This window comes from Rhizobium sp. 10N414 (genome assembly GCF_056394785.1).
Window position 1 is genome coordinate 227,360 of record NZ_JBFTIN010000002.1, and the last position, 56,333, is coordinate 283,692.

55 protein-coding genes (2 of these 55 running past the window's edge) are annotated in these 56,333 nt (G+C 60.1%); 27 read left to right on the forward strand and 28 right to left on the reverse strand.

Annotated elements, in window-relative coordinates; translation table 11 throughout:
- Positions 1 to 108 carry the 3' end of a hypothetical protein gene (locus AC1DE4_RS04290; protein WP_025658458.1) on the forward strand. It extends 372 nt beyond the left edge of the window, so 108 of the gene's 480 nt are visible here — the last part of the coding sequence; the start codon falls outside the window, past its left edge; its stop codon occupies positions 106 to 108.
- Between the two features lie 534 nt (positions 109 to 642).
- On the opposite strand, the gene AC1DE4_RS04295 is transcribed toward AC1DE4_RS04290, so the two are convergent.
- From AC1DE4_RS04295 to AC1DE4_RS04305, 3 genes are all read right to left on the reverse strand, one after another.
- On the reverse strand, positions 643 to 918 hold the full coding sequence (locus tag AC1DE4_RS04295; protein ID WP_051420028.1) for a DUF982 domain-containing protein: 276 nt from the start codon (positions 916 to 918) through the stop codon (positions 643 to 645).
- Between the two features lie 1,001 nt (positions 919 to 1,919).
- Positions 1,920 to 2,240 carry a DUF982 domain-containing protein gene (locus AC1DE4_RS04300; protein WP_084659626.1) on the reverse strand — a complete coding sequence of 107 codons (321 nt, stop codon included), beginning with the start codon at positions 2,238 to 2,240 and terminating at the stop codon, positions 1,920 to 1,922.
- A gap of 402 nt (positions 2,241 to 2,642) precedes the next feature.
- On the reverse strand, positions 2,643 to 2,867 hold the full coding sequence (locus tag AC1DE4_RS04305) for a hypothetical protein (protein WP_477880154.1): 225 nt from the start codon (positions 2,865 to 2,867) through the stop codon (positions 2,643 to 2,645).
- A gap of 611 nt (positions 2,868 to 3,478) precedes the next feature.
- Between AC1DE4_RS04305 and AC1DE4_RS04310 the strand changes: the two genes are divergently transcribed.
- From AC1DE4_RS04310 to AC1DE4_RS04330, 5 genes are all read left to right on the forward strand, one after another.
- Positions 3,479 to 3,625 (forward strand): hypothetical protein, encoded by a 147-nt coding sequence (locus tag AC1DE4_RS04310; RefSeq protein ID WP_198021127.1) that lies wholly within the window; start codon positions 3,479 to 3,481, stop codon positions 3,623 to 3,625.
- Positions 3,626 to 3,736: 111 nt separating this feature from the next.
- On the forward strand, positions 3,737 to 4,003 hold the full coding sequence (locus tag AC1DE4_RS04315) for a DUF1488 family protein (protein ID WP_025658461.1): 267 nt from the start codon (positions 3,737 to 3,739) through the stop codon (positions 4,001 to 4,003).
- A gap of 62 nt (positions 4,004 to 4,065) precedes the next feature.
- Positions 4,066 to 4,251 (forward strand): hypothetical protein, encoded by a 186-nt coding sequence (locus tag AC1DE4_RS04320; RefSeq protein ID WP_245271622.1) that lies wholly within the window; start codon positions 4,066 to 4,068, stop codon positions 4,249 to 4,251.
- Positions 4,252 to 4,606: 355 nt separating this feature from the next.
- Positions 4,607 to 5,662: a non-homologous end-joining DNA ligase gene (ligD, locus tag AC1DE4_RS04325; RefSeq protein WP_025658463.1), complete on the forward strand. Its 1,056-nt coding sequence runs from the start codon at positions 4,607 to 4,609 to the stop codon at positions 5,660 to 5,662.
- Positions 5,663 to 5,995: 333 nt separating this feature from the next.
- Entirely contained in the window at positions 5,996 to 6,508 is a 513-nt protein-coding gene (locus AC1DE4_RS04330) for a hypothetical protein (protein WP_477880158.1), read from the forward strand.
- Between the two features lie 147 nt (positions 6,509 to 6,655).
- Here AC1DE4_RS04330 and AC1DE4_RS04335 read toward each other — a convergent pair whose 3' ends face one another.
- The gene (locus AC1DE4_RS04335; RefSeq protein ID WP_477880160.1) at positions 6,656 to 6,811 is read right to left on the reverse strand and encodes a hypothetical protein; all 156 of its coding nucleotides are present in this window, start codon (positions 6,809 to 6,811) and stop codon (positions 6,656 to 6,658) included.
- A gap of 199 nt (positions 6,812 to 7,010) precedes the next feature.
- Positions 7,011 to 8,000, reverse strand: coding sequence for a D-erythronate dehydrogenase (gene denD, locus AC1DE4_RS04340; RefSeq protein WP_025658466.1), 990 nt, complete (start codon positions 7,998 to 8,000; stop codon positions 7,011 to 7,013).
- Between the two features lie 221 nt (positions 8,001 to 8,221).
- Between denD and AC1DE4_RS04345 the strand changes: the two genes are divergently transcribed.
- The 5 genes from AC1DE4_RS04345 (at position 8,222) to AC1DE4_RS04365 (ending at position 13,643) form a co-directional block, all read left to right on the forward strand.
- Positions 8,222 to 9,613, forward strand: a complete 1,392-nt coding sequence (locus tag AC1DE4_RS04345; protein ID WP_477880330.1) for an FAD-binding oxidoreductase — start codon at positions 8,222 to 8,224, stop codon at positions 9,611 to 9,613.
- Positions 9,614 to 9,657: 44 nt separating this feature from the next.
- The gene (locus tag AC1DE4_RS04350; protein WP_025658468.1) at positions 9,658 to 10,365 is read left to right on the forward strand and encodes a FadR/GntR family transcriptional regulator; all 708 of its coding nucleotides are present in this window, start codon (positions 9,658 to 9,660) and stop codon (positions 10,363 to 10,365) included.
- 417 nt (positions 10,366 to 10,782) lie between these two features.
- On the forward strand, positions 10,783 to 11,316 hold the full coding sequence (locus AC1DE4_RS04355) for a TRAP transporter small permease (RefSeq protein ID WP_025658469.1): 534 nt from the start codon (positions 10,783 to 10,785) through the stop codon (positions 11,314 to 11,316).
- Positions 11,316 to 12,593, forward strand: coding sequence for a TRAP transporter large permease (locus AC1DE4_RS04360; RefSeq protein WP_025658470.1), 1,278 nt, complete (start codon positions 11,316 to 11,318; stop codon positions 12,591 to 12,593). The genes AC1DE4_RS04355 and AC1DE4_RS04360 overlap by 1 nt, the downstream gene beginning before the upstream one ends.
- A gap of 45 nt (positions 12,594 to 12,638) precedes the next feature.
- The gene (locus AC1DE4_RS04365) at positions 12,639 to 13,643 is read left to right on the forward strand and encodes a TRAP transporter substrate-binding protein (RefSeq protein WP_025658471.1); all 1,005 of its coding nucleotides are present in this window, start codon (positions 12,639 to 12,641) and stop codon (positions 13,641 to 13,643) included.
- A 74-nt stretch (positions 13,644 to 13,717) separates the two neighbouring features.
- Here the strand turns inward: AC1DE4_RS04365 and AC1DE4_RS04370 are convergent, their stop codons facing one another.
- The 3 genes from AC1DE4_RS04370 to AC1DE4_RS04380 are packed head-to-tail and all read right to left on the reverse strand — an operon-like array spanning position 13,718 to position 16,617.
- On the reverse strand, positions 13,718 to 14,632 hold the full coding sequence (locus AC1DE4_RS04370; protein ID WP_051420031.1) for a DMT family transporter: 915 nt from the start codon (positions 14,630 to 14,632) through the stop codon (positions 13,718 to 13,720).
- Positions 14,633 to 14,678: 46 nt separating this feature from the next.
- A complete protein-coding gene (locus AC1DE4_RS04375) occupies positions 14,679 to 15,881 on the reverse strand; it encodes a mandelate racemase/muconate lactonizing enzyme family protein (protein ID WP_025658473.1) in 1,203 nt (400 codons plus the stop codon).
- Positions 15,882 to 15,900: 19 nt separating this feature from the next.
- Entirely contained in the window at positions 15,901 to 16,617 is a 717-nt protein-coding gene (locus tag AC1DE4_RS04380) for a FadR/GntR family transcriptional regulator (RefSeq protein WP_051420029.1), read from the reverse strand.
- 331 nt (positions 16,618 to 16,948) lie between these two features.
- Between AC1DE4_RS04380 and AC1DE4_RS04385 the strand changes: the two genes are divergently transcribed.
- The 5 genes from AC1DE4_RS04385 (at position 16,949) to AC1DE4_RS04405 (ending at position 22,117) form a co-directional block, all read left to right on the forward strand.
- Positions 16,949 to 18,475, forward strand: coding sequence for an ABC transporter substrate-binding protein (locus AC1DE4_RS04385; protein WP_477880165.1), 1,527 nt, complete (start codon positions 16,949 to 16,951; stop codon positions 18,473 to 18,475).
- A gap of 78 nt (positions 18,476 to 18,553) precedes the next feature.
- Positions 18,554 to 19,495, forward strand: coding sequence for an ABC transporter permease (locus AC1DE4_RS04390; protein ID WP_025658476.1), 942 nt, complete (start codon positions 18,554 to 18,556; stop codon positions 19,493 to 19,495).
- Positions 19,495 to 20,373: an ABC transporter permease gene (locus tag AC1DE4_RS04395; RefSeq protein WP_477880167.1), complete on the forward strand. Its 879-nt coding sequence runs from the start codon at positions 19,495 to 19,497 to the stop codon at positions 20,371 to 20,373. Before AC1DE4_RS04390 ends, AC1DE4_RS04395 begins: the two co-directional genes overlap by 1 nt.
- Position 20,374: 1 nt before the next feature.
- Positions 20,375 to 21,586, forward strand: coding sequence for an amidohydrolase/deacetylase family metallohydrolase (locus AC1DE4_RS04400; protein ID WP_477880169.1), 1,212 nt, complete (start codon positions 20,375 to 20,377; stop codon positions 21,584 to 21,586).
- 18 nt (positions 21,587 to 21,604) lie between these two features.
- Positions 21,605 to 22,117, forward strand: a complete 513-nt coding sequence (locus AC1DE4_RS04405; protein WP_037214761.1) for a RidA family protein — start codon at positions 21,605 to 21,607, stop codon at positions 22,115 to 22,117.
- A gap of 10 nt (positions 22,118 to 22,127) precedes the next feature.
- Here the strand turns inward: AC1DE4_RS04405 and AC1DE4_RS04410 are convergent, their stop codons facing one another.
- Positions 22,128 to 22,961 (reverse strand): IclR family transcriptional regulator, encoded by an 834-nt coding sequence (locus AC1DE4_RS04410; RefSeq protein WP_025658480.1) that lies wholly within the window; start codon positions 22,959 to 22,961, stop codon positions 22,128 to 22,130.
- A 96-nt stretch (positions 22,962 to 23,057) separates the two neighbouring features.
- Between AC1DE4_RS04410 and AC1DE4_RS04415 the strand changes: the two genes are divergently transcribed.
- Entirely contained in the window at positions 23,058 to 24,254 is a 1,197-nt protein-coding gene (locus AC1DE4_RS04415; RefSeq protein WP_477880172.1) for an aminotransferase class V-fold PLP-dependent enzyme, read from the forward strand.
- Positions 24,255 to 24,294: 40 nt separating this feature from the next.
- Positions 24,295 to 26,127 carry an ABC transporter ATP-binding protein gene (locus AC1DE4_RS04420; protein WP_025658482.1) on the forward strand — a complete coding sequence of 611 codons (1,833 nt, stop codon included), beginning with the start codon at positions 24,295 to 24,297 and terminating at the stop codon, positions 26,125 to 26,127.
- A 182-nt stretch (positions 26,128 to 26,309) separates the two neighbouring features.
- Here the strand turns inward: AC1DE4_RS04420 and AC1DE4_RS04425 are convergent, their stop codons facing one another.
- Positions 26,310 to 27,329, reverse strand: coding sequence for a LacI family DNA-binding transcriptional regulator (locus AC1DE4_RS04425; RefSeq protein WP_025658483.1), 1,020 nt, complete (start codon positions 27,327 to 27,329; stop codon positions 26,310 to 26,312).
- Between the two features lie 181 nt (positions 27,330 to 27,510).
- Here AC1DE4_RS04425 and AC1DE4_RS04430 point away from each other — a divergent pair, with 181 nt between their 5' ends.
- The 9 genes from AC1DE4_RS04430 to AC1DE4_RS04470 all read left to right on the forward strand — a co-directional run bounded on the left by AC1DE4_RS04430 (position 27,511) and on the right by AC1DE4_RS04470 (position 38,772).
- Positions 27,511 to 28,539: an ABC transporter substrate-binding protein gene (locus AC1DE4_RS04430; RefSeq protein ID WP_169679847.1), complete on the forward strand. Its 1,029-nt coding sequence runs from the start codon at positions 27,511 to 27,513 to the stop codon at positions 28,537 to 28,539.
- Between the two features lie 80 nt (positions 28,540 to 28,619).
- Positions 28,620 to 30,854 carry an ABC transporter permease gene (locus tag AC1DE4_RS04435; RefSeq protein WP_477880175.1) on the forward strand — a complete coding sequence of 745 codons (2,235 nt, stop codon included), beginning with the start codon at positions 28,620 to 28,622 and terminating at the stop codon, positions 30,852 to 30,854.
- Complete coding sequence (locus AC1DE4_RS04440) at positions 30,851 to 31,912, forward strand: ABC transporter ATP-binding protein (protein WP_477880177.1); 1,062 nt, start codon at positions 30,851 to 30,853, stop codon at positions 31,910 to 31,912. The genes AC1DE4_RS04435 and AC1DE4_RS04440 overlap by 4 nt, the downstream gene beginning before the upstream one ends.
- 35 nt (positions 31,913 to 31,947) lie before the next feature.
- Complete coding sequence (locus AC1DE4_RS04445; protein WP_477880179.1) at positions 31,948 to 32,748, forward strand: inositol monophosphatase family protein; 801 nt, start codon at positions 31,948 to 31,950, stop codon at positions 32,746 to 32,748.
- Between the two features lie 178 nt (positions 32,749 to 32,926).
- Positions 32,927 to 34,234, forward strand: a complete 1,308-nt coding sequence (gene ugpB, locus AC1DE4_RS04450) for a sn-glycerol-3-phosphate ABC transporter substrate-binding protein UgpB (protein WP_477880181.1) — start codon at positions 32,927 to 32,929, stop codon at positions 34,232 to 34,234.
- 65 nt (positions 34,235 to 34,299) lie between these two features.
- Positions 34,300 to 35,181 (forward strand): sn-glycerol-3-phosphate ABC transporter permease UgpA, encoded by an 882-nt coding sequence (ugpA, locus tag AC1DE4_RS04455; RefSeq protein ID WP_477880183.1) that lies wholly within the window; start codon positions 34,300 to 34,302, stop codon positions 35,179 to 35,181.
- A 9-nt stretch (positions 35,182 to 35,190) separates the two neighbouring features.
- Positions 35,191 to 36,039: a sn-glycerol-3-phosphate ABC transporter permease UgpE gene (ugpE, locus tag AC1DE4_RS04460; RefSeq protein WP_025658489.1), complete on the forward strand. Its 849-nt coding sequence runs from the start codon at positions 35,191 to 35,193 to the stop codon at positions 36,037 to 36,039.
- Positions 36,039 to 37,082 (forward strand): sn-glycerol-3-phosphate import ATP-binding protein UgpC, encoded by a 1,044-nt coding sequence (locus AC1DE4_RS04465; RefSeq protein ID WP_477880185.1) that lies wholly within the window; start codon positions 36,039 to 36,041, stop codon positions 37,080 to 37,082. Before ugpE ends, AC1DE4_RS04465 begins: the two co-directional genes overlap by 1 nt.
- A gap of 286 nt (positions 37,083 to 37,368) precedes the next feature.
- Positions 37,369 to 38,772 carry an ATP-binding protein gene (locus tag AC1DE4_RS04470; RefSeq protein ID WP_477880187.1) on the forward strand — a complete coding sequence of 468 codons (1,404 nt, stop codon included), beginning with the start codon at positions 37,369 to 37,371 and terminating at the stop codon, positions 38,770 to 38,772.
- A gap of 124 nt (positions 38,773 to 38,896) precedes the next feature.
- Here the strand turns inward: AC1DE4_RS04470 and AC1DE4_RS04475 are convergent, their stop codons facing one another.
- From AC1DE4_RS04475 to atzD, 18 genes are all read right to left on the reverse strand, one after another.
- Positions 38,897 to 39,889: a dihydroxyacetone kinase subunit DhaK gene (locus tag AC1DE4_RS04475; RefSeq protein WP_477880189.1), complete on the reverse strand. Its 993-nt coding sequence runs from the start codon at positions 39,887 to 39,889 to the stop codon at positions 38,897 to 38,899.
- Between the two features lie 55 nt (positions 39,890 to 39,944).
- On the reverse strand, positions 39,945 to 40,355 hold the full coding sequence (locus tag AC1DE4_RS04480; RefSeq protein WP_062371674.1) for a hypothetical protein: 411 nt from the start codon (positions 40,353 to 40,355) through the stop codon (positions 39,945 to 39,947).
- Between the two features lie 2 nt (positions 40,356 to 40,357).
- Positions 40,358 to 41,938: a putative PEP-binding protein gene (locus tag AC1DE4_RS04485; protein WP_477880192.1), complete on the reverse strand. Its 1,581-nt coding sequence runs from the start codon at positions 41,936 to 41,938 to the stop codon at positions 40,358 to 40,360.
- On the reverse strand, positions 41,922 to 42,266 hold the full coding sequence (locus tag AC1DE4_RS04490) for an HPr family phosphocarrier protein (RefSeq protein WP_018855605.1): 345 nt from the start codon (positions 42,264 to 42,266) through the stop codon (positions 41,922 to 41,924). Before AC1DE4_RS04490 ends, AC1DE4_RS04485 begins: the two co-directional genes overlap by 17 nt.
- A complete protein-coding gene (gene dhaM, locus AC1DE4_RS04495) occupies positions 42,266 to 42,664 on the reverse strand; it encodes a dihydroxyacetone kinase phosphoryl donor subunit DhaM (protein WP_477880194.1) in 399 nt (132 codons plus the stop codon). Before dhaM ends, AC1DE4_RS04490 begins: the two co-directional genes overlap by 1 nt.
- Positions 42,661 to 43,275, reverse strand: coding sequence for a dihydroxyacetone kinase subunit DhaL (gene dhaL, locus AC1DE4_RS04500; RefSeq protein ID WP_477880196.1), 615 nt, complete (start codon positions 43,273 to 43,275; stop codon positions 42,661 to 42,663). Before dhaL ends, dhaM begins: the two co-directional genes overlap by 4 nt.
- A gap of 22 nt (positions 43,276 to 43,297) precedes the next feature.
- Positions 43,298 to 44,938: a dihydroxyacetone kinase subunit DhaK gene (locus AC1DE4_RS04505; protein WP_477880198.1), complete on the reverse strand. Its 1,641-nt coding sequence runs from the start codon at positions 44,936 to 44,938 to the stop codon at positions 43,298 to 43,300.
- Between the two features lie 46 nt (positions 44,939 to 44,984).
- Entirely contained in the window at positions 44,985 to 45,992 is a 1,008-nt protein-coding gene (locus tag AC1DE4_RS04510) for an ABC transporter ATP-binding protein (RefSeq protein WP_477880200.1), read from the reverse strand.
- Complete coding sequence (locus tag AC1DE4_RS04515; protein WP_477880202.1) at positions 45,985 to 47,082, reverse strand: ABC transporter ATP-binding protein; 1,098 nt, start codon at positions 47,080 to 47,082, stop codon at positions 45,985 to 45,987. The genes AC1DE4_RS04510 and AC1DE4_RS04515 overlap by 8 nt, the downstream gene beginning before the upstream one ends.
- Positions 47,083 to 47,085: 3 nt before the next feature.
- A complete protein-coding gene (locus tag AC1DE4_RS04520; RefSeq protein WP_113160696.1) occupies positions 47,086 to 47,301 on the reverse strand; it encodes a hypothetical protein in 216 nt (71 codons plus the stop codon).
- A complete protein-coding gene (locus AC1DE4_RS04525; RefSeq protein WP_025658499.1) occupies positions 47,298 to 48,251 on the reverse strand; it encodes a carbohydrate ABC transporter permease in 954 nt (317 codons plus the stop codon). The genes AC1DE4_RS04520 and AC1DE4_RS04525 overlap by 4 nt, the downstream gene beginning before the upstream one ends.
- Complete coding sequence (locus tag AC1DE4_RS04530) at positions 48,248 to 49,216, reverse strand: carbohydrate ABC transporter permease (RefSeq protein WP_477880205.1); 969 nt, start codon at positions 49,214 to 49,216, stop codon at positions 48,248 to 48,250. The genes AC1DE4_RS04525 and AC1DE4_RS04530 overlap by 4 nt, the downstream gene beginning before the upstream one ends.
- A gap of 101 nt (positions 49,217 to 49,317) precedes the next feature.
- Entirely contained in the window at positions 49,318 to 50,643 is a 1,326-nt protein-coding gene (locus AC1DE4_RS04535; RefSeq protein ID WP_477880207.1) for an ABC transporter substrate-binding protein, read from the reverse strand.
- A gap of 364 nt (positions 50,644 to 51,007) precedes the next feature.
- Positions 51,008 to 52,837 (reverse strand): allophanate hydrolase, encoded by a 1,830-nt coding sequence (gene atzF, locus AC1DE4_RS04540; protein WP_477880209.1) that lies wholly within the window; start codon positions 52,835 to 52,837, stop codon positions 51,008 to 51,010.
- On the reverse strand, positions 52,834 to 53,187 hold the full coding sequence (locus AC1DE4_RS04545; protein ID WP_025658502.1) for a cupin domain-containing protein: 354 nt from the start codon (positions 53,185 to 53,187) through the stop codon (positions 52,834 to 52,836). The genes atzF and AC1DE4_RS04545 overlap by 4 nt, the downstream gene beginning before the upstream one ends.
- On the reverse strand, positions 53,180 to 53,848 hold the full coding sequence (locus tag AC1DE4_RS04550; RefSeq protein WP_477880211.1) for a cysteine hydrolase family protein: 669 nt from the start codon (positions 53,846 to 53,848) through the stop codon (positions 53,180 to 53,182). The genes AC1DE4_RS04545 and AC1DE4_RS04550 overlap by 8 nt, the downstream gene beginning before the upstream one ends.
- The gene (locus tag AC1DE4_RS04555) at positions 53,848 to 55,398 is read right to left on the reverse strand and encodes an ABC transporter ATP-binding protein (protein WP_477880213.1); all 1,551 of its coding nucleotides are present in this window, start codon (positions 55,396 to 55,398) and stop codon (positions 53,848 to 53,850) included. The genes AC1DE4_RS04550 and AC1DE4_RS04555 overlap by 1 nt, the downstream gene beginning before the upstream one ends.
- Positions 55,395 to 56,333: the 3' portion of a cyanuric acid amidohydrolase gene (atzD, locus tag AC1DE4_RS04560; protein ID WP_477880215.1), read on the reverse strand. It continues 123 nt past the right edge of the window; the window shows 939 of its 1,062 coding nt (coding positions 124-1,062); its start codon lies off the right edge, out of view; its stop codon occupies positions 55,395 to 55,397. The genes AC1DE4_RS04555 and atzD overlap by 4 nt, the downstream gene beginning before the upstream one ends.

Below are 56,333 nucleotides of genomic sequence, written 5' to 3' on the forward strand. Positions count from 1 at the left end.
CACCAGTTTCAGGCTGATCTCAACGCCACAAAGACCCTCCTGCCTCCGATCCAGTGCCAGGCGCCAATGCATTGGCGAGCGCAGTCGACAGGCTTTCGCGGGTGTTGAAGCCGGCCTCCATCAGGTCGAGTGCTGTGGCGGTTACAGCGCGCGCGCACTCGCTCTCCGGGTCGGTTTGGTTGGCTCGGCACCATTCGCTGATAACGGAGGTGAGAACTTCAACCTCTATGTCATCTAATCTGTTGAAGGGGAATTGCATGGTAACGCTCCTCCGATAATGGCAAGAGCGCTGAGGGGGTCTCTCAATCGGACCGTGCCGTGCATCTGGTCCAACGACACATCATACGCCTTATTCGCACGAGGGTCGCGGAAAAAGAAAGGCCGGAACGAGGGGTGTCACCCGGACTTCCTCGATGCATGCATCTCAAAAACAACTGCCGGTACATCCCTTGGCAGCGTTGGAAACGCAATAGGGGCCCACCAACGCCCGCTGGATTGGATGGACCGCGCGTCCGATAAACCTGCCTAAAAAAGAACCCCGCGACCTAGCGGGGCACAATTGGGGAACAACTAGAAGGATGCACCAAAACAAAGAACAGAAAGACACTAGCGCAAAAGTCGTATTCATCAATGGAACGGTGCCTAGGCGAGCCGGACTATTACCTTTGCAGCAAGGGCCGCGGCAAGGAACGCGGAGTGCGCGTCTTTCTGCGTAGTTGCGCCCGTCACCGTACCGGCGCAGGCCTCAAGTGCCGAGAAGAAGGCGCGGCCGTTCGTAACGGGCCAGTTCCTAAAAAGCATATCTAGAGCGTCGTCTGCGGATGCAATGGTATGCGGCACCCGGTTTCGTTCAACGACCAAGATCACCCAACCCGGTATCGACACAATGTCTCCGATTCCGCATTCCAGGATGGTCATCACAGCCAGCGTGTGGCAAAACAATCCTCATCTTAACTCGCCTTATTTCATCCCGGCCTGCTACATCGCAAAGCCGGAGAAGTTCTGTGGTTCCTCGGATGCTTTAACCGGGTGGTCGCCCCTGAATGGAGGCGCGCGTCCGCTGGAAACTTGGCGGAGACTTCGCCGACATTGGTTTGCCAAAACACCTTTCCAGTTCCTTGGATAGGTCGTAGGCGGACGTCATACCGCGTTGGAAACGTTCGATAAGCAGCTTCGCTGCAGCGCTGTACCGCTCAGGATGGGCAACGCTTCTGGCGGAGTTGTATCCAGCCGCATCTAAGACGTCTTGCAGCATTGTGAGGTCTTTTGAATGTAAGATATAGCCGCGTTCGGAAGACACTTTCGGTCCTCCTTCCATTTGGGGCGAGGGCTGAAAGCCCTGATGCAGCAGCGCCCGTAACATTGGCTGCTGACGAAATGAGCATGCCTGAGCGCGACTGCGGATGCAATGTAAATTGTGCAAGTTTTATTTTTATAAGATATATTTTATAAAACCAAAAATTGCGATTGCGCTTTGTGCAGCGGGTACCTATATGGGTTCCATCGGCATTGCTAATGAGCGCTGGAAAGCATCTGTCGCTCGCAATTGCCGCGATCGCTTTTTCTGCTTTTGACCACGGATGTACTGGCACTGGTATGAGTAGCGATGTGAGGAAGGTCGGTGCGGTTTCGCCCCGGCCTTTTTTGTTTTCTAGATGTCTCACGCTACTCAGGTATTGTTGGAAGAAGGGTTCGGCCAAGGCCCGATTCTACGCAGCCCTTGGCCAAGGACCTTTCGACCCTGCGCCGCGGCCGTCAAATCCGTGTTCGATGCCCGCCCACGATGACCTCTCCCGCACCGAAAAGATATTCGTAAAATGTCGTATTTTTTGGGTCTACGCGGAAAAAATGACCCCGCCTGGGCACAAGCGGGGCAGGGGTCGACAGCGAAACGGGAATAGGCACGCCATTTCAGCGGATCAACTACGCGGTCTGGCAATAAGCCTTCGATGAACTGTCGGTGAAGAGTGATGGCTATCTGGTCGCATCGTGTTTCGAGCCGCAAGGCCAGCCTCTAGACATGCCGCAAGAAAGAGTTCCTTGCTGACCGCGGGTGGCGTCTGGTGATTGAGGGCCTTTCGACAGCTAATGACCGCTGCATCGTGATAGGCTCCGCGGGGGGTGGGCCATTCATTTTCGAGGAAGTCCAAGGTGTCGTGAACACTCTGAAAAGACTTCTCGGTGCCATTCTGGAGTCGAACGTTAACAGGGATATTCCAGAGAACATCTGACGTCGTCATTTTTTCCTCCTTTTCTTACAACGACAACGTAAGACGAATCTAATATTCGGTGCGCGCCAGCTCAAGAGGCGGCACGTGAAATCTTAACGGTGCCACCCGCGACACCGCGACAATCCACCATTAGACAAAAAGAGACCCCGCCGGAGTGGAGGCCAAGCGGGGCTCTTGGGCAGTTTGAGTTTGAGTAGGAGCAGCAAGGAGGGGCAATGCCGTTCCGCGTTCTTAACGAGCGACTTCAATCTTTGTTCCGCGCATTGTAGCTAGGCATATCGATGTTCCCATAAAAGAGCCCCGCACGGTGTTGCCGGCGGGGCAAGTTCTTCGACGGAAAGGTCGCGCCATAGAAGGGTGATCTGGCGCGATCTGTACGGGGGAACGTATGTACGAGCGCCTTGTTCCGTTTCAGCCAGCGCGATATCCGCGCGCAGCGTGTACCAGCAGCTTCAACTGGTGCTCGTCGTGGATGCCTTGCCGATAGAGTTCGATAATGATTGAGGCCGCTCGCTGGCCCTCATCGGACGCAGCTTCAATGTGGTTCTGACGACAGTACTGCTCAAGGGCAGCTTGGCATTTCGATAGATCCTCCGACGTCAACGGCTCGTCGTGCCGATGAAATCTCCCGGTCATTTCAGTTTTCCTCCTCTGTTGAAGTGGACGGAAAACGAGATGGTTTGTCGATTTTCGAGATTCAAGACCCTTCGATTTGGATCTCGATCCACCACCGGACCGCATCTGACGAGACCAGAAGCCTTCCGCCCGCGCTCAGTCTCGCGACAAATGCCTCACCATCAAGCGGGCACCCTTATGCACGCTTGCAGCGCATGGGGCCGACGAGTGTGGCTTGGCATTCGCCATCGATCAGCCCGACGGCACGGAATGAGTAAAGAGCAGTGGCTGGCCCAAAAGGCCGAATAGGCGCCCCCCTAGCACCATTCGCAGAAGGAGTCCGCTAAGGGGTGGAAGCGGACTCCAAAAAGCTCAGAGGTCGATCCCAGGAACAGAACTACGACCGGGCAATAAGCAGTTGGTCACATAGGCAGGACAATAGCGAGTCAATTCGGCTCACACCCTATAGCGCAGCATGATTAAAGATGCACCGTCGTTTTGCCGACCAAGAATGCAGATAGGCATTGCAATTGTTCTGTTGGCACACCACTTGTAGAATATAGGCAGCTTCTGAAACGGGCGCTGCCCGGTGTGGACGCAGCAAGCGTTCCACCCCAACAAAGGAGGACGGCATGTCTTCCGCCTCTATTTTCTTCTCCAAGGACAATCTCGTGCGAGCCGCTCTACGGTTTCGCTACTTGGAATTTCTCGTCAAATCGACACCAGCAATAAGCCTCGCGTTCATTGTCTATCTCACGTTCAAGGGTGTCTTCTGGTAGGCGCAAGGCTTTAAAAAACGCGGCCCCGATGCAGCAGCCTCGGGTCTGAGGTAGTTGTTGGCACCTCGTAGACAGCGCCTGTTTCGCGACCAGGAGATTGGGAGGTCTTCCGTGGCAATTGTGTTTCCCAACCGAGCCAGAAGCTATGACGGGTCCACGAGGCGGGTTCGCTTCCTCGGTCACGATGGCATGTTCGAAATTCGCTTCTTCGTCGATATCGACGTATTGGCAAATGGACCGTGCGAGATGGCGACGTCGGAACGCGACTGTCTCGCGGCATTTGACAGGCTTCGAGCTAGAATTCTTGGGGTGGCCGAGCGCATGTACACGTCAAAACCCAAAAACCTGATCGTTCTTACGCTGGCGGACTTTAAATAGCAGCCGGAAGGACAGTGGTTTCATAACTTCACAACCGTAGGAATCCAATAATGAATGAACGGATGAGCAAAAGCCGAGAACGCGCGGAAGCCGAATTCGGGTTGACCCAGACACAATTTCTTTCCCGCACTGGCATGGACTCGAAAATCGACCCCGTCGTCAGAGCGAGGAATGAGAAGACCGCGCAGCTAAAGGCCATGCGCCTTCAGCAAGAGGCGGATACGGCGGCCAAGACACTCAAGGACTGAGGCCTATGGCCGCGAGCCTTGGCAAAGTCATAGCGCAGTTCCGGCATGGGCTTGTTGCCGTAGCGGCCGAGGGCATCCGCCGCAGCCGTTGAGCCGCTTTTCTGGCATTTTACGCAGGAGTATCGGAGTTCATGCCAGATGAAGTCGGGGGTAATAGGCCATGCGCATAGCGCCTCTCCTTGAAGAGGTTGCCGACAGCCGCATGTTGTCGAGGATTTTGGTTCCTGCTCCCGCCCGAGCGCAGAGATATGTGGCCTTGGGGCTCGCGGCGTTAAGCCCCGGTCAACCACCTATCCCCGCCCATCGTCATATCGGGTTAATTGTCTTTGTAAGCTTTCCCTTATTTAATCACCGGATGGCCAAATCACCGCCTTCCAAGCCTCTCCTGGCAGACGAAAAGCCGCTTCGTTCGCGTGCACGAAAGCCGCGCGACCCATCGCAGCCGCGACTTCCCTTTGATCCAATGCCTGACCGCGTTGAGCCTTGCCTTGCGCTGCTAAAGCCGCGACCGCCAGTCGGGCCGGATTGGCTTTATGAAATCAAATGGGACGGGTATCGGATCGCAGTCCACCTGAACAACGGCCAAGTCCGTATTCTCACCCGCGGCGGGCATGACTGGACGCATCGCTTTCCCGGTATTGAGGATGCTGCCAAACATCTCGGCGTCGGGACCGCCATCCTCGACGGCGAGGCAGTCGTTCTCGATGAGGAGGGGCGGCCACACTTCGGCAAGCTGCAGAACTCTCTGGGCGGCCGGGGAGGGAAGCTGTCTGCCGGCGACGCCATCATGTTCGCCTTCGACCTGCTATACTTCGACGGCCACGATATCCGCAGCCTGGAACTGACGTCTCGGCGATATTTCCTCCAATCCCTCCTGAAGAACGAGCAGGGCGCTATCCGTCTATCTCAGACCATTGATGGCGACGGGCGCGATATCTTCGAAGCGGCCTGCGAGCATGGTCTCGAAGGCATCATTGCGAAGTACAAGGACGCCCCTTATCGCTCTGGCCGGTTCGGCGAGTGGATCAAGGTCAAGTGCACGCAGTCAGACAGCTTCATAGTCGTGGGCTACGAGCACTCCACGGTGGCGCGATCGGGGATTGGTAGCCTGTTGCTGGCCGCTCGGAAGGGCGATGATTGGATCTATGTCGGTTCTGTCGGCACGGGCTTCAACGAGCGCAGCGCCGAATACCTTCGAAAGACGATGGACCGGATCAAGCAGAAGACACCACCCGTAAAATATGAGGGGAGGCGGAAGAACCTCGTATGGGTACAGCCGACATTGATTGCCGAGATCGAGTACGGTGCCTGGACGCACGACGGCAAGCTGCGCCATGCGTCCTATAAGGGGCTGCGGGAGGTTCAGGATAATGCGGCGGTGTTTGAGGTGGCGGCTGAGCACGCAGGCTAGCGCACGCAATCCATGTTCTTGTTGAACCCTACTTCCTCTCTCGGTCCTGACGTCCTTCTGCTGTCTGCAGTCGAGTTTGCCGGTAGAGTCGGTCCGATTAGGGTCGATTGCCTGTATGCTTCGGGACTTTCCGAAACCACCTGGGTTTTGACCATTGTGTTTATTCGGAAATTCCGGCTGTTCAGAATGGCCAAAACGCTTCTTCGTAGCCTCCAGAACGCGCTTTTCCGTCTCTTTGGCGTACCCGCGATAAGCCGCTGCCGTCTTATGCTTTGACAGCACTCGCCCCTGTCCCTCGGTCAGCCCGCTCTCTTCTAATTCGGTCATGCCGCCATGCCTGCACTTGTCCAGGCTGAAGGACGGTGGATCGAGCTTTCCTTCACTCCGGAGCAGATCCGCCATCTCGCGGACCTCGTGAGCCAGGAACGTACCGTCGCCGAAAAGGACGCCGTTCTTCTTGCAGACGATCGATGTGCCATAACGCGGCGTCTTGCTCAGAACCGCCTCCGCATCCTCGTAAAGCTTCACGAGACTGCCGTCCTCGTCGACGAATTCGAGAGGGTGCAGCGCAAGCTCGTCCGTCTTCCGGTGTTTCAGGCGGATCCTGTCCGGTTCATCGGAAGCCCGGCAGCCGGTCCAGGGCGCATAGCCGGCGCCGCTGGAGGATGGTCGCATCAGCCACTCGAAGGCCAGCACTGCGGCGGCTGCCAACTCCCCACGCCCTTTCTCGATCGCGCCATCGGCGAACTGATAGACCGCTTCCCGGTCTACATGGCCCTTGGTCAGCTTCTTCCGGCGCTTCACCGTCACGCCGTGCCACGGATTCGGCGTATCGGTGCGGAATAGCTCCGGATGGTGCGGCTTCATCCGTTTCCACATGGCCTTACAGTAGGTGACGACCTTCTCGGCCATGCGATTGCCGCCAAACTGCTCGTAGATCTTCTCAGCCGTGCTGATGGCTATGTTTGAAATCTTCGCGTCGCCCACGGTGCCCTACCCGAGGCGGACGTCGCAAACGCTATCGAGGACGCGCCTATAATCGGGACGGCTGAACTCGGCCACACGCTCGGTCAACGAGCTATGCTTGAGGTAGGTGTTCACCAGCCACTCAACAGTGCCGTATCGGCTCGTGTCGGGCGGAACTTTCATATCAAGGCGGTCCTGGATACGTCAAATCGCCCCCAGCGGCGAATTTGCCGCCGATCCGCGCGCGCCGTCGGTCGCCAAGGCTTCGGCCCGGGCGGGCCGTCACGGGTCCAGCCGGAACAAGGAAAGCCGCCTTCAACGGAGGGCGCGCCGATGAGGCAGGCGGCCAGGAAAACAGAGCGCGCCAGAACGCCGTCGTTATCTAAGATAAGAGCGTGCCGCCCAGTTCATCCTCGATGTGGACCTTGATGATTTGGTCGAAGGACGTCTCAGCGGTGAAGCCGAGTTCGATGGCGCGCTTCGCCTCGAAACCGGGTGCCCATCCAGCGCACATGCGCATGATCATCTCGTCAGGCTCACGACGGATGAGTGACACGGCCTTCTCGCCCGCGACACGGCGCAGAGCCTCGATCTGTTCGCCAACAGTGGCGCTGAGACCAGGCATGGAAAGGTTGCGCCGCGGGCCGACCTTTTCGATGCTAATTGTCGCGCCGTCGATCAGGAAGCCGACGGCTGCACGCGGCGAGGCGTGCCAGTGGCGGACGTCCTCGGAGACCGGAAGTACGGCTTCCTGGCCGACCAGCGGCTCGCGCAGAATGTTCGAGAAGAAACCGGAGGCAGCCTTGTTCGGCATACCCGGACGGATGCAGATGGTCGGAAGGCGGATGCCGATGCCATCGAAGAAGCCGCGACGCGAATAGTCCGACAGCAAGAGTTCGCATATCGCCTTCTGGGTGCCGTAGCTCGTCAGCGGCGTCGTGTGGAAGTCGTCCGGGATCGGATAGGGAAGCGGTGCACCGAAGACGGCGATTGACGAGGTGAAGACGACACGAGGCTTGTAACCATCCTGGACGTGGGCGACACGGATCGCGTCGAACAGGTGACGGGTGCCGTCGAGGTTGATGCGGTAGCCCTTGTCGAAGTCGAGTTCGGCTTCACCTGACACGATGGCGGCGAGGTGGAAGATCACGTCCGGCCGTTTGGCAACGATGCGCTCAGCTTCGCCGGCGGCCGAAACGTCGCCGCTCTCGAGGACAGCCTTGCCGGTGAAGCCTGCTGGCACTTCCGGGGTAACGACGTCGATCAGCGTCATCGCCTCGATGGCACGGCCGTCAAGGTTTCCGTCCTTTGCAAGACGTGCCGCGAGCTTGCGACCAACCATGCCGGCAGCGCCAATGATCAGGATGTGCATGTGATTACCTCCTCCATGCTTTCGGTCCCCTTCCGACGAATATGCAAACCACTCAGTCGGAAAAAGACATTGTAAGGTTGTCTGATAACCGTATATGATGCAGTTGGAAACAGAATAGTTGCGTCACGCACAGGTTGCCTGGGCTTCGGACTGGCCCCTGGAGCGCCCCGGCCGAAAGGAAACACGTAAGCGTGAGTATCCTGTCATATCAGCAGAAATTCGTGGCTGCCCTCGGGGCGGATATGGTCCTCCTCGGGGAAGAGGTGGAGCGCTATTGTCGCGACTGGCACGGGGATGTGACCACCGGAGCGATCGCTGTCCTTCGTCCGCGCTCCACTGACGATGTCGCAAAAGCTGTGCGCGTCTGCGCCGAACTCGGCGTTGCGATCGTGCCACAGGGCGGAAACACCGGCTTGGTGCTAGGTGCTACTCCGGATGCACCTCAAAGTCAGATCGTGCTCAGTCTCGAGCGCATGAATACGACCCGCCGCATAGATGCCGACGATTTCTCGGCAATCGTCGAGGCAGGCGCTATCTTGTCCGAATTCAAGGAAAAGGTCGAGGAAGTAGGACTGTTCTTCCCCCTCGCGCTCGGAGCACAGGGGTCCTGCCGCATTGGCGGCAATGTCTCCACCAATGCCGGTGGGATTAATGTCCTGCGCTACGGCATGACACGCGAACTGGTGCTGGGACTGGAAGTGGTTCTGCCTGACGGTTCCGTTTTCGACGGATTGTCAACGCTGCGCAAGGACAATCGCGGCATTGATCTGAAGCAATTGTTCATCGGAGCTGAAGGTACGCTCGGGATCATCACGGCGGTCGCCGTGAAACTCGTGCCGATGCCAGATCAGGTGGCCACCGCCCTTGTTGGATTGAATGCACTCGATGACGTGATCGCACTCTACCGCCGCGCCCGTCGCGACTGCTGCGACCTTCTGTCGGCCTTCGAGTTCATGCCGCCGATTGCCTTCACGCTGGCACGTGAGGCCATGCCGGACCTCACTGTGCCAATGTCAGGGGATTACGCGGCGTATGCGCTCATTGAAGTCTCCGGCTCAGGGCTGGTCGACGTGTCGGATTTGATGCAGCGCTTTCTCGAAGGAGTCATGGGTGACGGTCTGGTGATCGACGGTGTGGTCGCCACGTCCAAGACGCAGTCGCGCAATCTCTGGCTTTTCCGAGAGGGCATGAACGAGGGACAGGCCAAACGCGGTCCGCATTTGCGCACCGACATTTCCGTTCCGCTGTCGCGCCTTGCCGATTTCGTGCGCGATGCGCAAGAGGCTGTCTATGACGCGCTTCCGGAATGCGTCTGTGTCTCCTACGGCCATGTCGGCGACGGCAACGTCCACCTGAATGTGCTGCCTCCGGGCGATCTTCCGCGTAGTGAGATCGATGCGCGGATCTACAAGGCGAAGACGATTATCAACGAAGTGCTTGACCGTTATCACGGCTCGATCAGTGCCGAGCATGGCATTGGTCGGTTGAAGCGGTCCGACTTCGACACGCGTCTTTCCGAGGTTCGGCGCAAGCTCCTTGCCGCGGCGAAGACAGCGATCGATCCGGATCTTCGGATGAACCCCGGTTGCCAATTGAGTTTCGCGATGGATTGATAGACAACCTCAAGGTGACGTGGAGCAGGCGGGGCGTATCGACCATGGAATTCGGACATATCAGGCGAACTGAACATCTTCCGGCACGCATTGCCGATCAGATTGGCCGCGACATCACCGAGGGTCGAATGCGTCCCGGAGAAAAGCTGCCGACCGAGCATTTTTTAGCCAAGGCGCTCGGCGTGAGCCGGTCCGTGGTGCGCGAGGCGATCGCCCAGCTGCGCAACGAAGGGCTGGTCGAAACCCGCCAGGGTGTCGGAGCCTTCGTAACCGAGCCGCAGGCCCGCACGATCCGCATTGAGCAGGACGACCTTGCCAATCGCCAAAGTTTCCGCGACCTTTTTCAGTTGCGTGTACCGCTGGAGATCGAGGCGGCGGGCCTGGCTGCGCTGCACCATACGGCAAGCGATCTTGCGCGCATCGACGAGGCGCTCGCGAGCATGAACGGCGCGCAAAAGTGGACGGCGGAGGGCATCGTCGCCGACCTTGCGTTCCATCGCTCGGTCGCCGCTGGCACTGGGAACGAGTACTTCTCGGTCTTTATCGGGTTCATCGCAGAGCGCATTAGCCTCGCGATCAATGCGGCGCGGGCGACCGCCGTCCTTGAGGAAATTGTCGAGGTGACGATCGAGGAACATGCCGTCGTGCGCGACGCCATTGCAAGCCGGGATCCGCAGCGGGCGAGGGAGGCGATGAAGATGCACTTGCTGGGAGCGGCGAGGCGCCTCGACCTGACGCTTGAGACCTATTGATCGTGCTTGACCAAACAAGTTGCAAGTATCGCCCAACGCCTGTGGAAATGGTGGCACGAACGTCGTTCGTAGGGGCTTTTTGACGAACCCGCCATTTGGGCGCTGGACAGCAAACCCGAGTCTGACTAAAAGGCTGGCGAGGCGTTGTCAGACATCCTGACAATAAGGCAAGGCGGGAGGAGGTTTGCCGCCTGGGAGACATTCAAGAGGGGGAATGACTTGGTGGCCAAGCATTCGCTAGCCGTACCTGTTTTGCCGGAAGACGCGGTGCAGCCCTTTCGGGTCGGGCTTGGATGGTCGAACGCCGTTCATGGCGCCTGCTGTGCATTTCCGCCTGACGGAAGCTTGCTTCTCGGTGCTCTCGTGCGGAGTCCTGCCACGCGCGGCCTCTTGTAAAACTAATGGGGAGGGGAACGAGTGCAAAAGGCAATCGATCTATTCTACAGGGTTCTCGAAATCCTGCTGATCGTCCTGATGTCGGGAATGGCGATCATGGTCTTCGTGAACGTTGTCATGCGTTACACGATGAATTCCGGCATTACCGTGTCGGACGAACTTGCGCGTTACTTCTTCGTCTGGGTTACCTTCATCGGCGCCGTGGTGACATTTCGCGAACACGGTCACCTGGGTGTCGAAACGCTGGTCGCGCTTCTCGGCCGAAAGGGCCGCATCGTCTGCATGGTCCTGAGCAACCTGGTGATCATCGCCTGTTCGGCGATCTTCTTCTGGGGTACCTGGAAGCAGTTTCCAATCAACTGGAGCATGAAGGCGCCCGTCACCGGCCTGTCGATGGGCTTTGTCTACGGCATCGGCTTCTTCACCGGCGCCGGCTGCACAATCATTGCGCTTGAACGTCTCGTCCGCCTGCTTGCCGGTCGTGCGACACAGGAGGAAATCGAGGCTTTTGCTGGCGAAAACCTCACTCTTGAACAGATGGCGGAGCGCAGCTGATGACACTTTTCGTCTTCGTTGGCTCCCTTCTCGGAGCCATGGCGATCGGAGTGCCGGTCGCATTTTCGCTTATGTTCTGCGGCGTCGTGCTCATGTGGTATATGGGTATGTTCAACACCCAGATCATCGCCCAGAACATGATCGCGGGGGCAGACACCTTCACGTTGCTCGCCATCCCCTTCTTCATTCTTGCCGGCGAACTCATGAACGCCGGGGGCCTGTCGCGGCGGATCATCGACTTCGCCATCTCTTGGGTCGGACACATTCGAGGCGGCCTCGGCATCGTGGCGATCGTGGCCGCGCTTATCATGGCCAGCATTTCTGGCTCCGCCGCCGCCGACACTGCCGCGCTCGCCGCCATCCTCATTCCGATGATGGCCAAGGCCGGCTACAATATCCCGCGCTCTGCGGGCCTCATCGCCGCAGGCGGCATTATCGCGCCGGTCATTCCGCCATCGATGGCCTTCATCGTATTCGGCGTCGCTGCCAACGTTTCGATCACGCAGCTCTTTATGGCGGGCGTCGTGCCCGGCCTCATGATGGGCTTGGCCCTGGTCGCCACCTGGCTGATCGTGGTGCGACGGGACAAGGTCGAGCCGCTTGCGCGGACTCCGGTGAAGGAACGCCTTCAGGTGACGGGCCGGGCACTCTGGGCACTTGGCATGCCGGTCATCATTCTTGGCGGGATCAAGGCGGGCGTCGTCACTCCGACGGAAGCGGCGGTTATTGCCGCCGCCTATGCTCTCTTCGTTGGCATGTTCATCTATCGGGAGCTGACGCCGAAAACACTCCCGCACGTGATCCTGCAGGCGGCGAAGACGACATCGGTAATCATGTTCCTGGTCTGTGCCGCACTCGTTTCGGCCTGGCTAATCACCGCTGCGAACATTCCATCCGAAATTACCGGCCTCATCAAACCACTGATCGGCCATCCGATTCTGCTGATGTTCGTGATCATGATCCTTGTACTGATCGTCGGTACAGCGTTGGACCTCACGCCAACGATCCTGATCCTCACCCCTGTATTGATGCCGATCATCAAGCAGGCGGGCATCGACCCGGTCTACTTCGGCGTGCTGTTCATCATGAACAATTGCATCGGCCTTTTGACCCCGCCGGTTGGCGTTGTCCTCAACGTCGTCAGCGGCGTCGGCCGAATACCGCTCGGCAAGGTGACGGCTGGAGTCTGGCCGTTCCTGGCGGCGCAAACGATCGTGCTCTTTCTCCTGGTCCTGTTCCCGGACCTGGTGATCGTGCCTGCCCGCTGGCTGCACTGACAGCCCGCAAACCGTCTCACTCAGCAATCCATGGGAGGATAAGTTTTGAGAAAATTGCTTTTGACCACCACCGCCATCGCATTGGCATGCACGATGTCGGCGCCGGCCTTCGCTGAATTCAATGAACGCACCATTCGCGTTTCAAACGGCATCAATGCCGACCACCCCGTCGGCAACGGCATCGACGCGATGCAGAAGTGCCTGGACGACAAGTCGGGCGGCAAGCTCAAGCTGACGGCATTCTGGGGCGGCGCGCTTGGCGGTGACCTGCAGGCAACCCAGGCCCTTCGCTCGGGCGTTCAGGAGGCCGTTGTCACCTCATCGTCCCCGCTCGTCGGCATCGAAGCGTCGCTCGGCGTCTTTGACCTCCCGTTCCTGTTCTCCAACGCCCAGGAAGCCTACAAGGTTCTTGACGGCGACTTCGGCGAGATGATGAACAAGAAGCTCGAGGCCGTCGGCCTCGTGAACCTCGGCTACTGGGAAAACGGCTTCCGCAATCTGTCCAACTCGGTGCATCCCGTCACCAAGTGGGAGGACTTCGAGGGCATGAAGGTTCGCGTCATGCAGAACAACGTCTTCCTCGACACGTTCCAGAACCTTGGCGCCAACGCCACTCCGATGGCTTTCGGCGAGGTCTTCTCCGCTCTGGAAACCAAGACGATCGACGCTCAGGAAAACCCCTATGTGACGATCGACACTTCGAAGTTCTTCGAAGTGCAGAAGTACATCACCGAGACCAACCACGCCTACACGCCGTTCCTCTTCCTCTTTTCGAAGGCTATCTTCGACACCTACACTCCCGACGAGCAGGCGGCTCTGCGAGAGTGCGCCACCGTTGGTCGTGATGTCGAGCGTCAGGTCATCGGCGACCTGAACAAGAAGTCGCTCGAGAAGATCAAGGCTGCCGGCCTCGAAGTGAACGTCCTTTCTGCGGAAGAGCAGGCGCGCATCCGCGAGAAGTCCATGGTCGTTTACGAAAAGCACAAGGCCGAGATCGGCGCCCCCGTCGTCGACGGCATTCTCGCCAAGCTCGCCGAGATCCGTAAGTAAGCGAAAGGCCTGAGTTCAAAAAAGGGCCCGCGGCGTCAGCCACGGGCCCTTTTGCCATTCGAGGGCATATTCGCTCAGGGGACCTCAGGCGGACGATCGGACCGGCCCTTCTTCAACTGCTGTTCACGGAAGAAAATGAACAAGCCGGATCCGATGATCAGGCTCGCGCCGACCATCATGGTGGGGCGCGGTATGTCGCCGAAAAACATCCAGCCGAAGACGATCGCCCAGAGAAGAAGCGTATACTGAAGCGGCGCAACGGTCGCAGCGTCGGAGATCTTAAGCGCGCGGTTGACGAGCATATGGGCGCCCATGGCGACGACGCCCAGAAGGCAAAGCAGGGCGATTTCCGGGACGGAGGTTAGCGGCGTCCAGTCGATCGGGGCGATGATAAGCCCGGCAAGACCGGCGCCGCCTAGCTGGAAAAGCACCAGCGTCTTGTCCGGCGTGGAACGCAGGCTGCGGCCCGACAGTAGCATGAAGGCGAAGGCGAAGGTGCCGACGATCGAAATGAAGGCCGGCATGGTGAACATTGCCCTTGACGGTTCAAGGGTGATGACGACGCCGACGAAACCGACGAAGATCGCCGTCCAGCGTCGCCAGCCAACCTTCTCACCAAGCAGGAGCGGTGACGCAGCGGCGACATAGATCGGGGCTGCCAGCCAATAGGTCATCACGTCGGCAAGCGGCAGATAGGTGACCGCATAGTAGAAGCAGAACACCTCCAGGGTCGAGAAGAGGACGCGTAGCGCCTGCATCAGCGGTCTCTCCGCCTGCGTGATTGGCTTCCATCCGCCGCGCCAGATGAAGGGCGAAAGAATGAGCAACGCGGCCAGGCTGCGGATCAGGATCACCTGGCCGAGGCCATAATTGGCGACCAGCCATTTCCCCATTGCGTCGTTCAGCGCAAACATCAACATCCCGAGCAGCATCGCCGCTGGTCCGGCGACCAATATAAAGCTACTACCGGTCCCGTCTGTCTCACTCATGTCTGTCATCGATTTCCCCGAATCGGCGCCGTTTCCCGGCGGCATGTCAGATGCTCTCTCGGTCGGAGATCCTGCGGCTGACCGTGAAGGCTCGCTCGAGTTCCGGATTGAGTTCCATGCCGAGACCCGCGCCGGGCGGCACGGTTATCATGCCGTTGCGGACCTCGGGAAGGGCGGTCACCAGATCACGATACCAGGTTCGGTAGAAGGCGCGCACGCTCTCCTGCACCAGCGCGTTCGGCGCATTCAGCGAAAGGTGAGTGGAGGCGCACAGGACGACGGGGCCGGTGCAATCATGCGGCGCGACAGGAAGATGCCAGGCTTCCGCCATCGCCGCGATCTTGCGCGCCTCCGATAAGCCTCCGCACCAGCTGATATCGAGCATCACCACGCCGGCCGCGCCGGTCTCGAGGTAGTCGCGAAACGCCCAGCGCGAGCCCAGCGTTTCCGAAGCGGAAATCGGGGCCGGCGAAACCTCGGCATATCGCCGCAGGCTGGCAAGACTGTCCATCTTGATCGGATCCTCGTGCCAGAAGGTCTGATATGGCGTCAGTGCTTTGGCGATCTGCATCGCCGGTAAGAGCTGCCACATCGAATGGAATTCGACCATGATGTCCATCTGGTCGCCGACGGCGGCGCGGATCTTTTCGAACGGTATGAGCGCCTCCCTGAGGTCGGGCATGGAAATATAGTTCCCGCGTGTCTTCTCCGCTGCCGCATCGAAGGGCCAGATCTTCATGGCCGTGATGCCCTCTTCCAGCAATGAGTGGGCCAGCTCGTCGGCGCGATGCAGGAAGCCATTCAGGTCGTCGTAATCGCGCCCTTCGGCGAGACCGTAATTTGCCGTCGTCTGGCCGGTCGCCTTCTTGATGTATTCGGTGCCGGCGCAGGTGTTGTAGGTCCGGATCTCCTTTCGGGTGAAGCCGCCGAGCAGCTGCGCGATCGGCTGGCCAGTTGCCTTGCCGAACAGATCCCAGAGCGCGATGTCGAAGGCGGAATTGCCGCGCACTTCCGCACCGGACGAGCGGAAGCCGAGATAGCCGACGAGATCGGCCGCGAGCCGGTCGATCTCCAGTGGATCGCGTCCGATGACGCGCGGCGCGATGTATTCGTGGATATAGGCTTCGACCGTTTCTGCACCGAAGAAGGTTTCCCCGAGGCCAGTGAGGCCCTCGTCGGTGTGCACCAGCAGCCAAAGAAGATTGGGGCGCTCGGCGATACGCACCGTTTCGAGACGGGTAATTTTCATGGGAACTCCAGTTTTGTTTTCAGGTCAGGCCGCCACGGGCGAGAGCCCTGAGGCTCTGGTCGAAATGCTGGTCTATGATCGTCGATGCCACCTGAGGATCGGAGGCGGCGATCGCCTCGGCAAGGTCGAGATGCAGGCGGTTCATGGCTTCGCGTTCGTCGTCGGTAGCACGCACCTTCCAACCGATCGGCCAGCACTCGACGATCACGCCCTGAAAGGCGCCTATCATCAGGGCGAAGACGGGGTTTTTCGAGGCGCGCGCGATCGCCAGGTGGAGGGCGAGGTCGTTTTCCATGACGACGGCCGGTTGGTCGAGGCGGTTCTGCATGGCGCGGGCGAAGCCGAGGATCTCGTCCGCCTCTTTCTCTGTGCGCAGCAGCGCCGCAAGTGTTGCCGTACGCCCCTCGATGGTGCGGCGTGCGTCATAGATCTGACGGATGTCGATTTGGTGGGTGAACAGGCCATGTCGGAAGGTCATGGCGATGGAACTGTCGTCAAGTTCAGCGACGGTGGGCCTCTTGCCGGCGCCGAGATCGATCAGACGCATGGCAGCAAGCGAACGCAGAGCTTCACGGACCACGGTACGGGACACGCTGAGGCTTTCCGTCAGGGCTGCCTCGGAGGGTAGGCGATCCCCTGGCTTCAGCCTGCTTTCGCGGATGAGAGAAGAGATCTGCGCGACGGCGCCTGCGACGAGATCGCCGGAATATGGTGTGATTGTTCCCGTTCCGCTCATTATCTATCCTATGGCTTTTGCAATCCGATATTATAGGTTTGTAACGAAGCCAAGAGCACGGAAGCATCGCGTTGCTGCACCTCCGGTAAGAAAGTGCCCACCTTCCCCAATATGACGCAGGAAGCCTCTTGCGGCGTCAGTGTACCGGTTGATGGTCGGCGCAGCCGGGTCTCTGGTTCCAACTGCCGGCGTCCGTCGACTTGCTCCGCTCACCTTCCCGAACGCATTCACGCTACTCGTGTCGCGTCCCGCCATTGACACCACCATCACTCCATGTATTCTGTTATAAAAGTGCATATAACATAATTGTGGAACAAAACGGGAGATAGATATGAGAATGAAGCTCGCATTCCTTGTCGCCACGGCGTTGATCGCAACGCCGTCTTTTCTGCTGGCGCAGGAAAAAGGCGGCGTGATCAATGTCGCTACGATTGGCGAACCGCCGACACTCGATCCGATGACGTCGACAGCCGACCTTGTCGGTATCGTCACACAGCATATCTTCGAGACGCTTTATACGTTCGACAAGAAGTGGGCCGTAACGCCGTTATTGGCCGAAAGCCTTCCTGAGGTCAGCGCCGACGGGAAGACCTACACGATCAAGCTGCGCACGGGCATCAAGTTTCATGACGGCAGCGACATGGCATCAGACGACGTCGTTGCCTCGCTCAATCGTTGGACCAAGCTTGCTTCGCGCGGGAAACAGGCTGCTGGCTTTATCGAATCGATCACTGCAACCGACGCATCGACCGTCACGATCAAGCTGAAACAGCCCTACGCTCCACTGGTCTCGCTGCTTGCCTTCAACAACTCCGCTGCGATCATCATTCCCGCGGAAAAGCAGGCCGACACGATGACGGACTTCATCGGCACCGGCCCATACATGCTGAAGGAGCGTAAGGCTGACCAATATATCCAGCTCGTCCGCTTCAATGACTACAAGCCGCGCTCCGGCGACAGTGATGGTTATGGCGGCGCCCGCCATCAGTATCTCGACGAAATCCGCTTCGTACCGGTGCCGGATGCCAACACCCGCGTCGAGGCCGCCATCTCTGGCCAATACGACTATATTGACTCCCTGCCGGTCGAATCTTACGACAAACTAAAGTCCTCAACGGCAACCCAGCCGCTGCTCCTGAAGCCGTTTGGCTATCCGGTATTCGTCTTTAACACCGCTGCCGGCGTTACAAAGAACGTTGCGATCCGCAAGGCAATCCGCCAGGCGCTCAGCATGGAAGACATGATGGGAGCCGCCTTCGGCGGTACGGACTTCTACGCAGCGGATGGCAACGTCTATCCTGGCAACTTCGCCTGGAGCACGGACGCAGGTGTCAAAGGCAACTATAATGTCGCGGATCCGGAAGGCGCAGCCACGGCCGCCAAGGAGGCAGGCTACAACGCTGAGCCCATCCGCATCCTGACCAGCCGCCAGTACGAGTTCCACTACAAGATGGCCCAGGTGGCGGCCGAATATCTGAAGCTGGCGGGCTTTACGGTGGACCTCCAGGTCGTCGACTGGGCGACGCTGACACAGCGCCGCACCGACAAGGCGCTGTGGGACATCTATATCAGCCACAGCCCGTTCCTTCCGGAACCGGCCCTGATCGGCTCCCTGTCTCCGAGCTCGCCTGGATGGTGGGACACGCCGGCGCGAAAGAGTGCCGTCGATGCGTTCACCACCGAGATCGACCCAATGAAGCGCGTTGAACTCTGGGCCAAGGTCCAGAAGACGATGTACGACGAGGTGCCGTTCATGAAGATTGGCGATTTCAACGCCGTCTCGGCCATGTCAACGAAGCTTCAGGGTGTCGATCCCGCCCCTTGGCCGTACTTCTGGAACGCATCGATCAAGAAGTAACCCCGCGTGCCGGGTGCTGGTCCTGAGGCCGGCATCCGTCCACGATCGTGCTCTGCCTGGACACAGGAGCCGCTTTCCATGATACGCTACATCCTTCAGCGCCTTCTTGGCATGATCGTTGTGATGTTTCTCGTCGTCACGATTGTCTTCGTGATCGTGCGTGTGACGCCCGGCGACCCCGCCGCAGTCATGCTCGGCCCTGATGCAACCACACAGGACGTTGCCGAATTGCGCGCGCGCCTCGGTCTCGACCAGTCGATCGTTGTTCAATACTTCTTCTATATAGGACAGCTTCTGAAGGGGGATCTTGGCCAGTCGATCTTCCTCGACATGCCGGTGACCTCGGCGCTTCTCGAACGCGCAGAACCGACCTTCTTCCTGACGATCTTCTCGCTCCTGATTGCAAGTGTCGTGGCACTGCCGATCGGCATCTATGCCGCCTACCGACGCGGCTCGTTCATAGATCAGTTGTCGACAACCACCGCCATGCTGGCCGCAAGCATCCCGAGCTTCTGGCTCGGACTCATTCTCATGCAGTTCTTCGCCGTGCGCCTGAACCTGTTTCCTGTCTCCGGATACGGCGGCCCCGGCGCGTCCTTTCTTGAGCGCATGTACCACCTTACGCTGCCTTCCTTCGCCCTCGGCCTTGTCTCCTCGGCGCTGATCCTGCGCTTCACGCGCGCCTCGATGCTTGATGTGCTCGGCGACGATTACATTCGCACCGCGCGCGCCAAGGGGCTGGTCGAACGCAAGGTTGTCCTCAAGCATGCGCTGAAGAATGCCTTGATCCCGATCCTGACAGTGCTTGGCCTCACTGCCGCCGTGCTGATTTCAGGTGCTGTTGTAACGGAGACCGTGTTTGGCCTTCCGGGGGTCGGCAATCTCGTCGTCTCTGCCGTTCTCAGACGCGACTACCCCGTCATCCAGGGCGCACTGCTGGTCATTGCCGGCCTCTACGTCCTCATCAATTTCGCAATCGACATGCTCTATCTGCTGGTCGATCCAAGGGTGCGCTACTGATGGCTGATATCTTAACCACCACCGAGAGTCCCGCCGCAGCCGAGCGCAGCAAATTCCTTCGCCGCCTGTTGAGACGCAAGACGGTCGCCGCCGGCATCATCGTGCTCACCATCTTCGTGCTGTTGGCGGCATTGGCGCCCTGGATTGCGCCGTACTCGCCCTCGAAGCTGTCGATCGTCAACCGGCTCAAGCCGCCGAGTGAAATGTTCTGGTTTGGCACCGACGAGTTCGGCCGCGATGTGTTTTCACGCACCATCTATGCCGGGCGGCTGTCGCTGTTGGTTGGCGCCGCCGTTGTCGTGCTCTCCGCGTTGATCGGCGTCACGCTCGGTCTGCTTGCCGGCTTCTTCCAGAAACTCGATACGCCGATCGCCCGCCTGATCGACGCGATGATGTCGTTTCCGGACATTCTCCTGGCTATCGCGCTTGTCGCAGCTCTCGGGCCATCGCTGACGACGGTCATCGTTGCCCTGTCGATCGTCTACTCGCCGCGCCTGGCGCGTATCGTTCGCGCCTCGACCCTGGTCATACGCGAGCTACCCTATGTGGAGGCGGCGCAGGCGCTCGGCATTTCCACCTTCCATATCATGACGCGACACGTGCTTCGCAATCTTCTGTCGCCGATCCTGGTGCAGGGCACCTTCCTGTTTGCCAGCGCCATGCTGGCCGAAGCCGGACTTTCCTTCCTCGGCCTCGGCGTCAGCCCTGAAATCCCGACCTGGGGAACCATGATCGCAGCCGGCCGTCAATATATCGGCCAGGCCGACTGGATGACCYATTTCCCGGGCTTCGCCATCATCCTCTCCGTACTGTCGCTGCAAATGGTTGGCGACGGTCTCCGGGACATGCTCGATCCAAGACTTCGAAAGGACATTTAGAATGACCGGTGAAAAAGCGGGCAAGCCGCTCCTCATCACCAATGTAAAGCCCATGGCTTTCGGCGCGGCTTTCCCCTCCAGCAGCACGACGGACATCCTAGTCGGCGCCGACGGCAGGATCTCCGCAATCGGCCCGACGCTTGCCGCGCCAGCAGATGCCGCGCGCCTCGACGCCAAGGGAGCCTGGATCTCGCCCGGCTGGGTCGATCTTCACGTCCATATCTGGCATGGCGGCACCGACATTTCGATCCGTCCGTCGGAATGCGGCGCCGAGCGAGGCGTCACGACGCTGGTTGATGCCGGATCAGCGGGGGAAGCCAACTTCCACGGCTTCCGCGAATATATCATCGAGCCGTCGAGAGAGCGCATCAAGGCTTTCCTCAATCTTGGCTCGATCGGCCTTGTCGCCTGCAACCGCGTTGCCGAACTGCGCGATATCAGTGACATCGACCTCGACCGCATTCTCGAATGCTATGCTGAGAACAGCGAACACATCGTCGGCCTGAAGGTACGGGCGAGCCATGTCATCACCGGTTCCTGGGGTGTCACGCCTGTCAAGCTCGGCAAGAAGATCGCCAAGATCCTCAAGATCCCGATGATGGTCCATGTCGGCGAGCCGCCAGCGCTTTATGATGAAGTGCTTGAGATCCTCGGTCCCGGAGACGTCGTTACCCATTGCTTCAACGGCAAGGCCGGGTCGAGCATCATGGAAGACGAGGACCTCTTCAATCTCGCCGAACGTTGCGCTGGCGAAGGTATTCGCCTCGACATTGGCCATGGCGGCGCATCCTTCTCCTTCAAGGTGGCGGAAGCAGCCATCGCACGCGGCCTTCTGCCGTTCTCCATCTCGACCGACCTGCATGGTCATTCGATGAATTTCCCGGTCTGGGATCTCGCGACCACCATGTCGAAGCTCCTGTCCGTCGGCATGCCCTTCGACAAGGTCGTGGAGGGTGTGACGCACGCACCGGCCTCGGTCATCAAGCTGTCGATGGAAAACCGTCTTTGCGTTGGCGAGAGGGCGGATTTCACGATCTTCGATCTCATCGATGCCGATCTCGAAGCGACCGACTCCAACGGCGACGTTTCCCGCCTGCAGAAGCTGTTTGAACCGCGATACGCGGTGATCGGATCGGAGGCGATCGCGGCCAGCCGCTATATTCCGCGTGCCCGCAAGCTCGTCCGTCACAGCCACGGCTATTCGTGGCGCTGAACGGAAGGTCCAAACCGCATGATAGGAGCAGACGTGGACACGTCCCCAGCAGAGGCCGCAGCAGCGGTACAGACACCCTACGAGCGCCTCGCGGCGCTCGGCATTATGCTGCCATCAGCTCCACCGCCCATCGCCAACTTCATTACCCATGTTCGCGAAGGCAACATCCTCTATCTGTCGGGTCAGGGCCCGCGGGAAGCGGACGGTCATCTGCACGCCGGCAAGGTTGGCAGCGAAGTGAGCACGGAAGAAGCCTATCAGCATGCACGGCTCACCGGCATCAACCTGCTGGCCGTCATGCATGATGCGCTCGGCGACCTCTCCCGGGTGAAGCGGGTGGTCAAGCTGCTCGGCATGGTCAACGCCGTGCCGCACTTCGAAAACCATCCGAGCGTCATCAATGGATGCTCGGACCTCCTTATCGAGGTTTTCGGCGAGGCCGGCCAGCATGCTCGCTCCGCCGTTGGCCTCGGCTCCCTGCCAGGCAACATCACTGTCGAGATCGAGGCGATCGTCTCGCTCAACGACTGAGGAGGTCAGGTCAGTGGTTGCGCCATCCCATCAACTTCTCGATCCGCTCCGCCGAAGCTCGCACCTGTTCGGTGTAATGGCTTTCGTCGGACAGAACCTTCTGTTCGGGCAGGACGATCGAAATGGTGGCAACGCATTGGCCTTCCCGGTCGCAGACCGGCGACGCGATGCAGGCAACCGCGTAGTCCGACTCGGCGACCTGGATAGACAGTCGCTCCCCGAAAGCCTTGCCTGCGGCATCGGAAAGCGTGCGCGCATCGATCTCAGCGCGCCCGGTCGGCGAGGTGCGGGCGCAGCGCTTGAACAATTCTACCCGCTCGTTCTCGGGCAGGTGGCCGACAAGAAGCCTGCCGGACGCCGTCCAGTTCAATGGCACGCGCGTGCCGACACGCGAGGCAACCTGAAAATGGCTTGGGCCGTCCGCCATCGCAAGCACAAGCATGTAATCGCCGTCGCGACCGCAGACCTGCACGGTTTCGCCGGCTTGCCGGCAGAGATCGTGCATCTCGTGCGTGGCAACGCTCATGAAGTCCAGCGACCGGGCATAGGCGAGGCCATAATGATAGAGGCGCGAACCAAGCCAGATCGACCCATCCGAGTTGCGAGCCAGCATGTTCTTTTCGACCAGGTCGTCGATGATAACGTAGACGGTGGAAAGCGGAGCCCGGACTGCCTTGGCAATTGCGTAAGCACCCGCTGGAGAACCGGTTTCGTAAAGATAATCAATTACCTGCAAGGCACGGTCAATACCGCTGACGCGAGAGCGCCGCGCGCCTTTAGGGTCGGCCGCCTCGATCGATGCGGCCTCATGGAGGGGGGCTGCGGATGAGCTCTTGGTGTCCAATTCTACGCTCCTCGTCTGATAACGAGAAGCTATTACATTACTATGGCATAACTGTCGATGGCAATCTGCAACCTGCCGCCACTCTGGAGAAATAGAATGTCCGATGATATCCGCACCAAGATCGGCCTGCGCCCGGTCATCAACGTGTCCGGCACCATGACAAGCCTCGGCGCATCGATCGTCGTGCCGGAAGCGATAGAGGCGATGGCAGCGATCCTGCCGCAGTTCGTCGAGATCAACGACCTGCAACGCAAGGCAAGCAGCGTCATCGCACGGCTGACTGGTGGTGAAGCTGGCTTTGTCACCGCATCGTGCTCGGCCGGCATAAGCCTCGCCGTCGCCGGCGCCATCACCGGCGACAATCTCCTGGCCATCGAGAAATTGCCCGATGTCTCTCCCGAGAAGAACGAAGTCCTCGTGCAGATGGGCCATGTTGTCAGTTACGGCGCGCCGGTTGATCAGGCCATTCGCCTCGCCGGGGGCAAGGTCGTCTTGATTGGGCAGGCAACCTCGACGCATCGCTTCCATATGGAAAATGCCATTACCGAGAAAACGGCGGCAGCCGTCTATGTCGTGTCGCATCATGTTGTCGACTACGGCTTGCTTCATCTTAGCGAATTTGTCGAGATCGCCCACGCGAAGGGCGTTCCGGTGATCGTTGATGCGGCCTCCGAATACGATCTCAAGCTCTTCCTGGCGCAAGGAGCCGATATCGCGCTTTACTCCGGCCACAAGTTCCTCGGCGGTCCGACCTCCGGCATCGTCGCTGGCAAGAAGGAATTGGTGCGCAGCGCCTTCCTGCAGAACATGGGGATCGGCCGCGGCATGAAAGTCGGCAAGGAAAGCGTTTATGGCGTCATGGCTGCGTTAGAAGCTTGGGAAAAGCGCGATCATGCGGCCATCCGGGAACGTGAGACCGCCTGCCTGAACCTCTGGAAGAACGAACTGGACGATCGCCCGGGCGTGACGGCACTGATCGAGCCCGATCCTACCAACAATCCGCTTGACCGCTTGCGGGTGGTGATATCGCCGACGGAGGCCCACATCACCGCCTGGGATCTCGCTGCCGCTCTGTCGCAAGGCAACCCGCCGGTCATCGTGCGCGACCATGAGGTCGAGCATCAGCATTTCTATCTCGATCCCTGCAACCTGCACCCTGGCCAGGAAGAGATCGTCGCCGTCCGTCTTGCAGAAGAGCTCAACAAGGCTCGTGCCTCGAACGAAATCATCGCCACCCCGTTCGAAAACCGCAGCAAGCATCGCTTTGACGGCATGCTGCGCTGGCCGGACTGAGGACCGACAGGCGACAAACGATAGAAGGAAGGGAACGATCATGAGCGCCACAGAGACAAGCACTGCAAGGTCCGTCGATCCGGTTTTGTCTGTCCAGAACCTGACCACCTCGTTTCTGGTGGATGGCGGATTAAAACCCGTCGTGCGGGATGTTTCCTTCTCTGTGGCACCGCAAGAAACGGTCGCGATCGTCGGCGAAAGCGGCTCGGGCAAGAGTGTCACGTCGCTCTCGATCATGCGGCTCCTGCAGCCCGATTCGAGCCGCATCGAGGGCAAAATCATGCTGGGCGGCCGCGACCTGCTGTCACTTTCAGAAAATGAGATGCGAAAGGTCCGCGGCAACGACGTCTCGATGATCTTTCAGGAACCGATGACGAGCCTCAATCCGCTCTTTACCATTGGCGACCAGATCTCGGAGGCATTGCTGTGCCACCAGGCGATGTCGAAGGCCGACGCGAAGGCGGAGACGATCCGGTTGCTGGAAAAGGTCCGCATCCCGTCCGCCGCATCTCGTTTCGATGAATACCCGCATCGCTTCTCCGGCGGCATGCGCCAGCGCGTGATGATCGCCATGGCTCTGGCTTCCAAGCCAAAGCTCTTGATCGCCGACGAACCGACGACGGCACTCGACGTAACGATCCAGGGGCAGATCCTCGATCTCATCAAGATGCTGCAGGACGAGCAGGGGACCTCGGTCCTGTTCATCACTCACGACATGGGCGTCGTTGCCGAAATTGCCGACCGCACAGTCGTCATGTATCGCGGTGAGCAGGTGGAGACCGGTGCCACCGCCGACATCTTCCACCGCGGAAAGCATCCCTACACCCGCGCCCTGCTGTCTGCCGTCCCGGTGCTTGGATCAATGCAGGCCTATGCCCGGCCATTGCGCTTTCCTGTTGTCAACACCGCAACCGGTGAAACGGACAAGCAGGTCGAAGTGCCTGACACCGTATCCAAGGACAAGCCGATCCTTGAGGTGAAGGGGCTCACCAAGCGGTTCGACATCCACTCGGGGCTGTTTGGACGACTGAGCGGCCGCGTGCATGCCGTCGAGAACGTTTCCTTCGACCTTTTCGCCGGCGAGACGCTGTCGCTGGTCGGCGAGTCCGGTTGTGGCAAATCGACCACAGGGCGCGCCATCATGCGGCTGATCGAACCGGATTCGGGATCCCTGCTGGTCGCGGGACGCGACGTGCTCGCTCTCGACAAGCGCGGGATGCGCGATATGCGCAAGTCAGTGCAGATGATCTTTCAGGACCCGTTTGCATCGCTCAACCCGCGCATGACCGTCGGTCAGGCGATTGCCGAGCCCTACCTCGAACACAAGATGGGCACAGCAAGAGAGGCAAAGGACGTTGTCGCTGACATGCTCCTGAAGGTCGGGCTGACACCCGATATGGCACGACGATACCCGCATGAATTCTCGGGCGGCCAGCGACAGCGCGTCTGTATCGCCCGCGCCCTGGCACTCAAACCCAGGGTCATCGTCGCTGATGAAAGTGTCTCGGCACTCGACGTGTCCATCAAGGCGCAGGTCATCAACCTCATGCTCGATCTGCAGCAGAGCCTCGATCTCGCCTTCCTGTTCATTTCGCATGATATGGCGGTCGTCGAACGCGTCAGCCACCGTGTGGCGGTCATGTATCTTGGCGAGATCGTCGAAATCGGCCCGCGCGCGGCAGTCTTCGGCAACCCGCAACACGACTACACCAAGAAACTCATGGCCGCGGTTCCGGTGCCGGACCCGGACCGTCGCCGCCAGAAACGAATGGCTGTCGTCGAGGAGCTGAGGAGCCCGATCCGGCCTGTCGAATACGAGGCTGGACGGCGCGAATATCGAACCGTTTCGCCAGGACATCTCGTGATCAGCTGACGGTTCTGCGCCAATGGGCATGGCCGACCCTTGCCTCTCGCCTGGTCGGACACATCTCGTCCTCGTCGCTGTCGACCTTCGCCATCCGGCGTGGTCAGGTCGTCATGTCGCGGCACCAGCCCGGAGCCGGTATGGACGACGTTGCGCGTCTGCGCAGCATGCTCGCTGTGCCGGTAGCGGTGTTATGATTTCCTGGCGCGAATAGACTTTCGCCAAAGCAGTTCGGCCCTCAACCTGATGGACTGAACCTCGCCTTGGCCGTCCTCCCGCTCGAACTTGGTCAACCACTCGACGGCCCTTGAAGCGATTTCGGCGACCGGCTGTGCGAATGTCGTCAGTTCGTAGGATGACCAGGACGCCTGCTCGATATCGTCGAAGCCGGCGACGCAGAGTTCGTCCGGAATGGATATGCCGAACTGGTGGCGTGCCGCATCCATGAAACCGCAAGCCAGGAGGTCAGTGGCGCAGAAGACGGCGTCGGGCCGCTCCTTGGCCGTCAGCAGGCGATGGGCGAGAACGCGCCCGGCCTCATAGCCCGTCCAGCCGTGACGTTCGACGATGACATCCATTCCAAGCGCGCGCGCGCCGGCAACGAATCCGCGCTCGCGCCCCATGAGACTAGGCGTCCCCGCTTCGGAATTGGCAAAGGCAAGCCGGCGGCAGCCGGCCCGCACGAAGGCGGTCAGGATGCGTCCGCCGGCCTCGTCGTCGTCGAGATTGATCCGGAGCGGGCCAGGCTGATCGTCGTCGCGGTTGATCAGCACCAGGCGCTGGCCATTGCGCAGACAAAGCTGCGTTATCGACTTGTCGGGAAGCCCGGAAAGAATGACCGATGCATCGGCGCGATAACGGATGGCCTGTTGCAGCGCCCGGTCGACGCTGCCGTCGGAGCGATCCGTGTTGATGAACATCGCCACCTTGCCGGCATTCTGCAGCTGCAGCGTCAGCTCCCTGAGCAGCGCCGACCGATACGGCGTCGCGACCTCGGAAACGATAAGGCAGACGATGCCGCTTTCGTTGCGCATCAGGCCTCGGGCAAGATGGTTGACGTGGTAGCCGAGCTCCTCTGCCGCCTGCAGCACCCGTTCGCGCGTCTCTGCCGAAACGCTCGCTCCCGGGGTGAAGGTTCGCGAGACGGCGGAACGCGATACGCCGGCCCTTTCGGCGACTTCCTGTGCACTAACGAAAATTTTCGACCGCACCTTTCCCTCCCGCACGGTCTTTCTTAGCCGTTTGTTGCACGTGCGTGCAAGCGGTCTTGCACGAGACTTTTATGACAGTTTTGCGAAAAACGAGTTGACAGTTATTTTGCCCGTATGCAAGCTCTGCACACGCTTGCAAGAGCGACCGGCGTGGAGGCGCCGTCACAACCAGGAGGAAATCATGCGACCGGTCAAGTTGGCCGCGGCACTGCTTGCCGCGGGTGTATCCTTTGTTGCCTTTTCGGCTCATGCCGCCGGCGATCTCAATGTCATCTGCTCGGCGGATTCGCAGGTCTGCGACCTGATGAAGGGTCTGTTCGAGAAGCAGACCGACATAAAGGTGAACATGGTTCGCCTGTCGGCTGGCGAGACCTATGCGAAGATCCGTGCCGAGGCACGCAACCCGAAGACGGATATCTGGTGGGCCGGCACCGGCGATCCCCATCTTCAGGCAGCCGCCGAAGGCCTGACCCAGGAATACAAGTCGCCGCTGTTCGATCAGCTCCAGGACTGGGCCAAGAAGCAGGCCGAGAGCGCCAAGTTCCGCACGGTCGGCGTTTATGCCGGCGCGCTCGGCTGGGGCTACAACTCCGAAATCCTTGCCAAGAAGGGGCTGAAGGAGCCGAAATGCTGGGCTGACCTGCTCGATGCGAGCTACAAGGGTGAGATCCAGATCGCCAATCCGAATTCGTCCGGCACCTCCTATAACACGCTTGCCACGCTGGTGCAGATCATGGGCGAGGACAAGGCTTTCGATTACCTCTCGAAGCTGAACGCCAATGTTTCTCAATACACCAAGTCCGGTTCGGCGCCGGTAAAGGCGGCCGCGCGCGGTGAATCCACCATCGGTATCGTCTTCATGCACGACGCGGTCGCCCAGACCGTCGAGGGTTTCCCGATCAAGGCCGTCGCGCCATGCGAAGGCACGGGCTACGAAATCGGTTCGATGTCGATCGTCAAGGGCGCCAAGAACCTGGAAAACGCCAAGAAATGGTACGATTGGGCGCTTTCCGCCGAAGCGCAATCGCACATGAAGGAAGCGAAGTCCTATCAGCTTCCGTCCAACAAATCCGCCGAGGTGCCGAAGGAGGCGCCGAAGTTCGAGGACATCAAGCTCATCGATTACGATTTCGCGAAATACGGCGATCCCGATGTTCGCAAGGCGCTTCTTGCTCGCTGGGACAAGGAGATCGGCGCCAAGGCGAACTGAACCTGACTTCGCCGTGCCCGGGCCGGACTATGTTCGGCCCGAAGGCACAACTGAAACCGGATGAAGACGCGGACCCGACCATGACACATAGCAATCGACGGCTCGATGTCGCTCTTCTTCTCGGCCTTGCTGCCTTCGTTCTCCTTCCGTGGTACCGGATCGAAGGTGGCTTTTACAGCTTCGGCTGGCTTTCCGGCTTTCCAGCTGACCCTGCCGCCGCGCCTGGCGTTTTGCAGATATTGATGCACGGACGCTGGTGGCTTGCCGGCGCCCTCATGTTCCTGTTCGTGGGCGGCTCGGCGCGCCTGATGTCCGATCCGATCCGCCGCGGTCGGCTGCTTGCCTTGGCAGGTGGCCTCGGCTTTGCCTTCCTGGCGCTGCAGGGATTGGCAATTACCTTCTCCGGCTGGAGCTGGACGATTAGCGAAATGCTTTTCGGTACGCTCAACGATGGGCAGCCCTCGATGGGTACCGGCGCCATCCTTGCCGGCATCGTTTTCGTGCTTCTCTTTTCCTTCGGGCTTGCCGAACGCGGCGTCATGAAAGGTGATGCCTTTCTTGTCGGCGCCATCGTCATGTTGATCGTGCTGGTCGCAATCTTTGTCTTCTACCCGGTCGGCAGCATGTTCGTCGGCGCCTTTCAGGCCTTCGATGGGTCGTTTGATACGAGCGGGTTCGTGACCAATATTCAGGACGCGTCCGTCTGGAGTCTCGACTGCCTGGTTGGTGGCGACCGCTGCGGCGTCGCCTGGCGCACGCTCTGGCTCGCGATCCTGACGGCCAGCGGCGCGACGCTCCTCGGCCTCTGCTTTGCGCTGGTTGCGACGCGCACGCGATTTCCCTTCAAGAAGGGGTTAAGGCTGCTGACGATCTTGCCGATCATCACGCCGCCCTTCGTCGTCGGTCTGGCGCTGACGCTGCTCTTCGGGCGTGCCGGCGTCGTCACCCAAACGGTGGCAACTCTTCTCGGTGCGGAACCGGGCCGCTGGCTCTATGGACTGACGGGCATCTGGATCGCCCAGGTTCTTTCCTTCACGCCGATCTCTTTCCTCGTGCTCATCGGCGTGGTGGAAGGCGTCAGCCCCTCGATGGAGGAGGCGTCTCAAACCTTGCGTGCCGACCGCTGGCGCACCTTCTGGCGGGTGTCGCTGCCGCTGATGAAGCCCGGTCTCGCGAACGCGTTTCTGATTGCCTTCATCGAGAGCATGGCGGATTTCGGCAATCCGATGGTGCTTGGTGGCAGCCATGGCGTGCTGTCGACGGAGATCTTCTTCGCCGTCGTCGGCTCGCAGAACGATCCGTCACGGGCCGCCGTCCTTGCGATGATCCTGCTTCTCTTCACCATGTCGGCCTTCATCGCGCAGCGCTTCTGGCTCGCCGGCAAGAGTTTCGCGACCGTGACGGGCAAGGGGGATTCAGGCGCCCATATCGCCCTGCCGCGCGGACTTTCGATCGGCGTGCATGCGATCGTCATTCCCTGGATGATCTTCACCATCGTCGTCTACGCGATGATCCTCTTCGGCGGCTTTGTCCGCACCTGGGGCCTCGACAACACGCTTACCGTCGAGCACTACGTGAAGGCCTTCTCGATCGGCTGGCGCGACGATGGTGGCATTGCCTGGACGGGCGTCGCCTGGAACTCCTTCTGGACGACAATGGAGATCGCCCTGATCTCCGCGCCGCTGACAGCAGCCGTCGGCCTCTTGACGGCCTATCTGATCGTTCGTCAGCGGTTCGTCGGCCGCAACCTCTTCGAATTTGCACTGATGATGAGCTTTGCCATTCCCGGCACCGTTATCGGCATCAGCTACATCATGGCCTTCAACTTGCCGCCGCTCGAAATGACCGGCACGGCGCTGATCCTCGTTGCCTGCTTTGTCTTCCGCAACATGCCGGTCGGCGTGCGCGGCGGCGTGGCGGCCATGAGCCAGCTCGACAAGAGCCTCGACGAGGCGTCGCTGACACTGCGCGCCGACAGCTTCCGCACCATCCGCAGGGTTATCCTGCCGCTGCTTCGGCCAGCAATCACCGCAGCACTCGTCTATTCCTTCGTCCGTGCCATCACCTCGATTAGCGCGGTCATCTTTCTGGTCAGCGCGAAGTACAACATGTCCACCGCCTATATTGTCGGCCTTGTCGAAAACGGCGAATACGGCGTGGCGATCGCCTATTCCTCGGCGCTTATCCTGGTGATGATCGTCATCATCGCCGGCTTCCAGCTTCTCGTCGGCGAGCGCCGGCTGCGGCGCGAAAACCGCGTCGCGCTTGCCGGTAAAGCCGCTTCCGCGCCTCTCGGTCAGGAGAAAACCGCATGAGCAACACCGCCGCCGGGTCCGTCGTCTTCGAAAATGTCCGCAAGACCTTCGGTGCCTTCACAGCGATCCCTGATCTTTCGCTGACCATCGAGCCGGGTACGCTCGTCACGCTGCTCGGACCATCGGGCTGCGGCAAGACGACGACACTGCGCATGCTGGCCGGACTGGAACATCCCTCGGCCGGCCGGATCCTGATCGGCGGCAAGGATGTCACGGCCCTTCCGGCTAACGAGCGCGACGTCTCGATGGTGTTCCAGTCCTACGCGCTGTTTCCGCACATGACGGCGCTCGATAATGTCGCGTATGGCCTCGAATCCTCCCGCATTCGCCGCAAGGAGGCCCGCGAGCGGGCGGAGGAGGGGCTGAAGCTGGTCGGTCTCGCCGGCATGGGCCAGCGCCTGCCGGCCGAGCTTTCCGGTGGCCAGCAACAGCGCGTCGCCGTCGCCCGCGCCCTGGTGCTGGAGCCGCAGGTCCTGCTGCTCGACGAGCCGCTTTCCAATCTCGACGCCCGCCTTCGCCGGCGCGTGCGCACTGAGATCCGCGATCTTCAGCAGCGTCTCGGCTTCACCGCGGTCTATGTCACGCATGACCAGGACGAAGCCCTTGCCGTTTCCGACCGCATCATTGTCATGAAGGATGGCCAGATCGCACAGGCAGGTGCGCCGCGCGACCTCTACGACGCACCGGCCTCCGCCTTCATCGCCGACTTCATGGGAGAGGCCAACGTGCTGCCCTGCGACATCGTCGGCGTCGAGGGCGACAGCGCGACGATCAGCGTCGAGGGGCTGCAGCATCGGGTTGCGGGCCGCAACATCCGCACCGGACCGGCGCAGCTCGCCATTCGTCCGAACGCCATCACCCTTGCGCCGCGTACCTCCGATGGATCGTTCAATGGCGAGATCACCCATGCCGCCTATCTTGGCGACCGCGTCGAATACGAGGTCAAGACGAGCAACGGTACGCTTTTCGTCGTCGACCCGGCTGTCGAAAAGGCGCTCGCGCCGCGAACGGAAGTGACGATCGGCTTCAAGAGCCGTGGCATCGCCATTATCGGTTGACCCCAAACCCGTTTTGACAAGAAGGATATTAGTTCATGACGTCGCATGTCATCTCCGGTCTCGAAGCCCGTCTCGCGCTTGCTGAGGCGGTTGCCCGTGAGGCAGGCGAAGTGGCGCTCGATTATTTCAGGAAGCGCGAAACCCTCGTCATCGAGACCAAGCGCGACCCCCAGGACGTCGTTTCGATCGCCGATCGCGAAGTCGAGAACCTGATCCGCGCCCGCTTTCATCAAGCCTATCCGGGCGACGGTGTCCTCGGCGAGGAGTATGGGCTCGAACATGGCGCCTCGGGCTTCACCTGGGTTGTCGATCCGATTGACGGCACGAGCCCATTCGTCAACGGCATGCCGAACTGGTGTGTTTCGATCGGCCTTCTGCACGACGACGTTCCCGTGCTTGGCGTCATTTCCGCGCCCTGCCACGGCGAACTCTATGCCGCGGCACTCGGCATGGGTGCGACGCTTAACGGCAAGACGCTGACGCTCGACCCCTCGCGCAACATTCGCAACGCGGTGACGGGAATCGGTGCCAACAACTACGTCTCGCCGGCTTTCGTCGGGAAGATGGTCGAAAGCCTGCTGGACGCCGGCGGAAATTTCGTGCGCAACGGCTCCGGCGCGCTGATGCTCGCCTATGTCGCGGCGGGCCGGCTGGTTGGCTATTACGAGCCCTACATGCATGCCTGGGACTGCATGGCCGGCTATTGCCTGGTGAAAGAGGCGGGCGGCTGGTACCACCCTTTCCCGACACAGGGCGAGATGCTCACGAAAGGCGCGCCGGTGCTTGCCGCCGCGCCAGGCGCGATCGAGGATTTGAGGAGTATCGCCGGCCTTTGAGGCGATCTTCGCTCCGATGCTCGACAGATTGCGAAAGCGTCCTAGTTCTCTTCGATTGCACAGCTTTGCATTAGGAGTTCGCCGCTTTCGGGAAAAGACAGAAGAGGATTTCCGGAACGATCGAGGAGGATCGTCCGGAAAAGGTGGCAGACGATCGCCAAAACCACAGGGAGGAATTATGTCCAAACGTCTACTTTTCGTTTCCGTCGCAGCCGCGACCCTTTCGGCCGGTGCCCAGCACGCCTTTGCGGTGACCGAACTGCAATGGTGGCATGCCATGGCCGGCGCCAATAACGAGGTCGTCGAAAAGCTGTCCAAGGAGTTCAACGAGAGCCAGAGCGAGTACAAGATCGTCCCGGTGTTCAAGGGCACCTATCCGGAAGCCCTGAACGCCGGCATCGCCGCCTTCCGCGCCAAGCAGCCACCGGCAATCCTGCAGGTCTTTGACGCCGGTAGCGGCGTCATGATGGGGGCAGAGGGCGCCGTCATGCCGGCTGCCCAGGTGCTGGAGAAGGGCGGTTACAAGTTCGACAAGTCTGAATATCTGCCCGGCATCGTGGCCTATTACTCGAAGCCGGACGGCACGATGCTGTCCTTCCCCTACAACTCCTCTTCGCCAATCCTTTACTACAACAAGGATGTCTTCAAGAAGGCCGGCCTCGATCCGGAGACGCCGCCGAAAACCTGGCCTGATGTCTTCGAGGCAGCCAAGAAGATCAAGGCGAGCGGCGCAGCCCCTTGCGGACTTACCTCAACATGGCTGACCTGGATCCAGACGGAAAACCTTGCCGCGTGGAACAACGTCGCCTACGGCACCAACGAGAACGGGCTTGGCGGCACGGATGTGAAGCTCGAATTCAACTCGCCACTCTTCGTCCAGCATTTCCAGGCGATCGCCGATCTCGCCAAGGACGGCACCTTCCGATACGGCGGCAGGACCTCGGAGGCAAAGCAACTCTTCACCTCCGGCGAATGCGCCATCATGACGGAATCCTCGGGTGGCCTCGGCGACATCGTCAAGTCGGGGATGAACTACGGCATCGGTCAACTGCCCTATTATGATGGCGAGGGGCGGCCGCAGAATACGATCCCCGGCGGCGCGAGCCTGTGGGTCTTCGCCGGCAAGTCGGATGCGGAATACAAGGGCATCGCCGAGTTCTTCCATTTCCTCTCCCAGACCAAGATCCAGGCGCGACTGCATCAGGTTTCGGGCTACATGCCGGTCACCATGGCGGCCTACGAGGACACGAAGAAGTCCGGCTTCTATGACAAGAACCCTGCTCGCGAAACGCCGATCCTGCAGATGATGGGCAAGGCGCCCACCGAAAATTCCAAGGGCGTTCGTCTCGTCAACCTGCCTCAGGTCCGCGACATCATGAACGAGGAATTCGAGGCGATGCTCGCCGGCAAGCAGGACGCCAAAGCGGCGCTTGACAAGGCGGTCGAGCGAGGCAATGCGGCGATCCAGCAAGCCCTGGGCAACTAACAGACGCCACCTGCCGCCCGTGGTCGAAGCCGCGGGCGGTTACTACCGTTTGTCAGGAGCCTCATTTGCAGCGTGTTGTTTTTCCAAACAAGATCCTTCCCTATCTCCTGGTCGCGCCTCAGATCGTGCTTACCGTGGTCTTCTTCTTCTGGCCGGCAAGCCAGGCGCTTTACCAGTCGACGCAGCGCGAGGATCCCTTCGGACTCAAGAGCGGTTTTGTCGGCCTCGCCAATTTCCGGGCGGTTCTCTCTGATGAGAACTATCTGCACTCGCTGCAGGTAACCGTCGTCTTCAGCATCTCGACGGCGCTGCTATCCATGGTCCTGGCGCTGGCGCTTGCGACTGCCTCCGACAAGGTGGTGCGGGGGCAGTCCTTTTACCGGACGCTGCTGATCTGGCCCTATGCAGTGGCACCCGCCGTTGCCGGCATGCTCTGGCTCTTCATGTTCAATCCCGCCATGGGCACCTTTGCCTATCTGCTGCGTCGGAACGGCTTCGGCTGGGATCCACTGCTGAACGGCAACCAGGCCATGCTGCTGGTGATTGTTGCGGCCGCCTGGAAGCAGATCAGCTATAATTTCCTCTTTTTCGTCGCCGGGCTGCAGGCAATCCCGAAATCGCTGATCGAGGCGGCGGCGATCGACGGTGCGCGCGGCAGCCGGCGCTTCTGGACGATCGTCTTCCCGCTTTTGGCGCCGACCACCTTCTTCCTGCTTGTGGTCAATACCGTTTACGCCTTCTTCGACACGTTCGGCATCATCCACGCGGTTACCGGGGGTGGTCCGGCACGGGCGACCGAAACGCTGGTCTACAAGGTCTTCAACGATGGCTTCGTCAATCTCAACCTCGGCTCCTCGGCGGCACAATCGGTCATCCTGATGGCAATCGTGATTGCCTTGACCGCCTTCCAGTTCCGCTTCGTGGAACGCCGCGTTCATTATGGGTGAGGCAGGCTGATGATCGAAAAACGTCCCCTGGCCACGCTTCTCGGCCACCTGATGCTGATCCTCGGCATCGTCATCGTCGCCTTTCCGATCTACTACACCTTCGTCGCCTCGACGATGAGCTCGGCGGAGATCCTGCGACCGCCGATCTCGCTGCTGCCGGGTGCGCACTTCTCCGGAAATTACGGCGAAGCGCTCTTCGGTGGTGTCGAGCGCACCGTCGGTGTCAGTCTCGAGCGGATGCTCTGGAACACCTTCGTCGTTTCCTTCGTCATCGCGGTCGGCAAGATCGCGATTTCCTTTCTGTCGGCTTTTGCGATCGTCTTCTTCCGTTTTCCCTTCCGCATGGGTTTCTTCTGGATGATCTTCATCACGCTGATGCTGCCGGTCGAAGTCCGTATCCTGCCGACCTACAAGGTGATCGTCGATCTCGGCATGATCGACACCTACGCCGGTCTGACGCTGCCGCTGATGGCGTCAGCGACGGCGACTTTCCTGTTCCGGCAATTCTTCCTGACGATCCCGGGCGAGTTGGTCGAGGCGGCACGTATCGATAGCGCCGGTCCCTTCCGCTTCATGCGCGATATCCTGCTGCCGCTATCGCGCACCAATATCGCCGCGCTTTTCGTCATCCTCTTCATCTACGGCTGGACACAATATCTTTGGCCACTGCTCGTGACCAACGACGCGCGCATGACGACGATCATCATTGGCTTGCGCAAGATGGTGGATTTTGCTGATGCGGCGACCCCGTGGAACTTCGTGATGGTGACGGCGATCCTGGCAATCATCCCGCCAGTCCTCGTCGTCGTGCTCATGCAGCGCTGGTTTGTCAAAGGTCTGGTGGAAACGGAGAAATAATGGCCGGAATCAAGCTTAACGACGTCCGCAAGTCCTATGGCGGCGGCATCGACGTGATCAAGGGCGTGTCGCTCGACATCGCCGAYGGCGAACTCCTCGTCCTCGTCGGCCCCTCGGGCTGCGGCAAGTCCACGCTGCTGCGTATGATCGCCGGACTGGAAGGTATCACTGCCGGCGAGATCGGGATCGGCGGGCGTAGGGTCAACGAGCTGGAGCCCTCCGAGCGGGACATCGCCATGGTCTTCCAGAATTATGCGCTCTATCCGCATATGACGGTACGCCAGAACCTCGCCTATGGCTTGAAGAACCGCAGCACGCCCAGGGACGAGATCGACAGGCGCATTGCCAAGGCGGCTGCTTCGCTCGAGATCGAGCCCTACCTTGAGCGCAAGCCGCGCCAGCTTTCAGGTGGCCAGCGCCAGCGTGTGGCGATGGGCAGGGCGATCGTGCGCGAGCCCGCCGCCTTTCTCTTCGACGAGCCGCTCTCCAACCTCGACGCCAAGCTGCGCGTACAGATGCGGGTCGAGATCAAGCGCCTTCAGCGGTCACTTGCAACCACCAGCGTTTACGTCACGCATGACCAGATGGAGGCGATGACCCTCGCCGACCGGCTGGTCGTCCTGAACGGCGGCCTGATCGAGCAGGTCGGCACACCGATCGAGCTCTATGAGAAACCCGCAACAACCTTCGTCGCGACCTTCATAGGCTCGCCGGCGATGAACCTGTTTTCGACCGACAATCCGAGCCTGACATTGAGCAACCGAGACCGTCTTCCAGCCGAAACCGCCACCATCGGCATCCGCCCGGAGGATTTCCATCTGGCTGGGGGCGCAGAACCCGCGGCCCTTGCCGCCGATGCTCGCGTCGCCGCTGTCGAGCTGATCGGCGCTGAAAGCTACGTTCACGCAACGCTGCCGACCGGCGACAATGTTGTCTTTCGTGTCGCGGGCCGATCAAGAATAGAGATCGACGCCCCGGTGCGGATTGCCGCCAAGGCAGAGAGACTGCACTTCTTCGACCGAAGCAACGTTCGGGTGCAGTAAGAGACTGACCCCTTTTATTGCCTCCGAGGCGTTCCACCAAGCCAACCGAGACTGCACGATTCTTTCTGGCGATATACGGCAGTGCGGTAACCATACGGCCGAGGCCGCGGAGGCTGTAATTTCGTTGGCGGGCGTTCAAATTAGAACGCTGCGACGCCCTCGATACAAGTCGTGACGTCGCCACAGAGCCTGGAGCGCGCAGAATTTGACAAGCTGATCGTCAATAAGGTAAACACGATTAAGGTAATCACGATTAAGGTAATTATAATTACCACAAGGCAGGCATATGCAGTTTCTCGGGCGCGAACGTGAACTCAAGCTGGTGCGGATCGAATTGGATTCGCAACGACCTTCCCTCATCATCGTATTTGGCCGACGGCGGATCGGCAAATCGCGGTTCCTTCGGGAGGCCGCCAAGAACCGCCCAGAAATCTACTTTCAGGCGACCCGCGTCTCATCACTTTTGAACCTGGAACAGTTCAAATCCGATGTCGGAAAGGCAATCGGATCAAAGCCACAGCTCGAAGCCCTGTCAAGCTGGGAGGGGGTACTGCACTATGTTGCCGAGCGTGCCGGCGAGCATCCGGGATTGATCGTCACGATCGACGAATTTCCCTATCTGCTTGATAACGAGCCAGCACTGCCATCGATCGTGCAGAAATTCTGGGATTCCGGCGCACTTGCAGATGGGGCGATGAAACTGATCCTTTGCGGCTCTGCCATTTCTCAAATGGAAGACCTGTTGGCGGAACGGAACCCGCTTTACGGGCGAAAAACCCTGTCGCTCGACATGAAGGCCTTGCCCCTTGTCGACGTCGCCAAGTTTTTCCCGGAGTACACGGCCGACGACATTATCAGAACCTATGCGATTTTCGGCGGCATTCCCTACTATCTTCAGCTTTGCGACGCTCAGGAACCGCTCCGCAACAACGTCATCAAACTCTTGCTCACAGAGACAGGCACCCTGATCGACGAACCGAACACGCTGCTGCAAACCGAACTCAGAGAGCCGTCCTTTTACTCAAGCGTGGTTGCGGCTATATCTGGCGGTTGCAACACTAAGTCGGAGATCGCAAACCGACTGGGTGTCAAAGCAGACGGCATTGGACCGTACCTGGCAAAACTACTCGCGCTTGATTTGATCGATAATTCGAAATCGCTGGATGCCGACGAAAAGGGCCGAAACCGCCGCTATCGCGTTGCCGACAGCCTGATGTCGTTCTGGCATCGTTTCGTGCGACCAAACCTGAGCGCGATCAGCAGCGGGTTTGGCGAGGAGGTTTACGACCGCGTCGTGGAGCCTCGGTTCTCCGAATATATGGGGATTGCGTTCGAACCGATCACCCTTCAATTTGCAAGGCTCCATCTGCAGGAGGTCGTTGCGGTTCCGACGCAGGAGGTTGGCCAGATTTGGGGTCACCCCGATTTCGACATCGATGTCGCGGGGCGATTGTTGGATGGTGCATTTTTCTATGGCGAATGCAAATGGCGATCGCGCGTGATCGACCTTGGCCACGTCCGATTGTTGCGTGAGCGATCCGAGAAAACGACTTACGGGGAAGGAGCGACGGGCAAGCACTACCTGTTTTTCAGTAGAAGTGGTTTTTCAAGCGATGTCGAGAGTTTGGCGAAAGAAGACGAGCGGCTGCATCTGATAACCCCAGAAACACTGGTAAGACCGCCTCGGTAGAGGCGACAGCGTGGGCGCATTGCCGCTCCCAACGCGCCGCCTGACGCATGTGGCACTTGCTCCATAACGTCGGTAATTTCTGTAGTAAATCAGATGCCTAAGCTGCTTTTGGTAGGTGACCGCCCTAGCACCCCCAGCGCAATGCCGCCGTCGCAACGGGCGAATCCCAGAGGAAGAGTTCTTCCTCCCTGAGGATGGCGAGCGTGACCGAAAGACCCTGCATCTCGAGGGAGGTGGCGTAAGTGCCGACCAGCGAGCGTACGATCCTCAGGTCATGATCCGTCATGAAGCGGTGGGCAGTATTGTAGGCGAGATAGAGTTCGGCCGGTGGCGTGCCGCCAAGTCCATTCACGAAAAGCAGTGCCTTGTCCGCAACCGGAGCGACTTCGTTGAAGACTGTCACGCTCAGATGCGTGATGATGGCATCTGCGTTGGAGAAGGGCTCTCTCTCGTGGCCTGGTTCCCCGTGAATGCCGACGCCCATTTCTATCTCACCCGGGCCGAGCGCAAAGGTTGATCGCTGCGTGTGCGGCACCGTTACGCCCGTCAATGCGACACCCATCGATCTGATGCGGGGCGAAAGATCACCGGCAAGGGCTTTCAATTCGGCGAGCGCCATTCCCTTTTCGGCTGCGGCGCCGAGAAGTCTCTCAACGATGACGGTACCGGCAACACCGCGTCGGCCGCGCCCGTCCTGCGTCCGCGCCGTTTCGACGTCGTCGCTCACGATCACCATTTCAATCTTGTGGCGGCTCGATGCCATCTCTGCCGCCATTTCGAAGTTCATGACATCGCCGTCGTAGTTTTTCACCACGAGCAGGCAGCCAGCCCCGGTATCCGTTTCCTCGATCGCGCCAACGATCTGGTCCGGAGTCGGAGAGGTGAAGATATGCCCGACACATGCTGCATCGAGCATGCCGCGACCGACGAAACCGATATGCATTGGTTCGTGACCCGCGCCACCGCCGGAGATGATTGCCACCTTGCCCGGAACGAGGTGACGACGGCGGACAAATTTACGATCAGCGCCGAACACAACGAAGTCCTCATGGGCGCGCACAAATCCGTCGAGGCTTTCGGCGACCATTGTTTCCGCTGTATTCATGAATTTCTTCATCAAGCCCCTCCCAAGGCGATGATCATCTAGCGCCTCGTCGCGCGCAATGGTCCGTTCAATCCGGCGATCCCGAAATTGCAGCGATCTTTTGCACCAAGTCGGTGATGGCCTCTTCGAGCAGGCGGTTGCGTCGTTCGTCACCGAAGTCAGGCACCATGATGGAAAGGTGTCGCAATTTCTCCGAGGCGCCAAATTCCGGCAGTTTGCCGGGATGGGCGATCTGATAAGCGTCGAGAAAGCGTTCCTGTTCGGCGGCGCTGAAATGGCAAACCCGGAAGATCGTCGCAAGATGACGCGCCGGAAGAGGCGTCGCATAAATGGGGCTGGTTATCTGGGTGACGAAGCTGCGATGCTTGCCGAGTTCCGTCGCCAGCCGCTGACGGGTTCCCGAAGGCCGGTTTTCGATGATCTGCGCCAGAATATTCTTATAGGCGATAATGGCGTCTTCGGTGTCTTCGCGCGCCATTCCTATTCTCCGGCTGCCCTTGTCCCATCGGCATTCAGGCCGACTATAGCCGATCTTATCGTGGGAAGCCGATCTGGCGCCACGGAAAAATGCCGCAGACCGACGGCGAGAAGATCAGAGATACGGGATGGATCGCCGGCCATGTCTCCGCAAATGCTGACTGGTTTGCCGCCGGCAAGCTTGACCGCATGTGCCACCAGGCGCAGCACTGCGGGCACTGCGCGGGCTTGATATCGAGCAAAGTCGGCCTGCTCGCGTGCGGAAGCGACGAGGTATTGCGAAAGGTCATTTGTGCCAAACGAAAAGAAGTCTGCGTTTTCGAATTGATCGAGCATGAGGGCCGCCGCCGGGACCTCCACCATCATGCCGATCGGGGGAATACGGTGCGGCACACCCCGGCTTGCGAGCAGGCTGGATTCTTCCCGATAGATCTGCCTGATATCGTCGACATCAGATGGAAAAGTCACCATCGGCAGCATGATGCGAAGATTGCCGAAGACCGCCGCGCGCAAAAGCGAGCGAGCTTGCACACGCGCAATTTCGGGCCGGGCTAGAAGAAGACGAATGCCGCGCAACGAGGACATTTCCGTGAGGCCGGAGAGCGGCTTGTCGCCACCGATATCCAACATACGGATTGTCACGGACCGGCCATCCGCCCAATCCAGGAGGCGGCGATAGATCTCAAATTGCTTTTCTTCGTTTGCGGCATCACCGACCGACGTCACCGCGAACTCCGAGCGCATCAGCCCTATGCCGGCGGTTGTCGCGACCGGGATCGCATCGATTTCGTCGGGAGCATTGACATTGATGGACAAGAGGACCTGCGCTCCGTCCGCGGTATGCAGGATTCCGCTGTCGAGTGGCGGTGCGGTGCTTGTTGGCGCACGGCTGACTTGCGTCGACGTCGCATGGTCCCTGGCTGTCTTTAGAATGACAGCACCTGAATCACCGTCGACTCCCATGTGTTGCCCTCCCTCCGTCGCGAAGCGGCCGGTACCAATCACCATCGGGACGGACCGGGATTTGGCAAGCAGGGCGACATGGCCGACGGCACTCCCTGCAAAAAGAACGATACCGCCGCCTGCCGACCAGTCATGGGCGAGGAAGCGGCTGGGTTCCATGTCCTTTCCGACATAGATGGATCCGGCTGGAAAGTCGTCGACCGGCGTTCCGGTGAGTACGGAGAGGACGCGGTTCTTGATGTCCAGAATATCGACGGCACGCGCCCTTAGTTGATCTTCTTCCGAGCATTCCAGTTCCCGGATGTATCCATCGAGCGTTCCGATCCAGGCGAAAGCTACATTTTCACCCGCATCGATGCGCGCGCCGGCCATCTCGGTCAGCGTTGGATCGCGGAGCACCTCGATCTGAAACTCGACGATGTCGCCGCCCTCGGGGTCTGCCCCGGTGCCAAGGTCCTGTAGTTCGCGGATGGCGGTGTCGATTGCGCTGGCGAGTTCGGCATGGCCGGAGATGCTTGATGGCGGTGACGGGGCAGGGGCCATTGGTTCGGCGACGAAGGCCGGTCCGTTGGCAACACCTGGCGCCGCGCTCGTGCCTTTCAATCTAAGCGGGGCGGCCATGTTTCTTTTCCTCATCGAAATTGCGCTCGACGAGGCCCTTCAATGCCCGGATCGCTTCTTCGGCGAGGATCCCGTCGGCGCGGATCTTAAGCACCGAGCCCTTGCGGATCTTGGCGCCCATGATCTTGATGATGCTCTTGCCATTCAGCCAGACGTCGCTGCCATTGACAGCGACCTCGATGGAGCAGGGGAACGACTTTGCCAGGCGCGTGAACGTCACCGAAGGCCGGGCATGCAGCCCGACGCCATGCTTGACCTCGACCTCCGTCTGGCAACTGGCATGGACCTGCCCGGCCTCATGGGTTCCTATGCGCAATCCACTGCTCATCAGGGTGAGAGCTCCTCTGCCGTTGCGACCACCTTGGTCAGTGATGCGCCACCGGAGGCCTCGGCAGCGGCGATAACGGCTCCTTCAACGATGGGGGCGTTGCAGATCGAGACCCGACTGGACCGGGGCGAGCCAAGCATTTCGATTGCCATTTCGCTGTTGGTTTCAGCTCCACCCAGATCGACGAAGACGGCTACGCCGGCGTCCGACCAGGCCTCTTCGATGGCTTTGAGAATTCCGCCGGCATCCGTTCCCAACTCGCCGTGACTGTTGCCACCGGACCAGGCAAGCGGCACGCTGTCGCCCACCATTTGCCGCACCATATCGGCGGTGCCACGCGCAATCAGCGGCGAGTGGGAGACAATTACAATTCCGACGTTTGGCGTCTTCGCATTCATGCGCTGCGGTGCTCCTCGAGATAGCGGCAGATCGCGGTTGTCAGAAGCGCACAACTTGAAGCGCCCGGATCGACATGGCCGATTGACCGGTCGCCGAGATAGGAAGCCCGTCCGCGCATCGCCCTCATGGCAGACGTCCGCTCGGCAGCAACTTCGGCTTGACGTGCGATGTCCGTCAAAGATGAACTATGCGCGAGTGCGTCCTGAACCGGATAGAGAACATCGAGAAGGGTCTTGTCCCCGGCATGCGAGCGGCCACGACGGGCGACCGCATCAATTGCCTGCCTCAGTACCGCTGGAAAATCTTGGTTCTGGTGCAATGCACGGAGCTCGCGACCCATCTCCATGAGCAGTGTGCCATAGAGAGGGCCGGCCGCTCCACCGATGTTCATAACGAGCGTCAGTCCGATCTTTTCAAGCGCGTCGGGCAAGGGAAGAGTTGCAACAGAGGCTTCCTCGGCGCTGACTGCGTCGCAGCCACGGCGCATATTCGTTCCGTGGTCACCGTCCCCAATCGCCCGATCAAGCGCGCAGAGATGTTCGCTGTTTGCCGCAATCGTTGCCCGGCAAGTCTCGATCAATCCCGTCAGAAGAACCGGTTCTGCCTGCATCCGATATCCTCCAATCGCCAATTCATGCCAGCGCTGCAACGACTTCGAACACGCCCGCCGTAGCGACAGCCCCTGGATCCGGCACTCCCTCCAGATCCTTCTCACCGACATAGGAGGCGCGGCCGGCCTTCGCCTTCAGCATTGCCTTTGTCGATTGAGCACCGGTAGCCGCAGCCTTCGCCGCGGCCGCGACATCACCTGATGCCAGGGCCGCGAGTGCGGGCGCCAGCGCGTCGACCATGGTACGATCGCCGATGCCGGCGCCTCCATAGAACGTCATCCGATCGAGCCCGGCAAGCAGGGCAGCGGCTATATCAGCCTTTTCCGCCATGGCCTTGGAGGCGGCCGTAAAAAAGATCGAGAGCAGTACGCCACTGGAGCCGCCCATGCTCGTGCTCAGAATCTCACCGATCGAGGCCATGGTGGCGCCAGCATCCTTCAGCGGCAGCGTGTCAATGTGGGAAAGAACGCTACGCGCGCCTGTTGCCACGGTGGAACCGGTATCGCCATCACCGACGCGGCCATCGAGGCGGTTCAACTCGCTCTCGAGGGAAACCAGATGCTCGCAGACCGCCGTCAAAAGGCGACGGCTCCGGCTGTCATCGCTAGCCGAGACCACTTCATCCCGGCCAGATATCTTATCCGGGGCGGGAACGATGGCGATCTCGTGCCGTTCGGCGACGGGTGGCCAGGCATGCGGCCCGACTGCGGCCTTCAGCGCGGCTTCGCGAGCAGCGTCCAGCCGAATGAGCGAAAGCGAAAAACCGTTCATGTTGAGCGCGGTCATCATCGGTGCCGGTCCGACGATCAGGCGCACGCGACGCGTGACCGGCGAGGACAACACGGCATTGGCAATGACGCCCATCTCAAGCGGCGGCACGGCGCCAAGGTTGTTGATCAACAATGCGTGGTCGTGCGCACCATCCAGTCTTGCGGCCAGTCGCTCGGTCATCGTCGCGACAAGGTCGACAACCGGCTGCAAGGCGATCCGCTCGACACCGGGCTCGCCATGGATGCCGAGGCCAAGCTCCCCTTCATTGGCGCCGAGCCGATCCTCATGCGCCTGACCGGGAACGCTGCAGGTCGAAAGCGACATGCCGAGTGAAACGATATCTCGGGCTGCGGCAGCCGCTTGTGCGGCGACCGTCTTCAGGTCGGCTCCTGCTTCGGCGTGGTAGCCGGCGATCTTATGCACAAACAAGGTACCGGCAACGCCGCGGGGCTGGTTGATTCCGGGGATCGCAATATCGTCGGCAACGATCACCATCTCGACATCGTAGCCTTCGGCACGGGCCTTTTCGGCAGCGAGGCCAAAGTTGAGCCGGTCGCCCGTATAGTTCTTGACGATCAGCAGGGCGCCCTTGGGGCCCGTTACCGCACGGATGGCCGTTAGCACGGCATCGACGCTCGGCGAAGCAAAGATCTCGCCCGATACAGCCGCTGTCAGCATGCCCTTGCCGACGAAGCCGGCATGCGAGGGCTCGTGACCCGCGCCGCCGCCGGAGATGATCGCGACCTTCGATTTATCCCAATCCGCGCGCAGGATCACCTTGATGTCGGGGAAGCTATCGAGACGGGCAAGACGACCGGCACTGCTTGTCAAGAGCAGACCATCGAGGGCTTCGGTAACAATGGTTTCCCGGCGATTGAAGAAATGTTTCATGGAGAGAGACCCGTCTTTTATGCAGTGTGTCTTGTATCGTTCAATTCTAGCCCAGACGCTGGCCGCTGGCGTCGAAATAGAGCGGATCGCGTAACGTGAGGCTGATTCGATCACCCGGCCGGATTGCGAGATATGGATCGGCAAGTGTGACGAGCTTGTGGTCGCGCACCCGGATGTGAAGGTGGTTCTGGTCGCCAAGGTGCTCGATCCAGTCGATTTCGGCATTGGCATTCTTTTCGACCATGATATCGAGATGCTCGGTTCGCGCACCGATCGTCCTGGTACCTGGCGGCGGATTGGCGCCTGGCAGGAGATCGGCGGGCAGCAGGTTGATATGCGGTTGGCCAAGCCGGGCAGCGACATCGAGGCTGGTGGGATTGCCGTAGATTTCACGCGGCGTTCCGACCTGCAACAGCCTGCCTCCAGCAACAATGCCGATCCGATCCGCCATCGTCATCGCTTCGACCTGGTCGTGGGTCACGTAAAGCAACGTAGAACCGAGTTCCTTCTGGATCCGTTTGAGTTCCAGGCGCAGTTCGGCGCGCAGCTTCGCATCGAGCGACGAGAGGGGTTCGTCCATCAGGTAGATGGCGGGCCGACGTACCAACGCCCGGCCGATCGCGACACGCTGCATTTCGCCGCCCGACAGACGCGTCGAACGGTTCTCGAGCTTGTGGTCGATCCGGACCATACGCGCAATTTCGCGCACGCGACGGTCGATCTCTTCAGCCCCTAACTTGCGCACCGGCGCTCGCAGCGGGAAGGCAAGGTTGTCGTAAACCGTCATGTGCGGATAGAGCGAATATTGCTGGAAGACGAAGGCGACGTCGCGCTCGGCGGGCGCTTCGCCCAAGACGTTGCGACCATTGATCTCGATGCGACCGCTATCCGGTCGTTCCAGGCCGGCAATGAGGCGCAGCGTCGTCGTCTTGCCGGCACCGGTCGGCCCAAGCAGGACGACGAACTCGCCATCGCGGATGGAAAGGTTGAGATCAGACAGAGCCTGCGTATCGCCAAAACGCTTGTCGAGGCCCTTGAGAACGATGTCAGCCATGCTCGGCCCCCGAGTAGAGTGCCGAAGCAATGGCGCGGCCCGACTGGCAGTCAAACAGCGCGAGCTTGGCCGAATTGAAGTCAAGACCGACCATCTCGCCGATCCGGAAGTTGCGGTTTGCCGGAACTCGCGCCTTGATGACGCCGCTCGACGTCTCGATCGTCACGACCTGATTGGTCCCGAGGTATTCGCTGCCATAAACCGCTCCCCTCAAGGGCGACGTATCGCTCAGGCGAATATGCTCAGGCCGAACCCCGAGTGCCAATTCGGCCTCGGCCAGGTCCTGGTGCACCTCGGGAACGGCGACATCGACCCCATGCAGCGAGACGGATCGCGCGCCTGTCTGCAGCCCCGAGGTGAAGCGCATGAAATTCATCGACGGCGAGCCGATGAAATCGGCGACATACATGGTGGCGGGCTTGCTGTAGATTTCCTGGGGCGTACCGAATTGCTCGATGACCCCATGGTTCATGACGGCAATCTTGTCGGCCATCGCCATCGCCTCATGCTGGTCATGGGTGACGTACACCGTCGTCGCTTGAATGCGGTTGTGCAGTTCACGAAGTTCGTGAACCATGACCTCGCGAAATTCGGCGTCGAGCGTCCCCAGCGGTTCGTCCATCAGGAAGCATTTGGGACGGCGCACGATGGCGCGACCGAGCGCCACGCGCTGCCGGTCACCGCCGGCAAGTCCGGAGACTGATCGGTCAAGGATATGATCGATCTGCAGCAGCCGCGCGGTTTCCTCGACGCGCTGGCGGATCTCGGCCTTCGGCATGCCCTGCGACAGCAGCGGAAAGCCGATGTTCTTGCGCACGTTCATATGCGGATAGAGCGCAAAGAGCTGGAAGACGAAGGCGATATCGCGCGCGCTGGCGCGGTTGAAGGTGACGTCTTCGCCGTCAAGATAGATCTTGCCGCTGGTCGGCAGTTCCAGACCGGCGATCATGCGCAGCGTCGTCGTCTTGCCGCAGCCGGACGGACCAAGCAGTGCCAGGAATTCGCCGTCATGGATGGTGAAGCTTGAATCCTGCACAGCAACGAAGCTGCCAAACTGCTTGCGGAGATTTTCTATTCTGATGTCCGCCATGGCTCACTCCGGAAACTTCGAGACGATGATGAACATGGCCGTGCCTGCGAGCAGCGTCACCAGCGAGTAGGTGTAGAGCACCAACAGGAATGGCTGGAAGAGCATGAGAAAGCCGATGGCAATCAACGCGGTTGCGATATTTTCCATTGGGCCGCGACGCAGGAAGAACGGGCGCTTCGGGCGGGATGGGCGGCGCGGTGTTTCTACGAGGTGGGTCATTTGCGGACCGCTCCGAAGGTGATGCCACGCAAGAGCTGCTTGCGCAGGAGAATGGTGAAGACGAGGATCGGGATCAGGAAGATCGTTGTTCCCGCCGCGACCGCCGGCCAGTCCTGACCGCCCTCGCCGATAATGGTCGGAATGAAGGGCGGTGCCGTCTGGGCTTCGCCCGATGTCAGCAGTGCCGCAAAGGCATACTCGTTCCAGGCAAAGATCAGACAGAAGATCGCGGTGGCGGCAATGCCGGTCGTTGCTTGCGGCAGGACGACTTTCCAGAAAGCCTGCAGCCGCGTGTAGCCGTCGATCATCGCTGCCTCCTCGTACTCCCGTGGGATCTCGTCGATGAAGCCCTTCAGGAGCCAGACTGCAAGAGAGACGTTGACCGCGGTGTAAAGCAGGATCATGCCCAGCGCCGTGTCGGAAAGACCAAGCTCCCGATACATGAGATAGATTGGGATGGCGACGGCGATCGGCGGCATCATGCGTGTCGACAGGATGAAGAACAACAGGTCGTCGGCAAGGGGGACCCTGAAACGCGAGAAGCCATAGGCGGCCAGCGTTCCCAATGAGACGGCCAGGAATGTCGAGCCGAAGGCAATCACCAGCGAGTTGGCAAAGCGCGGCAGGAAATTCGAGGGACCGGCGATCACCATGTTGCGCTTGCGGGTGACCTCGTCGCAGGTGCCGGTCGGCGCGGGCAGGGAGGCGATGTATTCCGGCGTCTGCCGCGTCCTTGTTGTCAGGAGGTTGCAGTAGCCTTCCAGCGTCGGTGTGAAGATGATCTTCGGAGGGTAGCTGATGGAGTCCGGCGGAGACTTGATGCTGGTCAGGAAGATCCAGACGAGAGGGATCATGGTGATCAGGGCGTAAAGGATCACGATAGTGCCGGCGATCCGCTTGTTGGCCCGGCTCGGTTCGACGACGGAATGGGCTGAGGTGACGGAGCTCATCGTTGCTTCACCTTGTTGAGTGCCTTGACGTAGATGTTGGCGAGGCCGAACACGGCAACGAAGAGGATGATGGCGAAGGCAGACRCCCGCCCTGTCGCCCAGCTCTCGAAGGCCGTGCGCTTCAAGGTGATCGAGGCCACTTCGGTGGTCGAACCCGGGCCGCCACCTGTCAGCAGTGTAACCATGTCGAACATCTTGAAGTTCTCGATGCCGCGGAACAGTACGGCGAGCATGATGAAAGGCAGGGCCATCGGCACGGTGATCGACCAGAATTGCCGCCATGGGGAGGCGCGGTCGACCTCGGCTGCCTCATAGATGTAGTCCGGGATGGATCGCAGGCCAGCGAGGCAGATCAGCATGACATAAGGCGTCCACATCCAGGTATCGACAATGATGATGGCCCAAGGCGCCAGCGTCACACTGCCGAGCATCTGGATGTCGGCGGTCGGAATGCCGGTGATGAGCGAAACCGCGTAGGCAAAAAGACCAATCTGCGGCTCGTAGAGAAAGCGCCAGAAATTTCCGACAACAGCCGGAGACAGCATCATCGGTATCAGGATGAGCGTCGTCCAGAACGCGTGGCCACGAAACTTGCGGTCGATCAGATAGGCGAGCGTAAAGCCGATTACCGTCTGCAGAAGGATCGTCCAAAACACGAAATGCGCCGTCGTCTGCATGGCCTGCCAGATATCCGGGTCGTTCAGGACACGCTGGTAGTTGCTAAATCCGACGTTCAGAACAGGCGCATTCGGGCGGTTGGCACGATAGTTCGTGAACGACAGATAGATCGCCCAGATGAGCGGGAAGATGTTGATGGCGAGAAGCAGGATGATGGCCGGTGCAATGAACAACCAGGCAATCGCTCGGTCGGAAAGTCCCCGGACACGGCGTGCGACTGATATCGGCGTCGCCCTCGCTGTCGCGTCAGCTGCCTTTTCGACCATGGAGGAAGATGAAATGTTCAAGGTATCACCTGGTCTTTGCGTATGTGAGACACGTGGCGGCCCGGCAGTCTTGGCGATCCGGGCCGCCATTCTGGCAAGAATGTTTTGCGTCCAGCCGGACACTAGATCTTGCCGTCGTCCTTGAAGACTTCGGTCCAGTCTTTCACGAGGCCATCGAGCGCTTCCTGAGCCGTGCCGTTGCCGGCCACGACATAGTTATGAACGCGCTTCTGCATATCCTGCAGGAGGGTTGCGTAGCTTGGCTCTGCCCAGAAATCCTTGACGATCGCCATCGAGTCCAGGAATGCCTGGGCATAAGGCCGGCTGGACGCAAAGTCCGGGGCGTTCACAACTGACTTCAGGCACGAGTAGCCGCCGAGCTGCCACCACTTGGCCTGCACTTCAGGCTGGGCGAACCACTTGATGTACTGCAGCGCCGCGTCCTTCTTGTCGGAGTATGAGACGACCGAGATACCCTGTCCGCCAAGCTGGGCGAAATGTTTCTTTTCCGCCGGATTGGGGAAGAAGCCGATCTTGTCGCCACCGACTTTCTCATCCTTGTAGAGACCCGGCCATGTGAAGGCGAAGTTCATCTGCATGGCCACCTGGCCGGACTTGAAGGCGTCGGCGGATTCAACCATGTAAACGTTGGAACTGCCGGGCGGTGTGCAGCAGTCATAGAGTGCCTTGTAGAACTCCAGTCCCTTGACCGCATCGGGCGAATTGACGAAGCCTTCCATCTCGTAGGGCTTGTCTGGGTTGTCGTACTGGAAGCCCCAATCGTAGAGGACGTTGGTCACGCCCATCGTGATGCCTTCAGAGCCGCGCTCCGTATAGATCGAGGCGCCGTAGACGGTCTTGCCATCGATCTCGCGCTTCTGGAAGAACTCGGCGATCTGCTTCAGCTCGTCGTAGGTCTTTGGCGCCGCGAGATCGTGACCATACTTTGCCTTGAATTCCTTCTGCAGTTCCGGCCGCTCGAACCAGTCCTTGCGGTAGGTCCAGCCGACCACATCGCCCATGGCGGGCAGCGCCCAATAGTTCGGCGTATTCTTCGGCCATTCCGAATAGCCCACAACCGTCGCCGGCACGAAGTCATCCATCTTGATGCCTTCCTTGTCGAAGAAGTCGTTGAGCTTGACGTAATGGCCGTTTTCAGCCGAGCCACCGATCCACTGGCTGTCGCCGATGATCAGGTCGCAGAGCTTGCCATGGGAGTTCAGTTCATTGAGGAAGCGGTCTGCATAGCTCGTCCACGGTACGAACTCGAACTTCATTTCAGTGCCGGTTTTGGCGGTGAAATCCTTGGAGAGCTCGACCAGTGCGTTTGCCGGATCCCATGCGGCCCAGCAGAGCGTCAATTGGTCGGCTTTGGCGAGATTGGGCAGCGCCGACGAGATGATGAACGCCGAGGCCAGCCCGAGAAGGGCTTTCGATTTCTTTTGCATAAGTTCCTCCCAGAACCAAAGGCCGGCTCCCCGCCGACCGCGCAAGTTCACCCATTTGCGAGAATGCCTACATGAACTCCTCAACTCTCATGTTTAGCAATATGTTTAGTGATAGTAATTTTTCTAAACATTGCAAGTGGCAATCGTTGTTGCTCCGCAGCAATTGCTGACCTCCATGCTTACCTGCGCCCGTGGCCACAAGATCATTGCTGCCGGTTGAACCGACCGCGGTTACCTCAGAAACGGAGCCAGAGAGCGGCCGCATTGGCGTCGTGGCAACGCAGCCGGTTATCTTGGCAGCTGGCGCTGCCGTAACAGATGGTGAGAACTCCCCGGCTCTGCGATCCACAATTGCCGGGATTGATCAGCCTGCGCTTCGCGCTCTCCGGTCGGTGTCCGCCGCCACATAGTTGCGCCAGCCGCCATAGTTGGTGATGTCGGTGGCCCCTGTTATCCCTGCGGGCTCAACAAGGAAGCCTTTAGCCACAGTTCCGTCTGACAGACTGATTGAGCCGATTCCAAGCGGCGAGGGTATTGCCGCCACGAATTGCCCGAAGGCAGCGGGCGTCAAGCGCCAGACTTCCACGTCGATGCGGCCGCCTCTGCCGGCCTCAACACGGATCATCCCCGGCTTGGCGGGCACCTGGCCGCCAAGGGCATAGAGCCTGTAGGCATCCGATGTCTGCGCCTGCCGAGAGAACACGGCGTCGAGGTCGCGCAGTTGGACGTTTAGTTGCATGCCGGAGAGATGCGCACCGACGACAACGAGATCGATCATCCCATCCTCATCAATTCTCGCCGGTTTCGGAAAAGCCGGTGGCAGAGACCAGCTTGTCGCTCCCAGACTGACACCGGCTGCTTGGTGGATCTCTCGGGCAAGGGAGGCCGCCAGGCCATCCCGGCCGGACGGCGCCAGCAGGGTCACGCTCGCCGGGAGGCCGTCGCCACGCTTGCCAGTCGGCACGGCGACCCCGCACATATCGAGCAGATTGACGAAATTGGTATAGGTCCCAAGCCGCGAGTTCTCGCGGATCGGTTCGGCGGCGAGGTCGGCCAGCGTATAGTGCCTCGGGGCCGTCGGCACACAGAAGAGATCGACAGAATCGATGATCGGCTGCACTGTCTGCTTCAGAGCCTGAAGGGCGTAGAGACCATTGAAGGCATCGGCTGCGCTCAGCGCCTTCGCGCCACCATAGATCTTGCGTGTGACCGGATGGAAACTTGCCTCGTTGGCATCGAAGAAGGCCTTCACCGCGGCATAGCGTTCCGCCACCCAGGCGCCTTCGTAGAGCAGATTGGCAACCTTGTAGAAATCTTCGAACGGCACTTCGACCACGCGATGACCGAGCATCGTCAGCATCGCGAGCGCGCTCTCGTACGAAGCCTCCATGCGGGCGTCGCCAAAGAACTGGCGGTCTGCCATTGAAGGAACCCCGATGCTCAGGACCGGCGGAAGAGAACCATAGCCGGATGCGGCTACATCCTTCGAGTAAGCATCCGCCGCGTCGTAGCACGCGGTGGTGTCAAAGACACGCCATGCATCATCGACGGTAAGGGCAAATATGGAAACACAGTCGAGCGTGCGGCAGGCCGGTATGACACCCGCCGTCGAAAGGGCGCCGACGCTCGGCTTGAGGCCGACGATGTTGTTAAGTCCTGCAGGGATACGGCCGGAGCCGGCCGTATCCGTTCCGAGCGCGAAACTGACGATCCCTTGGGCGGTGGCGACGRCCGAGCCGGAGCTGGAGCCACCGGGAACGAGGTTGGCGTCGATGGCGTTGCGAGGGATCGGGTAGGGCGAGCGGACGCCCACGAGGCCTGTTGCGAACTGGTCAAGGTTTGTCTTGCCGATGACGAGGGCCCCGGCCTGCTTGAGCAAGCGAACGACGGTCGCATCAACAGCCGGTACATAGGAATAGTCAGGGCAGGCAGCCGTTGTCGGCATGCCGGCGACATCGATGTTGTCCTTCACGGCAAAGGGGATGCCCCAGAGCGGCTTGGCCTCGGCATCAAACGGACCGAGCGCTTCCACTTCGGCAAGCAGCGCTTCGCGATCTGAGAGATGAAGAAAGATACCAGGATCGTTGACTTCGGCCAGGCGCGCAAACACCCGGCCAATGATCGTGTCGGGGCTTCCACCCAAAGCGTAGAATGCGTGCAGCGATGCGATGTCGAAAGCCGGTGCGCCGGTCATGCTATTTCCTCTTCCAGTATCCTTACGGGCCGATCCCATTGGATCAGCACCACGCAGCCGGTGTCACTCCAGACGGAATGCTCGGTTCCAGCCGCATTCACGACATAGCTGCCGCGCCCATAGTCGCCGGCCTCATCGGATTGTGTGCCTTCCAGGACCAGGATGGTTTCGAGCCCCTCGTGTCGATGCCGCGGTACGGAGGCTCCGGCCTCGTATTTCAAAAGGGCGACCCCCGGCTGATCGTTTTCGAAAGGTCGGATCCAGTGGATCGTAACGTCCTCACGAAATGGAGAGAAAGTTAGCTCTTTCCAGCCACCTAGCGTCAGAAGCTCGCGTGTCGTCTCAGGCATGACCAATCGCCTCCAATATGTCGTCCACATGTGAAGTCCATCCAACGATCCCGCCCTGGGCGCGGATCATGGCGATGGCGGCATCCTTGAACTCGGGAAAATAGCTCTCGGTTGCTTCTTCGGCGAGAAGGCATTCGTACCCGCGATCATTGGCTTCGCGCATGGTCGTCTGAACGCAGACCTCGGTTGTGACGCCGGCAAAGACAAGCTGGCTGATGCCCCTCGCTTTCAAGATCTCGCCGAGTTCGGTCGCGTAGAATGCGCCTTTGCCCGGCTTCTCGATCACGATTTCGCCCTTGACGGGGGCAAGCTCCGCCAGGATCGCCGTGCCAGCCTCTCCGGCAATCAAGATCCGTCCCATCGGCCCGTCATCGCCGATCCGAAGGGTTGGAGCGCCGCGGTTGCGCTTGGCGGGGGGCAGATCGGAAAGATCCGGCTTGTGGCACTCCATGGTGTGAATGACAGGCAGGCCGGCCTCGCGAAATCCCTCAATCAGCCGTTTGACGTCGGGAATGATCCTGGTGATGCGGCTGACATCGTTGCCGAGGCTTGCGCCAAAACCGCCTGGCTCGGCAAAGTCACGCTGCATGTCGATGACGATGAGCGCCAGTTGGTCGGGCCTGGCCGGAAAGGCAAAAGGTTGTGCCTTGATGTCTGGCATCAGTGATGTCCTGCCATATGCGCGCCGATGACCGAGATATCGGCAGCGCGCGCCGGGGTTTCGTAGACCAGCTTGCCGTCCGAGATGACCATGATCCGGTCGGACATCTCCAACAGTTCGTCGAGATCCTCCGACAGCAGCAGCACGGCCGCACCGGAGTTGCGCGCCCTCATGATGCGGGCGCGGATTTCCGCGACAGCTGAGAAATCGAGGCCGAAGCAAGGATTGGCGACGATCAGGAGATCGACTTCGCCGGTCAGTTCACGCGCCAGCACCGCGCGTTGCACATTGCCGCCGGAAAGGGCTGCGATCGGCGAGGCGGAGGAAGCGGTCCTGACCTTGTAATCGGTGATCAGATCCGTCGCGCGTTTCTTCATCCTGCCCTTGTTGAGCCAGATCGCATCTTTTCCGTCGTTTTTCAGATCGAATGTACGGAAGGCAAGATTCTCGCTGACCGTCATGCGGGGCGCGCAGGCATTGTGCAGGGGCTCCTCGGGAATGAAGCGCACATTGTTCCGGCGCGTCTCCGGCCGGGTCGCGCCGTAGGCGTCGCCGTTGACAAGCACGCTGCCCGCCTCGGTCGGCCGCTGGCCGGCCAGGATCTCCGTCAGCTCCTTCTGGCCGTTGCCCGATATGCCGGCGATACCGACGATTTCGCCGGAGCGAACCGTCAGGGTCTCGATCTCAATGGTTTTCAACCCCGAGCGATCCGGTGCCTTGACCTTTTCCACCTTGAGAACAGGCTTTGCCATCTCAGACACTGGCACGCGTGTGTCGAGCTGGGCGAGCTTGACGTCGCCGATCATCATCGATGCCATCTCTGCGGCCGACAGCTGGTCGACCCCTCCGCCGCCGACCAGCTTGCCGCGCCGCAGGATCGAAACCGCGTCGGCGAACTTCGTAACCTCATGGAACTTGTGTGAGATCATCAGCACGGTCAGCTCGCCGCGATCCGTCATGCCGCGCACCAGTCCGAGCATTTCGTCCGCCTCGGCTGGCGTCAGCACGGATGTCGGTTCGTCGAGCACCAGGAAACTGCGGCCGAGATAGAGCTGCTTGACGATTTCGAGCTTCTGCTTTTCGCCAGCGGCCAGCTCGCTGACGGGGCGATCGAGCGGAATCTTGAACGGCATGTGCTCCATGAAGGCTGCAAGATCCCTGCGCTCCTTGGCCCAGTTGATCACCGCGGGCACGGCAGCCCGGCTGATGACGAGGTTTTCGGCGCCCGTCAGCGACGGCACCAGCGTGAAATGCTGGTAGACCATGCCGAGCCCATAGGTTGCCGCATCCCTGGGAGAGGTGATCGCCACTTCGCGCCCATCGACCGAGAGCGAACCCGAGGTTTGATGGTAGAAGCCCATGATGCACTTGACGAGCGTTGACTTGCCGGCGCCGTTCTCGCCGAGGAGCGCATGGAAGGTTCCGGCCGGGATATCGATCGATACGTGGTCGAGCGCCGTGAAGCTGGCAAACCGCATCGTCATGTCGAGCGTCTGGATGCCGACGGCCTTGCCAGCCTGGGGAAGAGGCGTGTCGCGTACGATACTCACTTCAGGTCTCCTTTTTCGACGATAATTGCGACCGGCCCGCCACCTGGCGGTCCCTGATGTTCGGCACCGCCCGATACGTATAAGTCGGTCATGCCGAAGACGCCGGCGAGCACGCCGCCCACAAACGCGCGGGCATGGCGTGTGCCGGCGATATCGGAGTCGTTCAGCATGGTATGGCGCTTGCCACCAACGTGACCGGACGGGTCCGGCTCGGCCTTGGCCAGCACGGCCGCGAGCCTTCCTTCCGCCGGCAGACGATCCCAGGCAGCGCGGACGGATCCAGTGTCTATCGCGTCCCGCATGACGGCATGGTCGATGGTGAGAGGCCCGGACCATTTTGCGCTCATGCCGAGTACAATGACCTCATGATCCAAGAGCTCGACGCCTGAAGAAGCCGAGGCGCATCGGGAATAGAGATCGAAGCGGCTACAGATGTCACTGTCGTCGATGGCGTCGATATCCACCTCGCCAAGTGCAACGGCAACGCCAAGTGCCGACGCGCCGCGTGACAGCGCCATTGATTTCAGCGTATCGCGCGTCGCCGTCGTCTTTCCGGCTGATTCCGCATCGGCAATCCGCTGAGAGGTCAGCAGCGGGCATTTGATCTGTACGAAGTGGACATCGGCGGTGTCCTCGATCCCGGCATCCCGGATGGCGGCTTTAACCGCCGCCGCCACCATGCGGACCTGTTCGCAGCGACCGAGTTGTTCAGGCGGCAGGGCAGGGGTGCGCGCCACGCCGATTGCCAGAGCCCCTTCTCCAGGCTCCTCGACCTGTTTGCGCGTGAAGATGGTCCAGTGAGGCGCGAGCGCGCCTTCCGTGCCGCCGGACATGACGATTGAGACGCCTTCCACATTCTGTTCATCGAACAGCCGCTCGAAGCTGCGTGTGGCGTAGCCGCGGGTGAAGTCGTTGACGCAGCCGTTGCCCTCGGT

Bases quoted from the DNA above. Each gene is read 5' to 3' on its own strand.
- AC1DE4_RS04295 (WP_051420028.1), bottom strand. From the start codon at position 918: ATGACCATCCTGGAATGCGGAATCGGAGACATTGTGTCGATACCGGGT.
- AC1DE4_RS04300 (WP_084659626.1), bottom strand. From the start codon at position 2,240: ATGACGACGTCAGATGTTCTCTGGAATATCCCTGTTAACGTTCGACTC.
- AC1DE4_RS04305 (WP_477880154.1), bottom strand. From the start codon at position 2,867: ATGACCGGGAGATTTCATCGGCACGACGAGCCGTTGACGTCGGAGGAT.
- AC1DE4_RS04310 (WP_198021127.1), top strand. From the start codon at position 3,479: ATGTCTTCCGCCTCTATTTTCTTCTCCAAGGACAATCTCGTGCGAGCC.
- AC1DE4_RS04320 (WP_245271622.1), top strand. From the start codon at position 4,066: ATGAGCAAAAGCCGAGAACGCGCGGAAGCCGAATTCGGGTTGACCCAG.
- ligD (WP_025658463.1), top strand. From the start codon at position 4,607: ATGGCCAAATCACCGCCTTCCAAGCCTCTCCTGGCAGACGAAAAGCCG.
- AC1DE4_RS04330 (WP_477880158.1), top strand. From the start codon at position 5,996: ATGCCTGCACTTGTCCAGGCTGAAGGACGGTGGATCGAGCTTTCCTTC.
- AC1DE4_RS04335 (WP_477880160.1), bottom strand. From the start codon at position 6,811: ATGAAAGTTCCGCCCGACACGAGCCGATACGGCACTGTTGAGTGGCTG.
- denD (WP_025658466.1), bottom strand. From the start codon at position 8,000: ATGCACATCCTGATCATTGGCGCTGCCGGCATGGTTGGTCGCAAGCTC.
- AC1DE4_RS04350 (WP_025658468.1), top strand. From the start codon at position 9,658: ATGGAATTCGGACATATCAGGCGAACTGAACATCTTCCGGCACGCATT.
- AC1DE4_RS04360 (WP_025658470.1), top strand. From the start codon at position 11,316: ATGACACTTTTCGTCTTCGTTGGCTCCCTTCTCGGAGCCATGGCGATC.
- AC1DE4_RS04370 (WP_051420031.1), bottom strand. From the start codon at position 14,632: ATGAGTGAGACAGACGGGACCGGTAGTAGCTTTATATTGGTCGCCGGA.
- AC1DE4_RS04375 (WP_025658473.1), bottom strand. From the start codon at position 15,881: ATGAAAATTACCCGTCTCGAAACGGTGCGTATCGCCGAGCGCCCCAAT.
- AC1DE4_RS04380 (WP_051420029.1), bottom strand. From the start codon at position 16,617: ATGAGCGGAACGGGAACAATCACACCATATTCCGGCGATCTCGTCGCA.
- AC1DE4_RS04385 (WP_477880165.1), top strand. From the start codon at position 16,949: ATGAGAATGAAGCTCGCATTCCTTGTCGCCACGGCGTTGATCGCAACG.
- AC1DE4_RS04390 (WP_025658476.1), top strand. From the start codon at position 18,554: ATGATACGCTACATCCTTCAGCGCCTTCTTGGCATGATCGTTGTGATG.
- AC1DE4_RS04400 (WP_477880169.1), top strand. From the start codon at position 20,375: ATGACCGGTGAAAAAGCGGGCAAGCCGCTCCTCATCACCAATGTAAAG.
- AC1DE4_RS04405 (WP_037214761.1), top strand. From the start codon at position 21,605: ATGATAGGAGCAGACGTGGACACGTCCCCAGCAGAGGCCGCAGCAGCG.
- AC1DE4_RS04415 (WP_477880172.1), top strand. From the start codon at position 23,058: ATGTCCGATGATATCCGCACCAAGATCGGCCTGCGCCCGGTCATCAAC.
- AC1DE4_RS04420 (WP_025658482.1), top strand. From the start codon at position 24,295: ATGAGCGCCACAGAGACAAGCACTGCAAGGTCCGTCGATCCGGTTTTG.
- AC1DE4_RS04430 (WP_169679847.1), top strand. From the start codon at position 27,511: ATGCGACCGGTCAAGTTGGCCGCGGCACTGCTTGCCGCGGGTGTATCC.
- AC1DE4_RS04435 (WP_477880175.1), top strand. From the start codon at position 28,620: ATGACACATAGCAATCGACGGCTCGATGTCGCTCTTCTTCTCGGCCTT.
- AC1DE4_RS04440 (WP_477880177.1), top strand. From the start codon at position 30,851: ATGAGCAACACCGCCGCCGGGTCCGTCGTCTTCGAAAATGTCCGCAAG.
- AC1DE4_RS04445 (WP_477880179.1), top strand. From the start codon at position 31,948: ATGACGTCGCATGTCATCTCCGGTCTCGAAGCCCGTCTCGCGCTTGCT.
- ugpB (WP_477880181.1), top strand. From the start codon at position 32,927: ATGTCCAAACGTCTACTTTTCGTTTCCGTCGCAGCCGCGACCCTTTCG.
- ugpE (WP_025658489.1), top strand. From the start codon at position 35,191: ATGATCGAAAAACGTCCCCTGGCCACGCTTCTCGGCCACCTGATGCTG.
- AC1DE4_RS04470 (WP_477880187.1), top strand. From the start codon at position 37,369: ATGCAGTTTCTCGGGCGCGAACGTGAACTCAAGCTGGTGCGGATCGAA.
- AC1DE4_RS04475 (WP_477880189.1), bottom strand. From the start codon at position 39,889: ATGAAGAAATTCATGAATACAGCGGAAACAATGGTCGCCGAAAGCCTC.
- AC1DE4_RS04480 (WP_062371674.1), bottom strand. From the start codon at position 40,355: ATGGCGCGCGAAGACACCGAAGACGCCATTATCGCCTATAAGAATATT.
- AC1DE4_RS04485 (WP_477880192.1), bottom strand. From the start codon at position 41,938: ATGGCCGCCCCGCTTAGATTGAAAGGCACGAGCGCGGCGCCAGGTGTT.
- AC1DE4_RS04490 (WP_018855605.1), bottom strand. From the start codon at position 42,266: ATGAGCAGTGGATTGCGCATAGGAACCCATGAGGCCGGGCAGGTCCAT.
- dhaM (WP_477880194.1), bottom strand. From the start codon at position 42,664: ATGAATGCGAAGACGCCAAACGTCGGAATTGTAATTGTCTCCCACTCG.
- dhaL (WP_477880196.1), bottom strand. From the start codon at position 43,275: ATGCAGGCAGAACCGGTTCTTCTGACGGGATTGATCGAGACTTGCCGG.
- AC1DE4_RS04505 (WP_477880198.1), bottom strand. From the start codon at position 44,938: ATGAAACATTTCTTCAATCGCCGGGAAACCATTGTTACCGAAGCCCTC.
- AC1DE4_RS04510 (WP_477880200.1), bottom strand. From the start codon at position 45,992: ATGGCTGACATCGTTCTCAAGGGCCTCGACAAGCGTTTTGGCGATACG.
- AC1DE4_RS04515 (WP_477880202.1), bottom strand. From the start codon at position 47,082: ATGGCGGACATCAGAATAGAAAATCTCCGCAAGCAGTTTGGCAGCTTC.
- AC1DE4_RS04520 (WP_113160696.1), bottom strand. From the start codon at position 47,301: ATGACCCACCTCGTAGAAACACCGCGCCGCCCATCCCGCCCGAAGCGC.
- AC1DE4_RS04525 (WP_025658499.1), bottom strand. From the start codon at position 48,251: ATGAGCTCCGTCACCTCAGCCCATTCCGTCGTCGAACCGAGCCGGGCC.
- AC1DE4_RS04535 (WP_477880207.1), bottom strand. From the start codon at position 50,643: ATGCAAAAGAAATCGAAAGCCCTTCTCGGGCTGGCCTCGGCGTTCATC.
- AC1DE4_RS04545 (WP_025658502.1), bottom strand. From the start codon at position 53,187: ATGCCTGAGACGACACGCGAGCTTCTGACGCTAGGTGGCTGGAAAGAG.
- AC1DE4_RS04550 (WP_477880211.1), bottom strand. From the start codon at position 53,848: ATGCCAGACATCAAGGCACAACCTTTTGCCTTTCCGGCCAGGCCCGAC.